The sequence below is a fragment of the Haemophilus sp. SZY H56 genome (assembly GCF_054332415.1).
Window position 1 is genome coordinate 1 of the sequence record NZ_JBTGNX010000015.1, and the last position, 48,044, is coordinate 48,044.

Below are 48,044 nucleotides of genomic sequence, written 5' to 3' on the forward strand. Positions count from 1 at the left end.
CAGAAGTGAAACGCCGATGCGCCGATGGTAGTGTGGGGCTTCCCCATGTGAGAGTAGGACACCGCCAGGTACTGAATGTAGAACCCCGAGCTGAAGAGCTTGGGGTTTTTGTTTATGGATTTTTATTAAAAATTATATAGAATGATCTCAATTTTTATTTCTCAATATAAACAATGAAAAACTTTAGATATTTTGCTCAACGTTATGTTGATTGGGTTATTCGATTAGGTCGAGTTCGCTTCTCTTTACTTGGCATTGCTATTCTTGCGATTTTGGCTCTTTGTATACAAATCTTATTAAGTACCCTTTTTAGTGATGGTATTCACTGGAGTGATATTGTTCGCTCGATCACTTTTGGTTTGTTTACTGCTCCTTTTGTTATTTATTTCTTTACGCTACTTGTTGAGCGATTAGAGCGTTCCCGTTTAGAGTTATCTAAAATGCTTGCACGATTAGAAAAAAATAGTCGTGATAAAAGTACTTTACTTGCAACAATTAGCCATGAGTTACGTACCCCATTAAATGGAATCATTGGTTTAAGTCGAATTTTATTAGATGATAAATTAACGGAACAACAACAGAATTGTCTGAATACGATTAATTTAAGTGCGGTCAGTTTAGGTCATATTTTTAGCGACATTATTGATTTAGATAAGATCGACTCTAAACGTATTGAATTAAATATTCAACCTTGCGATTTCCATTCACTACTTAATGATTTTTATAATTTTGGTATCTTAATGGCAGAGCAAAAGGGACTAAAGTTTTCTTTAAATTGTGATGAAAATTTAGCTAATTGGCTTTATCTCGATCGTGCACGTATCAGCCAAATTCTTTGGAATTTAATTGGTAATGCTGTGAAGTTTACTGATAAGGGTGAAGTTATTCTAACAGTACAGAAAATACAGGATAATCAGTATCAATTTAGTGTTACTGATACGGGAGCAGGTATTGCACCTTATGAATTAGATAAGATTTTTACCATGTATTATCAGGTTAAAGATAATATTCATCGTTCAGCAGGAAGTGGCATCGGTCTTGCAATTTCTAAAAATCTTGCGCAGTTAATGCAAGGTGATTTAACCGTTGAAAGTGAATTGGATAAAGGTTCTACTTTTTATTTAACGATTATTGCTGAACAAGCGCAAGCTCATGATGGAAATGCTGAAAAAGCCATGCAGCATCTTTCTATTTTATTAGTTGAAGATGTTGAATTGAATGTGGTTGTGGCTAAAAGCATTCTTGAAAAGCAGGGGCATTATGTTGATGTTGCCATGAATGGTGAACAGGCGATCCGATTATTTGAGAAAAATACCTATGATATTGTTTTTCTTGATATTAAGTTGCCTGATATGTCAGGTTTTGATATCGCACAATATTTGCGAAAAAACTACGAAGAAGGGATTTACGATTTTCTACCGCCTTTAATTGCCTTTACAGCGAACGTGATGCATAGCGAAGAAGAATATCAAGAGCAGGGAATGGATGGCGTGTTACGCAAGCCACTTTCTTTGGTTGAATTACGTCAATGCTTTAAAACTTTTTTAGGCGATGATATTGAATGTATCTCTGATGAAGAAGAAACACCTCACGTTCAAGAAGGCATTAATATTTCACTTATTGAGTTAATTGGAAAATCTCAAGCTAAAGCTAATGTTGATTTATTTAAACAATGGATGCCAATTTATTTAGATGAATTAGAGACAGCTTATGAGGATTATCTTGCAAACTCAGATATGCAACAAACGGTGTCAGATGTCGCACATAAAATTAAAGGTGCAGCTGCATCAGTAGGACTTGTGAATGTTCAAAATATCGCAAAACAGGCTCAAGATATCTCATTACCAAATTGGACATCCGATATTGCTTCATGGATAAAGCAACTCAGTAATGAATGGTCTCAAAATTTAGCTGAATTAGAAGTGTATTTAGAAAAGTAATTTATGACACGTCATTTTCAAATTTTGGTCAGTGAGAATATGCCGTCTAATTTGCCGGCAAATACCTTGATCATTAATGAGTTTTCTAAAATTCAAAATCTTCTTGGGCAAGAGTTTGAAACGATCTTGTTTGATGCACGGAAAGGCATCCATTTAGAGGCACTCGCTATTGCGGCCGGTACATTGAAAATGAATGGTGTCTTAATTATCTTGCTATCAAATTGGGAGGAGCTTCATTCTCAAATAGATGAAGATAGTCTCCGTTGGTCCGGTTCGATTGAGGCAATTGCTACGCCAAGATTTATGACATATTTTAAGCATTGTATTCATAAATATGGCTTCCCCGTCCTTTATCATCAAAATGATTTAAAATTTGACCGCACTTTTCAGCAGTCATTTGTCAATCACAACGCGACCTTAGATCAGCAGAAAATCATTGAGCAAATCTTACAAAAAGAATCTGAACTTTACTTTCTTACTGCCAAACGAGGAAGAGGGAAATCAGCTCTAGCAGGCTTATTAGCGAATCAACTGGATACTAAAATTTACCTCACAGCACCGAATAAAAGTGCGGTTAAAATTTTGGCTAAATTTTCACAAAAAGAGATTATCTTTATTTCACCAGATGAGCTTTTCCTTGCTTTGCAAAATGCTCCTTCTTTTTCTGAAAATGCTTGGCTTTTTGTTGATGAGGCGGCAATGCTGCCGATTGCTCAACTGAGCGCTTTTTTTCATCATTTTAAGCATATTTTATTTACGACTACCATCCATAGTTATGAGGGAACGGGGCGAGGTTTTGAGCTTAAATTTAAGCAAAAAATTAACCGCACTTTTTCTGACTTTGAGCTTATTGAACCGCTACGTTGGTCTAAAGATGATGTTTTAGAGGCGTTTATTGATGAGCTTTTATTATTAAATGTAGAGGATGACTTTAAACAAACGCCATACGATAAAAGCAAAGTATGCCAAATTACTGAACGATCACAAGAGGAAATACTTTCTTCATTGCCCCAATTCTATGGGTTGATGATATTAGCTCATTATCGTACATCACCAGTAGATCTCCGGCGATTGTTTGATGCCAATTCACAGTGTTTTTTTGCTGCTGAAAGCGAGCAAAATTTACTAGGGGCAGTTTGGGCATTAGAGGAAGGTGGGATTGACGATTCAGCCCTCATTGAAGCGATTCAACAAGGGACTAGACGCCCTAAAGGTAATCTTGTCCCGCAAGCACTTTGTTTTCATGTTCAACAACAAAAGGCTTGTGAATTGCATTCTTTACGTATTTCGAGAATTGCGGTTCAGCCTATGTGGCAGCAGCATGGTATAGGTACACAACTTATTGAATACATCACACAAAATGCCGATGTGGATTATTTATCAGTGAGTTTTGGTTATACCAAAGAACTGGCTAAATTTTGGCAGAAATGTGGTTTTTCTCTTGTTCATTTAGGCGAGCATTTAGAGGCAAGTAGTGGTTGTTATTCTGTTATTGCTCTAAAAGGGCTTTCTGCACAAGGGATTGAATTAGAAAAAGAAGCAACACAATCTTTTCAACGGAATATGCCTTTGTCTTTCCATCCCCTCGCTCAGCAATTTAATACCGCATTAGTAGATTGGGAATTGATTGGCGAAGATTGGTTCAGCTTAAAAAATTTTGCTTATTTTCACCGCACTTTAGCTTCCGCTTTGCCGGCAATTCGTCGATTTTTAATGAATTTAGATGAAAAAGATTGCCCTTTGATGAGAGATTATTTCATCACAAAAAAGGTACCCTATAATAAGAAAAATGGGTTAAAATTATTACGTTCGGAGATTGCACAAAAATTAAAAAAGGAGGCAAGATGAGCGAACAAGAAAAAAAAGGTTGGTTCCGTAAAGCGGTAGATGAATACAATAAATTTTGCAGTGAACTTGGTTTAGATAAAGGTAGTTGTCGAGGTTGTATGCCACGCATTGAATTTGATGATGATGGTAAGGTAAAAAAAGAGAAACCACTAGAACCACTCAAAAAATAAAAGAAAACAGGGTTAACTAAACCCTGTTTTTTTATACAGATAAATATTGAAAAGTAGAGTGAATTTGCTAAACTAATCAGCTATTCACGCAAAAATGAGATAAAAATTGACCGCACTTATGAAAACAACCTATTTTAATGTTGATATTCCGACTCAGCCCAATGATCATAAAATTCTTGGCAATGTATTAGCGAGTGCAGATGCACTTGCTGTTAGTGAAATTGCAGAGCAATACGATGGATTGATTGTGGTTGTGACACCAGATACCAAAAGTGCGGTTCGTTTATCACAAGTTTTACCGGATTTAACTTCTCAGCCCGTTCAGTTTTTTCCTGATTGGGAAACGTTGCCTTATGATTCTTTTTCTCCTCATCAAGAAATTATTTCTTCGCGTTTAAGTGCGCTATTTTATTTGCAAAATACTAAAAAAGGTATCTTTGTTTTACCGATTAGCACATTAATGCAACGCGTGTGCCCGCCGAAATATCTACAGCATAATGTCCTTTTGATTAAAAAAGGCGACCGTCTTGTCATTGAAAAATTGCGATTACAATTAGAGTCAGCAGGATATCGTTCCGTCGAGCAAGTACTAGAACATGGTGAATATGCGGTACGTGGATCACTTTTAGATCTTTTCCCAATGGGAAGTGCAGTTCCATTTCGCTTAGATTTTTTTGATGATGAAATTGATTCGATTCGTACTTTTGATGTCGATACGCAGCGAACGTTAGATGAAATTCAATCCATTAATTTATTACCTGCACACGAATTTCCAACAGATGAGAACGGCATTGAATTTTTCCGTACACAATTTAGAGAAACTTTTGGAGAAATTCGTCGCGATCCAGAACATATTTATCAGCAAATCAGTAAAGGCACACTAATCTCAGGGATTGAATATTGGCAGCCGCTATTCTTTGATGAAATGGCAACGTTGTTTGATTACTTACCCGAAAAAACGTTGTTTGTGGATATGGAGACAAATCAAGCACAAGGTGAACATTTTTATCTTGATGCCAAACAGCGTTATGAGCATCGAAAAGTCGATCCAATGCGCCCTCTTTTGCCGCCAGAACGTTTGTGGTTAAGTATTGATGCGGTAAATCATGCATTAAAAAATTATCCTAAAATTAATTTTAAAGCAGAAAAAGTGCGGTCATCTGTTCGTCAGAAAAATTTAGCGGTGTCCGCATTACCAGCCGTGACCATTCAATCACAGCAAAAAGAACCGTTATCGCAACTTCGTCAGTTTATTGAACATTTTAAAGGAAATGTTTTATTTTCAGTTGAAACCGAAGGACGACGTGAAACCTTACTGGATTTACTTTCACCATTAAAAATTAAACCTAAACAGATTAAAACCTTATCTGAAGCCAATCAAGACAAGTTTAATCTGTGGGTAAGTCGTCTTGAGCAAGGTTTTATTCTTGATGAGGCTAAACTCGCCGTTATTACTGAACATGAGATTTTAGGTGAGCGAGTACAGCAACGTCAGCGTGATAAACGTAAGGCGGTCAATCCAGATACCCTAGTGCGTAATCTGGCCGAATTAAAAATAGGGCAGCCTGTGGTGCATTTAGATCATGGCGTTGGGCGTTATGGTGGTTTAGTGACACTCGATACTGGAGGCTTAAAAGCAGAATATTTGCTGATCAATTATGCGAATGAATCCAAACTTTATGTGCCTGTTGGTTCTCTTCATTTAATTAGTCGCTATGTTGGTGGCTCAGATGAAACCGCACCATTACATAAATTAGGTAATGAATCGTGGGCTAAAACGCGTCAAAAAGCCGCAGAAAAAATTCGTGATGTGGCCGCTGAATTACTTGATGTTTATGCCCAACGAGAAGTGAAAAAAGGTTTTGAATTTAAATATGATCGTGAGGAATTCCAGCAATTCGCTGCAACCTTCCCTTTTGAAGAAACGCACGATCAAGCCATGGCGATTAATGCCGTCATTTCGGATATGTGTCAGCCCAAGGCGATGGATCGTTTGGTTTGTGGTGATGTGGGCTTTGGGAAGACGGAAGTGGCGATGCGCGCCGCATTTTTGGCAGTCATGAACCATAAACAAGTGGCTGTATTAGTTCCAACAACCTTGTTAGCTCAACAGCATTACGAGAATTTTAAAGATCGTTTTGCTAATCTTCCAGTTAATGTGGAAGTGCTTTCTCGCTTTAAAACAGCCAAAGAGCAAAAACAAATCTTAGAAAATTTAGCCGAAGGAAAAGTTGATATTCTGATTGGAACCCATAAATTGATTCAATCCGATGTGAAGTTTTCTGATCTTGGCTTGCTCATCATTGATGAAGAACATCGCTTTGGTGTGGGACAAAAAGAGAAAATTAAACAACTTCGAGCGAATATTGATATTTTAACGCTTACCGCAACACCAATTCCTCGAACTTTGAATATGGCAATGAATGGTATTCGCGACCTTTCTATTATTGCGACGCCACCGGCTCGCCGAGTGAGTATCAAAACGTTTGTTCGCCAGAAAGATGATTTAATTATTCGTGAAGCGATTCTGCGTGAGATTTTGCGTGGTGGACAAGTCTATTATTTGCATAATGATGTGGCAAGTATTGAAAATACGGCAGAAAAACTGACCGCACTTGTCCCTGAGGCTCGAGTCGTCATTGGTCATGGTCAAATGCGAGAACGTGAACTTGAACGCGTGATGAGTGATTTTTATCATCAACGTTATAATGTTTTAGTCTGTTCCACCATTATTGAAACAGGGATTGACGTACCAACGGCAAATACGATTATTATTGAACGTGCAGATAATTTTGGTTTAGCTCAGCTTCACCAACTGCGTGGGCGAGTAGGACGTTCTCATCACCAAGCTTATGCTTATTTGCTTACACCGCCGCCGAAATTAATGACGAAAGATGCAAAACGTCGTTTAGAGGCATTAGAAAGTTTAGATAACTTAGGTGCAGGTTTCATTCTTGCGACGCACGATTTAGAAATTCGCGGTGCAGGTGAATTATTAGGGAATGAGCAAAGTGGACAAATTGAGAGCATCGGTTTTTCACTTTATATGGAATTACTTGATGCGGCAGTTAAAGCCTTAAAAGAGGGCAGAGAACCTTCGTTAGAAGAGATTACGCATCAACAAGCTGAAATTGAGTTACGTGTTCCCGCCTTATTGCCAGATGACTATCTTGGTGATGTGAATATGCGTTTGTCGTTCTATAAACGCATTGCAGCAGCGGAAAGTAAACAAGAGTTAGATGAATTAAAAGTTGAATTAATCGATCGCTTTGGCCTATTACCTGAAGCAACTAAAAATCTTTTACAAATTGCTGAAATGCGTTTAATGGTGAAACCATTAAAAGTACTGAAAATCGATGCAGGGGCTCAAGGTGGCTTTATTGAATTTTCACCTTCGGCAAAAGTTGATCCAGAAAAATTCATCAAATTAATTCAACAAAATCCAATTGTTTATCGCTTTGATGGACCATTAAAATTTAAGTTTGTGAAAGCACTTCCAGAAAACAAAGAGCGGCTAGAATTTGTGATGGATTTGGTGAAGACGCTTACTGAGTAGAAAGTAAATAAAAAGGCTGACAAAATGTCAGCCTTTTTTTTACGTTTGATTAGTGAAGCGCTTCAACAACGCTTAAGAACATTTTTAAGATACCGGCGTTTAATAAGTCGATAAAGAATGCCCCTACCATTGGTACGATTAAGAACGCTTTGTGAGATGGTCCGAAACGACTGGTAATTGCTTGCATGTTAGCAACGGCTGTTGGTGTTGCACCGAGACCGAAACCACAGTGACCCGCACTTAATACAATCGCATCATAATCTTTACCCATCATACGGTATGTGACGTAGATAGCGAAGAAAGCCATGAAGACAACTTGAACTGCTAAGATAACCAATACATCTGTTGCAAGACCTGCTAATTCCCAGAGTTTGAGAGACATTAAAGCAATCGCTAAGAAGATCGATAAACCCACGCTACCTAATACGTCAATCGCTGAATCTGCCACTTGGAATTTGAATAAGTGGGTTAAGCTATTACGAATGATGACACCCGTAAACAAACACCATACGAATGTAGGTAATTGAATGTGTGTACCTTTTGTTAAGCCATCCAAGTATTGACCGATAAGTAAACACAAAGAAAGCATTGCGATAGTTTCAATGATTGAGCGAGAATTTATTTTACGTTTGTAAGTTGGATGCTCAAATGCTTCTTGTACGTCATCAACTTCATCATTCTCTGGGTTTTCACCTTGTTTTTGATGATTTAATAAATAACGAGATACTGGGCCACCTAAAATACCACCAAAGACTAAACCGAATGTAGCACACGCCATCGCAATTTCTGTTGCTGCCGGTAGATTAAATTCTTTAGTGAATGTTTCTGCCCATGCAGCACCTGTACCATGACCACCTGTTAGGGTAACTGAACCTGCAAGTAAACCGTAAGCCGGATCAATACCTAATAATTGCGAGCCTAAAATACCGATGATATTTTGGCAAACAATGAGTATTGCGGCTGCAAATAGGAAGATAACTAATGGTTTTCCGCCTTTAATTAAGCGGGCAAAATTTGCACTTAAACCGATAGACGAGAAGAAGACTAACATCATCGATGTTTGTAAGCTTTTCTCAAAAGTGAATGAAGTGCCATTTACTTTGTATAAAATGGTTAAGGCAATAGCCACAATAAAGCCACCAACAACAGGTTCAGGGATATTGAATGTTTGTAAAACTCGAATACGTTTTACTAGAAAAAAACCAAGTAATAATACAAAACTTGCTAAAGCAAGCGTTTGATAGGTATCAAAAACAATATTCACGAAATATCCTCCTATTTAGTTTGGTTTCGAGAATTCTTATGAGTTGTGTTCGGGTTCAACTACCACAATATCAACATTGCTATGCAATCCACGTGGTAATTGAGAGCCTTTTCTGCCGCGTTCCGCACGGAATTTTTGCAGATCTTCCGGTTTTAATGTGATTTTTCGTTTACCGGAATGGAACTCAAGGCTAGCTTGCTCTGAAATTAAGAACAATTTCACCAATAATTCTGACCGCGCTTTTGCATTCGCTGCTGGAATACTGATGATTTTGTTGCCTTTCCCTTTTGATAATGCCGGTAAATCTCGTACCGGAAAAATCAGCATTCGCCCCGCTGAAGTGAGGGACACAAGAAGTGAGGCCGACTCGGAAAGTGTCTCAGGTTTCAAGACTTTCGCATTTTCTGGCAAAGAAATCAAGGCTTTTCCAGCTTTATTACGTGCAATTAAATCGTCAAATTTGCAAATAAAACCATATCCTGCATCTGATGCCATCAATAATTCTTGTTTTTCAGGTTCCATAATAACCTGTTCAATGGTTGCACCTGCCGGTAATGTAAGTTTACCGGTGAGCGGTTCACCTTGGGAACGCGCAGATGGCAAGCTTAATGGATCTAAAGCGTAGCTACGACCAGTACTATCAATAAAGATTACCGGTTGATTGCTTTTACCACAAGCGTGCGCCAGATATTTATCGCCTGCTTTGTAGCTTAATCCTTCCGGATCAATATCATGACCTTTCGCACAACGAACCCAACCCATTTCAGATAAGATGACGGTAACGGGTTCAGCCGGAGTCATTTCACTTTCAGAAATGGCTTTTGCTTCTTCACGTTCAACTAATTGAGACATTCTAGGGCTGGCGTATTTTTTTGCATCTTCTTGAATTTCTTTTTTGATCAAAGTATTTAAGCGACGCTCAGATCCTAAAATTAACTCTAAATTTGACCGCTCTTCTTCGAGTTTATCTTTTTCAGCCTGTAATTGATGTTCTTCTAATTTGGCTAAATGGCGTAAACGTAAGTTTAAAATGGCTTCTGCCTGTTCATCACTTAAGTTAAAGCGAGTCATTAAAACTTGTTTAGGTTCGTCTTCAGTACGAATAATCTCAATCACTGCATCAATGTTAAGGAAGGCAATCATCAAGCCATCTAAAATGTGCAAACGAGCGAGTACTTTATCTAAACGATGTTGTAAACGACGTGTCACAGTAGTACGACGGAATGTCAACCATTCGGTAAGAACTTGAAGTAAGCCTTTCACAGCTGGTTTATGATCAAGTCCGATCATATTCATATTCACACGATAGCTTTTTTCAAGATCCGTCGTCGCAAATAAATGCGCCATTAAGGCATCCGTGTCAACGCGATTTGAACGTGGCACAAGCACGATACGCACAGGATTTTCATAATCTGCTTCATCACGAATATCTTCCACCATGGGCAATTTTTTTGCGGTCATTTGTTCAGCAATTTGCGCAATGATTTTTGATGGAGAAGATTGATGAGGAAGTGCGCTAATGATGATTTCACCGTCTTCTTTATGCCATGTCGCACGCATCTTGATGGAACCACGACCGGTTTCATACATTTTGCGAATATCATCTTTTGGCGAAATAATTTCCGCTTCCGTTGGGAAATCAGGGCCTTGAATGATATTGAGTACATCATCTAATCCGGCTTTTGGATTATCTAATAGTAGGACAGCCGCATCCGCCACTTCATTAATATTGTGTGGTGGAATATCGGTTGCCATCCCAACAGCAATCCCGGTGGTGCCGTTCAAGAGAATATGAGGCAAACGTGCTGGCAAATATTGTGGCTCTTCTAAGGTGCCATCAAAGTTTGGTTGGAAATCAACAGTGCCTTGACCCAATTCAGTTAATAGAATTTCAGAAATTTTGGACAAGCGAGATTCGGTATAACGCATCGCTGCGAATGATTTAGGATCATCTGGCGCCCCCCAGTTTCCTTGGCCATCCACTAAAGGATAACGGTAAGAAAAGGGCTGAGCCATTAATACCATGGCTTCATAACAGGCTAAGTCGCCGTGTGGATGGAATTTACCCAATACATCACCGACGGTACGTGCGGATTTTTTAAATTTCGCAGCGGCATTTAAACCCAGTTCAGACATCGCATAGACAATACGACGTTGAACAGGCTTTAAGCCATCGCCAATAAAAGGCAATGCACGATCCATAATGACGTACATTGAATAATTAAGGTAAGCCTTTTCTGTAAAAGTGCGAAGTGGCATCTGCTCGATGCCTTCGTAATTAATATTGCTCATCTTCTTCTAATCTATTTTCTGGTTGCACCGGAATTCCCATCAGACTGTTCGTGATGAGAATGTCCCATATCCATTCCTTTATGACTGTCAATTTCGTAAGGAACAGGTTGTGGTTTTTGTGGATTGGCTTCTTTAAAGGCTTCGCCTTTTAATTTACCAGAATAAATATTCGGATTTTTTTCGCCTTCTACCACTATTTGTCCCATTGTACCTTTATTTACAGCACGGAAAATGGAGTGATCCATAAAGACGTAAGTACCCGGTACATCAATTCGTGTTTCCACCATGGTGGCACTGCCGGATGGAATCAGGGTAGTTTGAACATTGTGATTAACAAGCGTACCGCCTTCCACATATACATTGTGAAATACCGCACCAATCAAGTGGAAAGAAGAACATAAATTTGGCCCAGCATTTCCTACGAATAGACGAATGGTTTCACCTGTCTTCACTTTTAAGGCATTTCCATCCATGGTTGCGCCGACTTTACCGTTGAATAGTACGTATTCAGGACGTTCATCGATGGCTTTTTGCATACTGAATGGTTGCAAGCCAGGATCACCAAATTCACCTTTGGTATAGAATTCACTTTGCATAATGTAAAATTCGCGATCCACTTTTGGTAAACCTTCTTTGGGCTCAACTAAAACTAAACCATACATCCCTTTGGCAAGGTGAATATCCACAGGTTGGCTGCCGCAGTGGTATAAATAAATCCCCGAACGTAACGCTCTAAATTGGAAGGTGGATGTGCGTGTTGGTGGCGTTTCACTCGCAATAGCACCACCCATTGGCACAGCGGCAGCATGGAAATCGATACTGTGCGGCATCATTGAACTCGCTGAGTTGGAAAGTTGAACTTCCACCATATCGCCTTCGCGTACACGAATGAATGGCGCAGGCACGCTACCATTTAATGTCCAAAATTTAAATTGCACGCCATCCATTAAATCCATAATTTGTTCAAGTGCGGTCAGTTTTACCACGACTTTTGCAGGATAGTTACGTTCAATTGGTTTTGGCACATTGGGCGCAAGCGTCAGTTCAGCTTCAATTTCAGGTAATTTTTCAACCGCAGTGGCTGCCGTATTAGAGGGCTTTTCCTCTGCTTGAGCGGAGGGAATAAGGCTTAAACCTGCACCTAATGTAATCGTTGCAAGGCCTAGTGCACTATTCTTAAAAAAATCTCGACGTTGTTCGTTCATGATTGACCTCAAATAATTAAACGGCTAAATCCACTTGGTCGCCATTGGTTTGTAACCAATTTTTGCGATCTTCTGCTCGTTTTTTGGCGAGTAACATATCCATTAATTCTAATGTTTCAGCCCCTTGATCTTTGCCTAGCTCATAGGTTAATTGAACTAAACGACGTGTATTCGGATCCATGGTAGTTTCACGTAATTGTGACGGATCCATTTCACCCAAACCTTTGAAGCGTTGTACGTTTAAGGTACCTTTTTTACCTTTTAAGCGTTCTAAAATCGCTTCTTTTTCGTTTTCATCTAAGGCATAAAAGACTTCTTTGCCTAAGTCGATACGATAGAGTGGTGGCATTGCCACATAAACGTGCCCATCTTGTACTAATTTCGGGAAATGACGTAAAAAGAGTGCACAAAGTAGGGTGGCAATATGCAAACCATCAGAGTCCGCATCGGCTAAAATACAGACTTTACCGTAACGAAGCTGAGATAAGTCTTCATTATCAGGATCGATACCAAGCGCCACGGCAATATCATGAATTTCCGTTGAACCAAGCACTTGATCACTGGCGACTTCCCAAGTATTTAAGATTTTTCCGCGCAATGGTAGGATTGCTTGATATTCACGATCACGCGCCTGTTTGGCTGAGCCGCCCGCAGAGTCACCCTCTACTAAGAATAATTCGGTTTTTTCTAAATTTTGTGATGCACAATCGGCTAATTTGCCCGGTAGAGCAGGGCCACTCACTAATTTTTTACGCACGACTTTTTTGGCTGCATTTAAACGACGTTGTGCAGAGCTAATGGCCATTTCAGCTAAGCGATCGGCATCTTGTACGTTTTGATTCAACCATAAACTGAAGGCATCTTTTAAAACACCTGCAACAAAGACCGCACTTTGACGGGAAGATAAGCGTTCTTTGGTTTGGCCGGCAAATTGGGCATCCTGCATTTTCAGTGAAAGAATGTAAGCACATCGATCCCAAATGTCGTCTGCTGTTAATTTCACGCCGCGTGGTAATTTATTGCGGAATTCGCAATATTCGGTCATGGCATTAAGCAAGCCTTGGCGAAGACCATTTACGTGTGTTCCGCCTTGTACCGTTGGAATTAAGTTTACATAGCTTTCTGCAATAAGCTCTCCACCTTCAGGTAACCATAATAATGCCCAGCTTACTGCTTCTGTGGAGCCTTTAAATTCACCGACAAAAGGTTTTTCAGGTAAGGTTTCAAAACCATTTACTGCTTCGGTTAAGTAATCGGATAAACCGTCTTGATAGCACCACACATCTTCGGTGTTATTCACTTTATCGACAAATTTAATTTCTAAGCCTGAACAAAGTACGGCTTTGGCACGTAATAAGTGGCGTAAACGACTAACAGAAAAATTCTTGCTATCAAAATATTTTGGGTTTGGTTTGAAGTGAACGGTGGTGCCGGTTGTTCGTCTGCCACAAGTCCCAATGACTTCTAATTCTTCTACTTTTGTGCCATTTTCAAAGGCAATTTTATACACTTCAGCGTTACGTTTAACTTGAATATCAACGCGTTCAGAAAGGGCATTGACGACAGAAATCCCCACCCCGTGTAAACCACCGGCAAATTCATAGTTTTTATTCGAGAACTTACCGCCAGCATGAAGTTTGGTTAAGATAACTTCGACACCAGAAACGCCTTCCGTTGGATGGATATCCACTGGCATCCCGCGTCCATTATCAATGACTTCAAGTGATTGATCAGCGTGTAAAATCACTTCAACTTTGGTGGCAAAACCTGCAAGGGCTTCGTCCACACTGTTATCGATAACTTCTTGAGCAAGGTGATTTGGACGGGTAGTGTCCGTGTACATACCAGGGCGAATTTGCACCGGTTCAAGATCTTTCAGAACCGTAATTTCTTGAGCAGAATAATTTGTAGTCATTTTTTAAATTAGTTACTTATTTATAAAAAAATTGGCGTGATTTTATCAAAAAATGACGCGTTTATAAAATCAAAGATATGCAGGAAAGGAGGGAGATCTTGAAAAGTGCGGTTAAAGTTTGGTATGCATGATAACCGCACCTAGAACAGAGAAATGATAGCTATTGCATTCCAATTAATTTATGTGTTTGTAAACTTAATAGCCATCTGGGTCTATTCGTTCTTTGATTTAATTTTCCTAATTGTGTGATCGTTTCTAATAGATTCATCTTGCCATGAACTTCACAAGGAGAAAGATAGTAATATTTTGCTTGAATTTTATTTTCAATCATTTCACAAAAAGGAATAATATTGTCATCAGCAACAATACGAACTTCGTGTGCAAATGAAATACAACGCTTTTCGTATTTATGCGCATATAGACGTTTTGGACTAGTGGCAATAAAATCAATTTGACTAGGAACATTGCGAAGACCATTAGTTTCAATTGCTAAAAAATAACCTAAATTTTTTAATTGATTAAGTACAATCTCTAATTTAGGTACAATGGTTGGTTCACCACCTGTGATAATAATATTCTTTGCAGAAAATGACCGCACTTTATTGAGAATTTGTGACAATGACCAACGTTTAAATTGATGATAATTAGTATCACACCAAGGACAGGCAAGATTGCATTTACCAAAACGGATAAAAATAGCGGGCATACCTGTATTAAAACCTTCTCCTTGAAGACTTTCAAAAATCTCAACAATATTATAATACGGTTCTGAAATAGCTTGTTTTTCCACCGTACTTATTCCTGATATTCACAAAATGATGTTGGCGTTTCCCATAATCGGATAGCAGAAATCGGTAATTTTTCATCATATTTTAGACGATGAAAAATAAAACGAGCCATTTCTTCAGCAGTACTACGAAAATTCACGCCAAAGGTTTTTGATTGTAATTCTTCTAGAAGTATTGCAATTTTACTTTCACGTTTACTGGTTTGATCGTAGATAAAAGCATGATCCATGGGATCTAAAATAGATTTTTTCACAATAGATTTTAAATCTGAAAAGTCCATCACCATTGATTTTTTTGCGCCATGAGTAATTAAATGACCGGTTATTTCGACTTGGAGTTTATAGGTATGACCATGTAGATTTTGGCATTTACCATCATGACCATCTAATAAGTGGGCCATATCAAAACTAAATTCTTTGGATACTTTAAACATCTTTATTTTCTGCTTTTATTGATAAGTACTCTTGTAAACCTTTATGACGTAATTGACAGCTTAGACATTTACCACAGCCTCCTTCAACACCTTCATAGCACGTGTGGGTATGCTGACGAACATAATCTAAAGCATTTAATTCATCGGCAAGAGCCCAAGTTTGGGCTTTGGTGAGATACATGAGTGGTGTTTTTAAATTGAATGGATAATCCATGGCTAAATTGAGGGTGACATTCATTGATTTAATAAACACATCACGGCAATCGGGATAGCCACTGAAATCTGTTTCACATACGCCCGTGATAATGTCATTAATACCTTGTCCTTTTGCGTAAATCGCCGCATATAATAAGAAGAGCGCATTTCGGCCATCCACAAAGGTATTGGGTAATTCACCGTCTTTTTGCTCAATATTTACATTTGCATCCATTAAAGCATTATGAGTGATAGCTTTAATAACGGATGTATCAATTAGTGTTTGCTTTACGCCAAGATCGTTAGCGATCCAACGGGCTTTTTCTAATTCAATAGCATGGCGTTGGCCATATTGAAAGGTGAGGGTTTCGACATTTTCTACGCCATATTCGGCAATCGCCTGAATTAAACAGGTTGTGGAATCTTGTCCACCAGAGAAGATCACAAGAGCTTTACGATTGTGATTAGGATTTGAAATATTCATAGGATACCTAGTTTTTTTATGTAGGAGGTTTGCGAACTACAAGTTAAAAATGAGGCGCTATTGTAGAAGCTAGGTATGAATTTTGCAAGAAATCAGCTAATTTAAGCAGGAAAAGTTAATAAAAGTTATGATACAATTTTGGCAAGTCAGTTTAAAAAGGTAAACACAATGAAAAAATTACTTCTTATTGTTATTGGTGCATTAGCGATTTCAGCTTGTGCAAATAAAGACGTTTATTTTAATGGTTCTGAAGGATCCCATTCAGGAATGAAATTTGACAAAGATGCTCATCATTGGGGAGTAAATCAATAGGTTATACTTATAATCTAAAAGCCATACTATCGTATGGCTTTTTTACTAAATGACTTCTTCTTGACAATGTGGGCACGTCATTAAGTGTTCTTCATTATTGTGCACAATATAATGACCCATTTTTTTTGCCTTGGTATCAAGATATTTTGTATTATAGCGGTTTTCACCCACATTAAGAGGCACTCGCTCCACAATATTAATACCCGCTTTTTTCATGGTTTCTACTTTTTGCGGGTTATTTGTCATTAAGCGGACTTGCTTCACACCTAATAATTCAAACATATCGGCACACACATTAAAGTTACGCTCATCAGCTTTAAAGCCTAGTGCAAGGTTGGCTTCAATGGTGTCCATGCCTTGATCTTGTAATGAATAAGCACGAATTTTGTTAATTAACCCAATGCCACGACCTTCTTCACGATGATAGATCAAAACACCACGACCCGCTTCGCTAATTTGACGTAATGCGGCTGCAAGCTGGAAACCGCAATCGCATTTTAAACTGTGTAACGCATCACCCGTTAAGCATTCCGAATGAATGCGGGCGAGCACAGGCTCATCTTGGTTTGAAATATCACCCATCACTAAAGCGACATGTTCTTTTTTTGTATCGGGAAATTCAAATCCGACCATTTTAAATATGCCATATTCGGTAGGCAAATTGGCTTGAGCAACCAGTTGGATTTTTGACATAACGTATCCTTTTTCAACTTTATTCTGCTAAAATGTGTACTTTAATTTTTATTATCAAGAGGCAACAATGTTTAAAAGGCTGTCATTATATACGTTATTTCTTTGTCTTGTACCATTTTTTGTTTGGGGTTTTGCTTATCATTGGCATGGAAACAACCAATTAATGGAATGGGATTATTGGCTTTATCTTTTAACCGAAACGGGTAGCGTACCTTATGCTTTAATTACCTGTGGTGTGTTTGCTTTACTTTTCCGTTTTCTTTTTGAAAACCGTAAACAGTGGATTATGGGTGTGATTGTAATGGGTCTGTCGGTATTATCCACACAAGTAATTAAAACAGGGTTAAAAACAGTTTTTGCCGAGCCACGTCCTTTTACCGTCTATTTAGCGGAAAAAACAGAAAGTACGACAGATGCTTTTTATCATCGAGATCGTTCAGAGCGTGCAAAATTAGTGGATAAATTTTATTCTACACAAGCGGATACACCAGCCTGGTTAAAAGCGCATTATGAAGATGAAACGGGTTATTCTTTCCCATCTGGACATTCTATTTTTGCAGCCACTTGGTTAATGTTAGCCGTCGGGTTTAGCCAATTATTAGGGAAACGTTCTTTTAAAGCGGAATTACTAATTGGAGCCATGACAATTTGGGGCGTATTAATGTTGATTAGCCGAGTCCGCCTTGGAATGCATTATCCAATCGATTTATTTGTGGCGATAATTTCGGCATGGATTGTTCATTTGATTATTTTTGGTTTCTTACAGAAGAAAGGCTTGTTTAACAATAAATAGCATCAAAGACCGGTTTTAGTGATAAAGCCAGTCTTTTTTATTGCTTGTAGAAAATATGATTTTTGTCATGGATTTTCATTTTGATTTCAAGGAAAATACAACCTATAAATTTCAATAATTTTGACCGCTCTTTTAAGGAGACAATATGTATTACGGTATTGATATTGGTGGCACCAAGATTGAATTGGCTGCCTTTAATGAAAAATTAGAAAAGCTTTATACCGAGCGTGTGCCAACGCCACAAACGGATTATCAAGATTGGTTGCAAGCGATCAAAACTTTAGTCGAACGTGCAGATGCTCACTTTGGTGAAAAAGGCACGGTAGGCCTTGGGTTGCCAGGTTTTGTTAATTTGACAACAGGGCTTGCTGAAGTGACGAATATTCGTGTTGCAGATAATAAGCCTATTTTAACTGATCTTGAGAAAATACTCGGGCGTGAAGTGCGAGCTGAAAATGATGCAAATTGCTTTGCGCTTTCTGAAGCTTGGGACGAAGAGAATACCCAATATCCTTCCGTATTAGGGCTGATTTTAGGCACTGGTTTTGGTGGTGGCTTTGTGATTAATGGCAAAATTCACTCAGGACAAGTGGGGATGGCAGGAGAGTTAGGTCATCTTCAATTAAATTATCATGCCTTAAAATTATTGGGTTGGGATAAAGCACCTATTTATCAATGTGGTTGTGGTAATCATGCCTGTTTAGATACTTATATTTCAGGTCGCGGTTTTGAAATGTTGTACCGTGATTTAAAAGGGGAAGAATTATCAGCCAAAGACATTATCGATCGTTTTTATGCAAAAGAAGAAAGTGCGGTTGATTTTGTTCGCATTTTTGTGGAGTTAGCGGCTATTTCTATCGGTAACATTATCACTGCGTTTGATCCACATATGATTGTGCTGGGTGGTGGTTTATCGAATTTTGATTATCTCTATGAAGCATTACCAAAAGCTTTGCCTCCACACTTAATGCGTAGTGCTAAAGTGCCACCAATTAAAAAAGCAAAACATGGTGATTCAGGTGGTGTTAGAGGTGCGGCTGCGTTATTTTTAAAACGTGAATAGATTTAAGCTAAAAATATAGTAAAAATTTGAATAAACTTCGTTTTATGGGATAACAATCCAGTTTTTTTCTAAGAAAACTGGATTTTTTCTTTTATCACTCTACAATCAGGAGATTGATTTTTTTATGAGGTTTTTATGCTGACAGAATTTGGTAACTGGATTGAACAAGGTTTAACATGGATTGTTCAACATTTAGATGAGCCATTGTGGAACATCACTATTATCATTTTATTAGGTGTGGGCTTATTTTTTACGATTACGACTGGTTTAGTGCAACTACGTCTTTTACCTGCAAGTGTGCGAGAAATGTGGTTTGGGCGTGCTACTGAGGGAAATTCTTTAACGCCATTTCAAGCCTTTGCAACAGGTCTTGCAAGTCGTGTTGGTGTGGGCAATATAAGTGGGGTAGCGACCGCTATTGCTCTAGGTGGAGAAGGAGCCGTGTTCTGGATGTGGGTAACCGCATTTATTGGGATGTCGAGCGCTTTTGCAGAATCTACTTTAGCACAAGTATTTAAAATTCAAGATAAAGATGGTTCTTTTCGCGGAGGTCCCGCTTATTATATCGCTCAAGGTCTAAAATCGCGTTGTATGTCGGTCGCTTTTGCGATATCACTTATTTTTACTTTTGGGTTTGCATTCAATTCAGTGCAAGCAAACTCTATTGTTGAAGCAACCAATAACGCTTGGCATTGGCAAGGTGAATATGTTGGTCTTATTTTAGTTATTCTAACTGCGTCCATTATTTTTGGTGGAGTTAAACGTATTGCGACCATTTCCAGCCGTGTTGTACCAACGATGGCGTTATTTTATTTAATTATGGCCTTTATTATCTTAGGAATGCATATTGATATGATTCCTACTGTGATAGCCAATATTTACACGAGCGCTTTTACTTTCCAATCAGCTGCAGGCGGGATGTTTGGTGCTTTAGTCTCTAAAGCGATGATGATGGGAATTAAACGAGGATTATTCTCTAATGAAGCAGGGATGGGCTCAGCACCAAATGCGGCCGCTGCAGCTCACGTAAAACACCCCGTTAGCCAAGGTTTAGTGCAAATGCTTGGTGTATTTGTGGATACCATGATCGTCTGTACTTGTACGGCGGTGATTATCCTGCTTTCTGATAATTATGGTAGCGAAACGTTAAAAAGCATTTCTTTAACTCAAAATGCATTACGTTATCATGTCGGCGAATTTGGTGTACATTTTCTGGCTTTTATTTTATTACTTTTTGCTTATTCTTCTATTATTGGTAACTATGCTTATGCGGAAAGTAATATTCGTTTTATTAAAAATAAACCATGGTTTGTGTGGTTGTTCCGTTTATCGGTGTTGTTCTTTGTTTATTTCGGTTCAGTAAAATCAGGCAATGTCGTGTGGAATTTTGCAGATACTGTGATGGCTGTGATGGCAATTATTAACCTAGTCGCGATTGTTTTACTTTCCCCGATTGTGTGGAAGTTAATGAAAGACTATCAACGTCAATTAAAAGAGGGGAAAGAACCTGAATTTAAAATTGACTTTTATCCTGAAATTAAAAAGCGAGTATTAGAGCATCGAATTTGGAAATAAGTGTTCAATAAAATATGAAAGGCGGGGAATTCCCGCCTTTATTTTTAGATTTAAAATCTGCTTATAAAATTGACCGCACTTATAACAATCCACCTTGACCTAATGCTGGGTCAGTTTCACGTGCTTTTAATGCCTCTTCAACGGTTAAGCCCAATGCTTTTGCAACGCCTTCACCATATGCAGGATCACACCAGTGACAGTTACGGATATGACGGTATTTAATGAAGTCAGGTGCATCGCCCATTGCAGCTGCAGTGTTGTTGAATAACGCTTGTTTTTGCTCTGTACTCATTAAGTTAAATAATGCACGTGGTTGGCTGAAGTAGTCGTTATCATCGTTGCGATAATCCCAATGTGCTGCATCTCCATTGATACGAAGTGGTGGTTCAGCAAAATCTGGTTGTTGTTGCCATTGGTTGAAGCTGTTTGGCTCGTAGTGTGGCAAGCTACCGTAGTTACCATCTACACGACCTTGACCATCACGTTGGTTGCTATGCACTGGGCAACGCGGACGGTTTACTGGAATTTGACGGTAGTTCACACCTAAACGGTAACGTTGTGCATCTGCATAGTTAAATAAACGAGCTTGTAACATTCTGTCAGGACTTGCACCGATACCTGGTACCAAGTTACTTGGTGCAAACGCAGATTGTTCTACATCCGCGAAGAAGTTTTCTGGGTTACGGTTTAATTCAAACTCACCAACTTCAATTAATGGGTAGTCTTTTTTCGGCCATACTTTAGTTAAGTCGAACGGATGATAAGGCACTTTTTCCGCATCTGCTTCTGGCATAATTTGTACAAATAATGTCCATTTAGGGAAATCACCACGTTCAATCGCTTCATATAAATCACGTTGATGGCTTTCACGGTCATTTGCAATAATTTCTGCTGCTTCAGCATCTGTTAAATTTTTAATGCCTTGTTGAGTACGGAAGTGGAATTTTACCCAAAAACGTTCGCCTGCTTCGTTCCAGAAACTATAAGTGTGAGAACCGAAACCGTGCATATGACGATAGCTTGCAGGAATACCACGATCACTCATTACAACAGTTACTTGGTGTAATGCTTCTGGTAATAATGTCCAGAAATCCCAGTTATTAGTTGCTGAACGCATATTAGTGCGTGGGTCGCGTTTTACCGCTTTGTTTAAGTCTGGGAATTTACGTGGATCACGTAAGAAGAATACCGGGGTGTTGTTACCCACTAAGTCCCAGTTACCTTCTTCGGTATAGAATTTTAATGCGAAACCACGAATATCACGTTCCGCATCTGCAGCACCACGTTCACCTGCCACGGTAGTAAAACGTGCGAACATTTCCGTTTTTTTACCCACCTCACTGAAAATTTTTGCACGAGTATATTGAGTAATATCGTGTGTGACAGTAAAGGTACCAAATGCACCAGAACCTTTCGCGTGCATACGACGCTCTGGAATAACTTCGCGTACGAAATCAGCTAATTTTTCGTTAAGCCATAAATCTTGTGAAAGTAATGGACCACGCGGACCTGCAGTTAAACTGTTTTGATTGTCAGCAACAGGGGCGCCATTTCCCATAGTTAGGTTAGTAGACGATAAATGCGAAAAAGGGCATTTTGAACTCATAGTTAACTCCTTGTATGAATAGATAGGGGGATGAAATAAATTTCTTAAGTATAATACAAAAAGGTTTCAGTGATTAAAATCTATTAAATTAATCAAAATAATCTATTGATTTGAAGGAGGATTGAATTTTGTATCAAATTTCATGAAATGCTGTTGTATTCGCTTTAAATGACACAAAAATACTAGTCTAATTGAAACAATTACGTCCATTCATATCTAATAATTGCTTATTAGATATGAATAAAATTTTTATTATTTAGTTGAATTGCAATGCCGATAAGTCAGGAGATAGTAAGAGAGGGCTGAAATAACTACGCAAGCTGCCATTGTATAGAGCATTGGTGCTGCTGTTTCCATTTTAAAGCTCGCTACTAGGGAACCCATTACTGCGCCGACACCAAAACGGACACTTCCCATTAATGAGTTTGCAGTACCTGCCATCGTTGGGAATTTTTCTAGAATAGAGGCAGTCGCATTGGAGGAAATTAATGGGTTTTGTCCTACAAAAAAGGCTACACCAATTGCCATTGACCAAAAACCAAAATCAAAAAGTGCGGTTAAAAATAACCAAATTCCTGAAATGAATTGTATGGCAATACCAATTCGTAACATGGTTTCTGCACCTAGCTTCAATACAAATTTACCATTTAGATAAGATGCAACGGTCATAATGGCAATATTGATCATAAAGAAATAGCCGAATTGATCGACAGGAATACCATAAATACCGATATAGACAATCGATCCCGCAGTGACGAAGGCAAATAAACCACCAAATCCAAAAGAGGCTGCGGCCATATAACCTAACACTTCTTTTTGTTTAGAAAGCATCATGAAGTTACGGGCAATAATATTAAGACGCAAGGGAATACGATTTTCTTGTTTATGGGTCTCGGGAATAATGAAAAAGACAAGCAATGCTGCAAGAAATCCCATGATGCCAATCACATAAAAAATCATATGCCAGTGGAAATATTTCACGATATATCCGCCAATTATAGGCGCAACAAGTGGTGCGATCATAAAGACAAGCGTGATAGTGGACATGATTCTAGAGAGCTGATCTTTGCTAAATAAATCTCGTAATAAAGCGCCTGAAAGTACAACAGGCGCCGCTCCAAAGAAACCTTGAACGAAACGCAGAACAGTGAAACTGCCAATAGAATGAATACTCGTTAAAATAATGGATGTGATAGCACCAATAATGACCCCTAACAAAATAATCGGTTTACGACCAAAGCTATCACCAAAAGGCCCCCAGAATAATTGCCCTGCCGCCATACCATAAGCGAAGAATGTCAGCGTGTGCTGTACTTGCTCAGCGTTGATATTTAAGTCTTCAGCAATATTTAAAAAGGACGGAATATACATATCCACGCCCAAAGGCGGTAGCATCGAGAGAATGCCGAGCGTGGCGATAAAAATAAAGGTAGGTTTAATATTTTGGCTCATATTATTTCACTAAATTGTCGATTTCGTCCTGAGTAAGTGGACGAAATTCGCCTTCTTCTAAGCTTTCATCTAATTCAACGTTACCGATTCTCCAACGATGGAGTGCCACGACTTTATTACCCAGCGCGGCAAACATTCGTTTCACTTGGTGATAGCGCCCTTCAGAGATAGTCAGGTTCACGTTGTAATCATCTAACACTTCAAGTTTTGCTGGCTTAGTTGGTTCTTTTTCACCACGTAACAAAATGCCTTCTTCACAAGCTGAAGCATAATGGTTCTCAACTGGGTCAGCTAAAGTGACTAAATAGGTTTTCTCACATTGATGCTTTGGTGAGGTAATACGATGTGACCATTGCCCATCATCCGTTAATAGCACGAGGCCAGTGGTATCCACATCTAATCGTCCAGCGCTGTGTAATTTGCCTGAAAGAGGCGGTTCAAAGAATTGATAAATAGTTGGATAGTCACCGTCATCATGAGAGCAAACGTAGCCCTGAGGCTTATGCAACATAAAATATTGACCTTCTTCCACCCAAGTCAATAATTCATCTTCAAAATAAATTTCATCTTCTTGGCTTACTTTGGTCGCCCCATTTTTCACAATTTCACCGTTAATTTTGACCGCACTTTGGCGAATGGCCTTGGTAGCTTGTGAACGGGTTAAACCAGTATTCTCGGCAATAAATTTATCTAATCGCATCGTAAACTCTTATTTTTGATTGAACCAGCTGACGTAATCAAATTGGTCGTAATATTTTTCGCCATTCCAACCGGAAAAGGTAAATAAATCACCCACTTCGTTTTCATTTTCAAAGCCTTTAATATAGAAAGCGGATTTAAACTCGGGATAAGGCTTATGGGTAAAGACCACTTTGTTCGGATAAGGTAAGTTATCAAAGGCTTGTAAGTGCTCGTAATCCACACCTTTTCCTCTGTACTTATCCGTCATTATAATAAATAAATTATCAAAGTTTAAACGTTGTGAGCGAGCCTCCCATTTTTCTTTGGCTTCTTGCTCTGAACGATAGTGCATAAAGTGGATTTTGAGGTCACCTAAGATTCCAATAGGATAGTTTTTTTCTGTTTGTATAAATTGGAGCGGCAGTGATTGATAAAAACGGATATCTTGCAAATAACGAATAAAATCAAAAGGTTCTAAATAAAGATTAACAAATGGAGAATTAAAAGGTTGATTTAGATCGTGTAAAATAAACGCACCGACACAGTTTGCAGAAATCACCGACATGCCTTGATTGGTTAAACGTTTTTGATAGGTTTGATTAATCGCTTTCCGTTGTAATTTATTGATGGCGCTTCTAAATTTAGAAAACAAACTCATTATTTATATCCTGTATATTTTTTGCGATATAGTAACGTTTTTGCTTATGAATGTGAAGAAAAGACAAAGGTGTGGTCGATTTCACTCATATTTTTGTAATAAATTTGTAAAATTTTTGCGGTATGTCACAAAATTCTATTTAAAAGGGAGTATAATGGTGTAAATTTTATTTGTTATAAATGAAAATGGAGTATTTTTATATGAGCGAACAATTGCGCCAAGCCGCATTAGATTTTCATGAATTCCCTATCCCAGGAAAAATTGCAGTCACCCCAACCAAATCATTAGCTACTCAACATGATTTAGCCCTTGCGTATTCTCCAGGTGTTGCTGAGCCTTGCTTAGAGATTGAAAAAGATCCCTCAGCGGCAAGCCGTTATACAGCACGTGCTAATTTAGTGGCCGTTATTTCAAATGGTACAGCCGTGTTAGGCTTAGGAAATATTGGCGCACTTGCATCAAAACCTGTTATGGAAGGGAAAGGTGTATTGTTCAAAAAATTTGCAGGTATCAATGTATTTGATATTGAAATCAATGAACATAATCCAGATAAATTAATTGATATTATCGCTTCATTAGAACCAACATTTGGTGGCATTAACCTTGAAGATATCAAAGCACCGGAGTGTTTCTATATTGAAAAAGTGTTGCGTGAACGCATGGGTATTCCAGTTTTTCATGATGACCAACACGGTACAGCCATTATCGTGGGTGCGGCTGCATTAAATGGTTTAGAAATTATTGGTAAAAATATCTCTGATGTTCGCTTAGTGGTAAATGGCGCAGGTGCTTCAGCTATTGCGTGTACTAACTTGCTTCGAGCATTAGGCTTCAAAAAAGAAAACATCACCATGTGTGACTCTAAAGGCGTGATTTTCAAAGGTCGTGGCGATAACATGGATGAAACCAAACAATTCTACGCAATTGAGGATAACGGCTGGCGTACATTAGCCGATGCAGTAAACGGTGCAGATGTATTCTTAGGATGCTCTAAAGCGGGTGCGTTAAAACCTGAAATGGTTAAAACTATGGCTGAAAATCCGTTGATCTTAGCACTGGCTAACCCAGTTCCTGAAATTACACCAGATGAAGCCAAAGCTGTTCGTCCAGATGCGATTGTTTGTACCGGTCGTTCAGACTTCCCAAACCAAGTAAATAACGTACTTTGTTTCCCATTCTTATTCCGTGGTGCTTTAGACGTAGGTGCGACAGCGATTAATGAGGAAATGAAATTAGCCGCTTCTCATGCAATTGCGGGTTTGGCAAAAGAACAAGTTCCATTAGAAATTATTGCTAGTTACGGCGCATTATCATTTGGTCCTGATTATGTGATCCCAACACCATTTGATCCTCGTTTATTATTTACCGTGTCTTCTGCGGTAGCGAAAAAAGCAATGGAAACAGGCGTGGCAACACGTCCAATTACAGACTGGGTAGCTTATGAAAAACAATTAAAAGCGTTGGTTGCAGCTTAGTCTTTCTCTTTCAAAAAGTGATCTGCCCCCAAAAGTTGGACAGGTTAGTTAACTTAAATATTGAGCTCGGTATTGCACCGGGCTCAATCCTTTTAAACCAAGTTTAATTCGGTTTTGGTTGTAATACACTAAATATTCTTCAATTTCAGCCTGTAATTTAACAATTGAATGATAAGTCCGAGAGTAAAAACACGCTGATTTTAATATTGTAAAAAAGCTTTCAATCACCGCATTATCGTAGCAATTTTCTCGGCGACTCATACTTTGCACCTCAAATTAGGTGTCCAGGTTTTGGGGTGCAGATCACTTTGGAAATATCAAACCAAAGTGCAGTCAGTTTTTTAGGTGTTTTTTAATGCCAAGCGAAATGCCTCAATTCCGCTTTTTAGCACAAGAACACTCAATATCATACTGGCTAAGGGATCAACCCATTGCCATCCGAGAAAATAAGCGCCTAATCCTGAAAGAATCGCGATAACGGAGCCAAATAAATCTGTTAATACATGTAGATAAGCCGCTTTGATATTGAGATTGTCATGATTACTTTTCAACATTATCCAAGCAACGAAAAGATTGACGAGTAATCCTAGCGATGCCACACCAAGCATCGGTAATGCCATCATCTCGATGGGATTTTGCCAACGTTGAATTGCTTCAAACAAAATCATCAATGCGACGACGATCAATGAGCCGCTATTAAGTAGGGCAATGTATCGTTGTTTTTGAGCGGATAGAAACAACGCTAACAAGGCTAAAAATAACGATAAGCTATCATTTGCCATGTGACCCGCATCAGCCATGAGTGCCAAGCTGTTAAACCAATAGCCACCAATAAATTCGACAATCATAAAGCCAGTAATGATGGCAAAACTGAGCGCTAAGATTTTTTTATCCTGTGGAATATGCTCATGAGATGAATGATCATGATGTTCATGGGAATGATGTTCGGACATACGGCTCCTTATTGTCTATTTGATTAACTTGGGATAAAGTATAAAGTCCGTAGCAACTACAAGGTCAAGACTTGGTTTTAGAAAAATGAAAATTAACGAACTCAGCAAACAAAGCGGTATTCATTTAGAAACCATTCGGTATTATGAAAAAATGGGCTTGATGCCGGAACCTAAACGTCTTGCAAATGGTTATCGAGATTATGATGAAGCCAGTTTGAAACAATTAAAGTTTATTAAAACATGCCGAGCGTTAGATTTTAGCTTGGCCGAAATTAAATTTTTTAATGAGATGAAAACGCAGCAATCTCAACATTGTGAAGTGGATAGTATGTTGGCAAAACATTTGGTTTCAGTCGAAGAAAAAATTGCCGAACTGACTGAAATTAAACATTTCCTACAAAGTTTAATTACCGAAGATGATCATCAAGCTGCAGATTGTAAAGCAATGGCCCAATTAAAAGCCTATTAAGTGCGGTCTAAAAAATATCAAAAATCCGCACATTGATGTGCGGATTGGTCATTACTCCGGATCATCCGTAAAGGCATTGTTTCGGAATATCGGCACAAAGGTTGCGAGATACAGCACAAACACGATGGCAATTAAAATAGCCGGAATCGTGATAAAAAACAGCTCGTCCACAAACATTAAACAAGCTCGGGAAAGTGCCGCCGTGAAAAGACAAAGCACGGCAAGGCGACAGAGTTTTGGGTAATCCAGTTTCGTAAAGCCACTATGCCATAATCCCGCGGTGAGCCAAATCATCATCATACTGCCGAGAATGCCGCCAAGTGTCACCATGTGTAATGGATCGGCAGTAGGCTCATCAATTAATTTATTTATGCCAATCCACAAATAGCCAATCGCGGCGAACAATTGAAGGAAATAATAAGTGCGTATGTAATGTTTACGTAGCAGTTCGTGATGATGTAATTCGCGTAACTTGGCAAGCAAAATAAAGCCAACGGCAAAGGCTGTAAAAGCGGCTGTTTGTGCAGGCAACCAAAGCTCTGCTGCGGTATGAAGTAATAAAAATGTAATTGCGATATTTTTATACACGACATTCGGGATAAATACGGGATCTTTCAATGTACTTTCTTTCAGAGCCTCTGCGCCTAATAGAATGCTTACCCGAATCGATACAAACATTACCGCCGCCATGTTCAAATGCACCTGTGCCCGCAATAATTTCAGACTATCAGTCATGGCGTAAGCTGTCTGACAAACCATAAATGCTGCAAGTAACATCAGTAAAGTAAAATTGTCGGTATTGCGATCCAACCAAAACAGCCAAGCACAAAAGAGTAACAACGCGAGCCAATAAGCAGCCACTAAAAACGAGGCGGTTTGCGGGGAAAATGGCAATAACATCAATCCTGCAAGCAAGAGCACTGCTAATATTGTCGCAATAGGTTTTAAATTACCTTTGTAATTTGTCCATTCGAGCATGGAAGCCGTCAGAAAGCCGCCGTATGCGGCTGGTAGCATAAATTCTAAGAAAATTTTGCGGTGTAGGATGAGATCATCGGGGCTGATGAAAAAGCTCAATGCACCAACAATCGCAAGAATGGCTGCACCAACAAAAAAGGGTCGCATCGGATGGGTAAAGAAATTATTCATAGTAATGGATTCCTTGAAATTCGCGTGCGACTACGGTTTCTTCAAAGGCTGAATTGCGTTCGGATAATGGCGTTGGCAAGGTAATCACATTTTGCACATCCATCCCTTTTGGAGAAAGCTGCATAATCTCTCGGCTTAATCGAGCTGCTTCAAAACGATCGTGCGTCACTAAAATGCAAGCCATGCCTTGTTGCTCAATTTTTTCCACTAACATAGCGGCTAAAATATCCCGTAAATCGCGATCCAAACCGACAAAAGGTTCGTCCAATAAGGCTAAATCACAGCCACATAGCAATAGACGCAAAAATGCCACGCGTTTTGCCATACCGCCCGATAATTCGGTCGGGTATTTATTCAAATCACCCGAAGAAAGCCCGATCTTTTCTGCCAGTGCAATGATTTCATTTTCATTAGAATTATCCATAAAAATGGCGATATTCTGCATAGCAGTGAGATTTTCTAATAGACGGTTTTCTTGAAACAGAAAGCCCGTTTTACGAAATGTATTATTGATTTCGCCCGATTTTGGCGTTTCCAAACCTGATATTAAACGCAGCACGGTAGTTTTACCACAACCGCTTGGGCCGAATAAGGTTTTTACTTCGCCTGGTTGTAAATCCATACTGAAATCGCGCACGATGGGATCGCGGAGAATTTCAAAACGCACATTCTTTAAACTCAGCATTATCTTCTCCACGGCATAAACAGAATTTCCAATGGCTTGGTAATCAAATATTCAAAGAGGGAAACAAATACAATCACCAACAGCACATAAGCCATGACTGTTGACGTATCTAACATGGCTCTGGCATCGGCAATCTGTGCCCCCACACCCTCATTGGCACCCAAAAGCTCTGCCATAATTACGACTTTCACGCCCATCGCAACTGCGACGCCAATACTGGAAATTACATAGCCCGTGAGATGGGGAATATATAAATAGCGGATTTTTTTCCGCAATCCGAGTTTGTACGCATCAAACAATTCTTCATGTTGTTTATTTACACTTGCCATGCCCATGGCTGCACTGGCAAAGGTTAGCGGGGCAACTAATACGATAATGGTAAATAGCACACTTGGATTACCAAAGCCAAACCAAAATAAGGCCATTACAACCCAAATAATTGGCGGCATGGCTAACAAAATCGTAATGACGGGTTTAAGCAATGCCATAGCGGTTTTAAAGCTGCCCGCAATCAGCCCTGCGGCTAAGCCTGCGACTAATGCAATGGTAATACCCACCACAGAACGCCATAATGAAATACCGATTTCGTTTTGTTGGAAATGATCGAGCAGCTCAAGGGCTTTTTGAAAAACATCCGCAGGAGCAGGCAGCATAAATTCACCAAATATCGCACAGCCCCAAGCCCACAAGGCAACAATCATCATCGCCACACTCAAGCCGGTAAAGCCGCTCCAAAGGTAGTCGATGATGTAAAACAGGACAGGTTGTGGTTTACGGATTTTGTCAGTTTTAATCATGTTATGTGATTCAGTTTCAAATTAAGCTAAGAAGAATTTGTCATCTGGTAATTTACCGCCTAAGAGTTTTGGATTGAACTCCATCAAAGTTTCATAGAATTGCATGATTTCATTTTTCAGTTCACTGGCTTTGGTCACCGTTAAGCGCGCACCGTCTAAGCCCATTTCAATAGCGGCTTCTGGAGCAGGAAGATAATTAGCGCCAATTTCAGCCGCACTTTTGCGGTTGGCCATAATCCAGTTTAACGCATCACTTAAATCTTGGTGAAATAGATCAAACTCCGCCTTGTGTGCATGAAAGAATTCTTCATTGGCAATAATGCCCGCCATTGGAATAAGCGGTTTAGTGTTAAACGCTTGTCCCCATTCTTTCACTAAATCAAAACCACGTACAATTTCCGTACCAACAATTTTAGCTTTCTGCACAACGGCACTTGCCATTGGTTCTGGCAAGATAGCCACATGGAAATCTTTGAGCAAGAACAAACCAATTGCTTCAGTTGGTGTGGCTGCATAGGTAATATCTACTTTATTCATATCAATATTCAATTTTTTTAGTAAAGCTTGCAACACGATGTCTGGCATATCGTTTTTAAATGGCACAAGGATTTTTTTACCCACTAATTCTTGCGGTGAAGTAATAGCACCGCCTTTACACATCAACTGCGTAATCCCATTGGTGAGAATATTCACCATGCCGACTTGTTGCCCTTGATTACGTAAATTTACGCCCACATTGCTAGGGCTCATCATGACTTTAAATTGCCCACTTGCCACTCCTGCACGCAACTGATCAGGCGAACGCCAAATTTCTAATGCTACATCCGCTTGTTTGGCTAATTTACCTTGTGCTGCCGCCACCGCAATGGTCACACTTGGCATCGCGGGTGCGCCATAAATGGTAAATTGCTCTTTTGTTGTCGCAAAGAGAGAAGGCGACATGCCTGCTGCCGTAAGTGCTGCGCTCATTCTTAAAAAATCACGTCTATTCATTGTCATGGTTATCTCCTTATAATGAAACAAGTCTAACGCTTGTATTTTGATAATGGTTTTCATTTATTATCTTACTAGCTGTGACTAAAGTAAAGAAAGACAAAAGTGATCTGCCCCCCAAAAGTTGGACAGGTTAGTTAACTTAAATATTGAGCTCGGTATTGCACTGGACTCAATCCTTTAAAAGCAAGTTTAATGCGTTTTTGGTTGTAATACACTAAATATTCTTCAATTTCAGCCTGTAATTCAGCAATTGAATGATAAGTCCGAGAGTAAAAACACGCTGATTTTAGTATCGCAAAAAAACTTTCAATCACCGCATTATCGTAGCAATTTCCTCGGCGACTCATACTTTGCACCTCAAATTAGGTGTCCAGGTTTTGGGGTGCAGATCAAAGTGCGATCAAAAATGATGATGTTTTTAACCGCACTTTGTGTTTTTTTATCTGTCTATGAAAGGAATGGCACATTAGCGTGCTTTAAATTAATCAAAGGGTAGCGATTCCCTTAGGACTTATGAGTGTCAAAATGAAACAAACACGTTCTTCTTTATATCCAATTTTTCTCTTCGTCATCATTAATCTGATTATTTTCACCTTGTCTCGTCTTGGACTTGCAATTTGGCAGGCAGACCGCGTTTCTGCTGTAGCGGGATGGGGGCAATTATTCTTACAAGGCTTGCGCATGGATATCGTGGCCTTGTGCTACTTATTTGGTGTGCCAGCATTATTTACGGTGCTATTTCATAATAGCCGAATTTGGAAAATGATTTTACGCATTTGGCTTACTCTCGGTAGTGTGTTCATTCTATTTATGGAACTGGCTACGCCTGCATTTATCGAAACCTATGATTTCCGTCCAAACCGACTCTTTATTGAATATTTAATTTATCCGAAAGAAGTCTTTTCAATGTTGATGGAAGGTCATTTAACTGCGGTCATTTTTAGCCTTATTTTTACCGTTACGGCTTTCTTCTGTTATTGGAAGCTCTCTGGTTATGCGGTGAAAAACTTACGTTCAATGAACTGGAAATTACGTCCTGTTCTAGCATTGCTTGTGATTGCCGTTGCTTTTTTAGGTGCGCGTTCGAGTTTCCAACACCGTGGTGTGAACCCTGCAATGGTGGCTTTCTCTTCCGATGGTTTAGTCAATTCGCTTGTGCTGAATTCTGGCTATTCTGTCCTTTATGCAGCACAACAATTTAAAGATGAAGGAGCATCTTCGGAAGCCTATGGCAAAATGGATACAGATGAAATGTTGCGTATTGTCAAAGCAAGCCGTGGGCGCCCTGAAAGTGATTATATTTCAGAGAAGATTCCAACCTTAACGAAAAACCAAGCGACTTACCAAGGTAAACCGAAAAATATCGTCATTATTTTGGAAGAAAGTTTTGGGGCGCAATTTATCGGTACATTAGGCGGAAAACCACTTTCACCTGAATTTGATAAGTTAGCCAAAGAAGGCTGGTTATTTGAAAATCTTTATGCTACGGGGACGCGTTCTGTACGCGGTATTGAAGCTACAACTGCAGGTTTTACACCCACTCCAGCACGTGCAGTGGTGAAATTGAATAACAGTCAAAGTGGTTTCTTTACTATTGCAGATTTACTTGCCAAACAAGGTTATAACACTTCCTTTATTTATGGTGGTGAAAAACACTTTGATAACATGGCAAGCTTCTTCTATGGTAATGGTTTCCAAAATATTATCGATCAAAAGGATTATCAAAATCCGAAATTTACTGCGACTTGGGGCGTGAGTGATGAGGATTTATTTGATAAAGCGAACGAAACTTTTACCCAATTACAGAATGAAGGAAAACCATTCTTTAGCTTAGTGTTTAGTTCGAGCAATCACGATCCTTTTGAATTTCCGGATGGTAAAATTGAGCTTTACGAACAACCAAAAGCAACCCGTAATAACAGTGCGAAATACGCGGATTATGCGATTGGTCATTTCTTCAAGTTAGCGAAACAATCTAATTATTGGAAAGATACCGTGTTCTTGGTGATTGCAGACCACGACTCCCGTGCAGCAGGGGCAAGCTTAGTGCCAATTAAGCATTTCCATATTCCTGCGTTAATTTTAGGTGATCATGTTGCACCACGCCGAGACAGTCGTTTAGTGAGTCAAATTGATATGCCGACAACCTTACTTTCTATTGCGGGCGTAAGCGGTAATTATCCCATGATTGGTTTTGATTTAACGCAAGACGCTAATCCAGATCGTGCCTTTATGCAGTTTGATCAGACCCAAGCTTTAATGAAAGGCAATCATGATGTCGTTATCCAAACACCAAATAGCAAAGCAAAAGGCTATGTTTACGATAAGGAAAAAGACACATTAACCGAAAAAGACGTGCCGGAAGAAATGAAAAAAGAAGCCCTGGCACATGCTTTACTTGGTAGCTATTTGTATAAAAACCGTTTATATAAAGGCAGTGAAGAGAAGTAAAGTGCGGTCAGTTTTAGACTAATTTTAAAGGGCGAATAATTTCGCTCTTTTTCTTTATATGATTTGTTCTTAGTGATTTTCAGCAATAACGCGAGGGAATAAAACATTATTTTCACGATGAATATGCATCATTAAATCGTCTGCAAATTCTTGAATGCCGCTATAAAGTGCGTGCCATGTGTTACAAGCATCAGCAGGAGGTGTCATATTGTTTGTTAATGATTTCAATACATCTAAATGTTCGCCGTGTTCTGCGTGTTCCATTTCCATCATACGAATCGGCATTTGTGCCATCATATAATTGCCTGCTTTAATCATAGGGAAAAGCACGTGCTCTTCTTTCATCATATGGTTGCTTAAATCATCATAGACATTGCGTAATTCTGCCGCTACGCCGATAGGGCAATCATCGCGATCACCATGAACGCTTTCTACGCGATCCGCTAACACGATTAATTCTTGAAGTTGTTCACGATGGCGTTGATGGTAGCGAACTAAAATATGATCGATAATTTCAGGATAAGTTGCATTAACCCAATATTCTTCAGGGTTTTCTGCTTTACTGTTTTGAAGCTCGGTTAAACGGGTTTCAATTTCTGCTAAATTTAACCCTTTTTCTGCGGCAGCGTTTGCAAGTGTATCGGAACCACCACAGCAGAAATCTAAATCATATTCACGAAGTAGTGAAGTTGAACCGGGTACACTGATTGCGATTTCACTTAATTTTTTATCTCCAAAAGACATAATGAATCTCCTTATTGATGAGGTAGAGTTAGAAGTTGAGTAAAATACTAAGATAATAAAAGGAAAATGCAACGGTTTTTTTAGCAAAGTATGATTTAAATCAAAGCTAAAAGTTAAAGTTACCGTGTTGTAGGTAGGTATTGATGCTGTATTAAAGTGAAAGTTGCATTGCTTTGATGAGGTGTTATTATTCGAGCATAGAGAGGGGATAATAATGAAGCGAATCTATCGATTTTTGACTATTGGCTTAGTGTTAGTTGTTTTAGGTGGCGGCTATTTTTTTGCGAATTTAACAATTTTTGAACGTACATTTATCCAATTAAATACGTCACAAAAAGTGAGTTATATTTCTTTTGAAAACAAGTTAAATATGCAATGTGACAAGGTTAATGGGTTAATGCCTAAATTAACGTCTTCACATTTTCGTTTAGTCAATTGGAATGTGCATAAAGGGCAAGATAAGGGTTGGCAAGAAGATTTAGCGAGATTGTCTAAACAAGCTGATTTTGTGTTATTGCAAGAGGCAACGCAGCATCAAAATTTAAACACATTTTCGACCGCACTTTTTGTGTCCTCTTTTTCTTTTAAAGATCTCTTATCAGGTGTAAAAACATTCACCAAAACGCAACCAGAATGGTATTGCGGTGGTGGCGTAGCAGAACCATTAATACAAATACCTAAAGTGGCAAGTGTGATGAGTTTTTCATTAGAAAAAGACGCTAGCTTGCTACTTATTAATGTGCATTTGATTAATTTTGAATGGGGGATTTCCGCTTATCAAACTCAGTTAGAGCAGCTCTTTTCTTTTGTAGAAAATCATCAAGGCCCCATCATTATCTCTGGCGATTTTAATGCATGGAATGAGCGTCGTCTGAATTTAGCTAATAATTTGATGCAAAAATATGGATTAGATGTAGTGACGCTCTCTCAAGATGAGCGGGTTAGATTTTTAGGTTATCCACTTGATTATATTTTTACGCGAGGCGTAAAAGTGGTGAGTGCAACATCAGAAGTGGTTACTTCGTCAGATCATAATCCGTTACTAGTTGAATTTGAATTGGAATAAAGTGCGGTCAGATTTTGAGAAAATTTTAGGGCTAACGTTATGTTAGCCCTATGTGTTATTACTTGGTTTGATTAATTAAAAATTGCGTTAATAAAGAAACCGGACGGCCTGTGGCGCCTTTATTTGCACCTTGAAGCCAAGCTGTCCCGGCGATATCTAAATGTGCCCAAGTGTACTTTTTCGTAAAGTTGGAGAGGAATGCGCCTGCAGTAATTGCACCGCCCCAACGACCGCCAATATTAGCTAAATCAGCAAATGGGGATTTTAATTGCTCTTGATATTCTTCACTTAATGGTAAACGCCAAGCTTTGTCAGTAGTTTGCTGTGCGGCTAGTAATAACTGTTCGGCTAAGGCATCGTTAGTTGAAACTAAGCCGCTGTTATGTTGACCTAAAGCTACCACGCAAGCGCCTGTTAGGGTCGCAATATCAATCACATATTGCGGTTCAAAACGCTCTACATAAGTTAATGTATCACAAAGTACTAAACGGCCTTCAGCATCAGTATTTAACACTTCTACGGTTAAACCATTCATCGTGGTGAGAATATCACCCGGGCGATAGGCATTGCCGTCAGGTAAGTTTTCACAACCCGCTAATACACCGATAACATTGAGTGGTAGATTTAATTCTGCAATGGCTTTCATTGTGCCGAATACCGAAGCAGCACCACACATATCGTATTTCATCTCATCCATTTCTGCGGCTGGTTTTAACGAAATACCGCCTGCATCAAAGGTTAAGCCTTTACCCACTAATACGATAGGTTTCGCATTTTTATCTGGGGCGTTGTTGAAATGCAAAATAGATAGGTAAGCAGGGTGTTGAGAACCACCTGATACCGCTAAATATGCATTCATCCCAAGTTTCGCCATTTCTTCTTCATCAATCACATCTAAGGAAAGTGCGGTTGATGTTTTGGCTAAATTTTTAGCTTGTTCAGCTAAATAAGCCGGTGTACAAATATTAGATGGCATATTCGCGATATTACGCGCAGCTTTTACACCATTTGCAATGGCCTGTGCTTCTGCGATGGCTTGCTGAGCTTGTGAATCATCGGTATTAAAAATGATTTCTTGAAGTGAGATAGCATCCGCTTTTTTACTTTTAAATTCATCGAATTGATAGAGACTATGTTCGATGGTTTCAACAGTAAAACGTACATTCCAAAATAGATCGCGATCTTTAATTTCCACATCCGTTAAATTATTCACCGCTTGTTGAATATTTAATTCTTTTAATGTTTGGGTAACTCGTTGGATGATTTGTTTAAATTGGCGTTCAGTCGTTTCACCTTTTTTACCACAACCTGCTACTAACACGCGTTTAGTCGCAAGATTCGGTAACGAATGAAGCAGAGTCGCTTGCCCAATTTTGCCTGAAAGATCTTGGCTTTGAGCTAACTGGCTGAGGTAGCCTTGTGTGATTTGATCGATTTCATTGAAACTTTTTGTTAATTCATTGTTCTCATAAATGCCGATAATAAGGCAATCGGTTGATTGAGAAAGTGCGGTTGAGTTCGCTTGATATTTCATGTTATTTCCTTATGTTGCTAATTTGCTATTTAAATCAGTCAAAATAAGGTATCATACGCCATCTAAATTAGCCAGTTTCCCGTGTTTTTTAGTTAGAAAAAAAGAATGATATTAACCCGATATTTAACAAAGGAAGTTTTTAAAAGCCAGATTGCAATTTTGTTTATTTTGCTTTTAATTTTCTTCAGCCAACAACTTGTGCGCGTACTTGGTTCAGCGGCAAATGGTAAAGTACCTGCCGATCTGGTGTTCTCTTTACTCGGTTTAGGGATGCCGACAATGGCGCAATTAATGTTGCCATTATGTTTGTTTATCGCCATTTTACTGACTTTCGGTCGTCTCTATGCAGAAAGTGAAATCACCGTTATGCGTGCATGTGGTGTAGGCCAACGTATTCTTGTTCGCGTGGCGTTAATTCTTTCTTTGTTCACAGCTGGCTTGGCTGCTTATAACGCATTGTGGCTTTCTCCATGGGCGATTCAAAAACAAGTGGCAATTGTTGAAGATGCTAAAGCTAACCCAACAATGGGGGCATTGGCTTCTGGTCAATTCATGTCCACAAGTAACAATAATTTCGTTTTATTCATTGATAAAATTAATGGTAATCAAATCAGTGATGTTTATCTTTTCCAAATGAAAGCCAAAGGTCAAACGAAACCATCAGTGGTTACAGCTGAAAAAGGTGAGTTAAAAGCGTTACAAAATGGCGATCAAGTGCTGAATTTACAAAATACCTTGCGTGTAGAAGGTACATCTGTGCTTCCTGATTTCCGTATTACACATTTTGATGACTATCAAGCCTATTTAGGCCATCAAGAGACAAACACAGAAGGTGATGAAGCTGCTGAATTATCTTTTGAGCAATTATTAAAAGATAAAAGTGCGGCCGCAAAAGCAGAATTGCATTGGCGCATTACCTTAATTTTAGCCGTGCCTTTAATGGCGCTCATCGCCGTACCAATGAGTAAAGTGAATCCTCGCCAAGGCCGTTTTGCGAAGATCTTACCGGCACTATTGCTTTATTTAATTTACTTCTTATTACAAAGCTCATTTAAATCTTCGGGTGGCGCAGGTAAGCTTGATGCCGGTTTGTTAATGCCGTTGGTAAATATCGCCTTTTTAATTTTAGGGATTGTGCTGAATAGCTGGGATAGCACCGCTATGCATAAGTTCCGTCGCGTATTCAGAAAAGGGTAATAACAATGTTGATGAATACTCTTGATCGTTATATCGGTAAAAGCATTTTAGGGGCAATTTTTGCCACGCTATTTACATTGGTTGGCCTTTCGGCAATTATCAAATTTGTAGAGCAATTCCGTAGCGTAGGGAAAGGTTCTTATGATATTTGGCAAGCGGTGGCTTATACAGGATTAACTATTCCTAAAGATGTGGAAACCTTTTTCCCAATGGCGGCCTTGTTAGGTGCCTTAATTGCTTTAGGTAATTTAGCCAGCCGCAGTGAATTAGTAGTAATGCAATCTGCGGGTTTTTCTCGCTTTAAAATTGGATTAGCCGTCATGAAAACGGCACTTCCACTGGTACTTTTTACCATGATTATTGGGGAATGGGGAATTCCACAAACTGAACAATTTGCTCGTGATATGCGCACTCGAGCACTTTCTGGTGGTTCAATGCTTTCGGTGAAAAATGGAGTATGGGCAAAAGACGGTAATAATTTCGTGTATGTTCGTCGTATTACCGATGATGCACAATTAGAAGATATTTATATTTATACCTTTGATGAACAGCGTAATCTCACGCATTTGAAGCATGCAAATCAAGCACAATATTCTGCTGAAAATAATCAATGGCAGTTACGTCAAGTGAATAATTCAGCGGTATCAAAAGAGCAAATTACCACAACAAACCGCTTAACCGAAGATTGGGCGACGAGTTTAACGCCAGATAAATTAGGCGCAGTTTCATTACGTCCAACGTCATTATCCATTTCAGGTTTATACGAATATATCGCTTTCTTAAAACAAACGGGGCAGGATTCTCGCCGTTTTGAATTAACCTATTGGCGTAAGATTTTACAACCCCTTTCTGTAGGTGTGATGATGATGCTTGCGTTATCTTTTATCTTCGGTTCATTACGCAGTGTCACTGCAGGAGCAAGAATCGTAACGGGGATTTGCTTTGGATTCTTGTTCTATGTCGTCAATGAAATTTTTGGACAAATGAGTGTGGTATTTAATGCGCCAGCTTTTTTAAGTGCACTGATGCCAAGCCTCTTGTTTATGGCGATTATTTGGTGGTTACTCGCAAGAAAACGGGATTAATTAAAAAGCATTAATGAAAAAGGCGAACTGATAAAGTTCGCCTTTTTATTCTCTAAGAAAGTGCGATTAAAATTGACCGCACTTTAGGAATTTAATCTTCTTTAAATTCTCTCATCATTTCTTCTGCTTTTTTCACCATTTCTGCAGAACCGATGAAAAGTGGTACACGTTGGTGAAGTTCAGTTGGCTGAATATCTAAAATTCGATTGTAACCATCAGATGCAATACCACCCGCTTGTTCTGCTAAGAATGCCATTGGATTGCCTTCATAAAGCAAACGAAGCTTACCATTTGGATAGTTGGTTGCACTTGGGTAAATGTAGATACCGCCTTTTAATAAGTTGCGATGGAAGTCTGCCACTAATGAGCCGATATAGCGTGAAGCATAAGGGCGGTTAGTTGCTTTATCTTCTTCTTGGCAGTATTTAATGTATTTTTTTACCCCTTGTGGGAATTTGAGATATTGTCCTTCATTGATGGAATAGATTTTTCCCTCTTTTGGCATTTGCATATTTTCATGAGAAAGGCAGAATGTACCGATAGATGGATCATAAGTGAAACCATTTACACCATGACCAGTGGTATAAACCAACATGGTAGACGAACCATATACGATATAACCCGCAGCCACTTGTTTATTACCCGGTTGCATAAAGTCTTCTAAGGTAACAGGTGAGCCAATAGGGGATACACGACGGTAAATAGAGAAGATTGTCCCAACCGAAACGTTCACATCAATATTGGATGAACCATCAAGTGGGTCAGTCAAAATAATATATTTTGCATTGCGAGCACGTTCAGTATCAAAAGCGATAAAGCTTTCTTCTTCCTCTGAAGCAAAACCTGCTACTTCTTCACGTGACATGAGTGCTGCATTCATGGTGTTATGGGCGAATAAGTCCAATTTCATTTGGCTTTCACCTTGCACGTTTTCGACACCAGATTGACCAAGGATATTCGTTAAACCTGCTTTATTGATATCACGATGAATGATTTTTGCTAGTAAACGAATAGAGGACAAAATACCACTAAGTTCCCCTTTTGCATTTGGGTACTCTGCTTGGCGTTCAACAATAAATTCACTTAATGTTTTCATTTTTATTCCTTTTTTATCATTATTAAGTAACAGATGCGCTGATTATACGCTATTTCATAATTTTGATTGAGATCAAAATATGAATAATGAGATCTGCATCACACTTTATTTTCAAGGCGAAGCCTTGACAATGTGTATTTATTAGAAAAGGATAGAGTTTAAAAATTATCGGAAAGACAGATGAGAAATGATGTGCTTAATATCGGTACATTGTTATATTTGCCAGAATCGGATGTTGATAAATTGCATGAAGCGGCTAAGATTTTATTGGAACAATCAAAAGAATACCATAAGGCAGTGAAAGCATTGTGATCGTTTATAGATTTAAAATGTGGTTAAAAATGACCGCATTTTTTCTTTTTACATTTTATATCAATTCCCTTCATATAAAATTACAATAAAATTCACACCCATCTAGACGTCTAAATGTTTAATGAGGACGTTAATTTTGTTACACTCAGTCTATCTTAAAATTAATTAAATATAGGAAAGCAAAATGAGTAAACTTTTTCCAAGTGCCACTATTCGTACTTTTGCACCATATCGTTTTGATATTGTAGGCAGTTTTTTACGTCCAGAGACTTTAAAACAGGCTCGTCATCAATGTAGTTGTGGCGATATTTCTTGTGCTGATTTAACGCAAGTTGAAGATGCTGAAATTGCTAAATTGGTTGAGCATCAAAAAACTGTCGGATTGCATGCGGTGACTGATGGTGAATTTCGTCGTACTTTTTGGCATTTAGATTTCTTAGCCGCATTAGATGGCGTGAAAGAAGTGGATGCTGAAAAATTCTCCGTGCAATTTAAACACGATAATGTACGTCCAAAAACACTAAAAATTATAGATAAGATCGGTTTTTCAGAGAGCCATCCTTTCGTTGAACATTACCGCTCATTACAAAAAATAGCAGGTGAGACTGAAGTTAAATTAACGATTCCTTCTCCGTCAATGCTTCATTTAATTTGTACAGTACGTGCTACAGATTATCAGCCAATTGAACGTTATAAAGATAATAATCAGTTGTTATTAGATGATATTGCTGATGCTTATATTGATGCAATGAATATCTTCTATAAATTAGGCTGTCGTAACTTACAGTTGGATGATACAAGTTGGGGAGAATTCTGTGCGGAAGATAAACGTAAAACCTATACTGAACGTGGTTTAGATTTAGATCAAATTGCCAAAGATTATGTGTATATGTTAAATAAAATCGTGGCAGCGAAACCGGCTGATTTAGCGATTACAATGCATATTTGTCGTGGTAATTTCCGTTCAACTTGGTTCTCAGCAGGTGGTTATGAGCCTATCGCAGAAACCTTATTTGGACACTGTAATGTGGACGGTTTCTTCTTGGAGTACGACAGTGATCGTGCGGGAGATTTTAAACCTTTACGCTTTATTAAAAATCAACAAGTAGTGTTAGGATTAATCACCTCTAAATCGGGCGAGTTAGAAAAGCGTGATGAAATTATTGCTCGTATTAAAGAAGCAGTACAATATGTGGATATCAATCAACTTTGCTTAAGTCCACAATGTGGTTTCGCTTCAACAGAAGAAGGTAACATTCTGACCGAAGAGCAACAATGGAAAAAACTCGAATTTATCCGCGATATCGTAGAAGAAGTTTGGGGTAAGTAATCTAGTTTAGAGTGTAAAAGAGATAATCGTTAAGGCGGTTATCTCTTTTTTTCATGAAAGTGCGGTTAAAAATGACCGCACTTTTAAATAATAAAAAAGGAAGTCAATAGACTTCCTTTTATGTTACTTCAATTTAATTATTTTTGACGCATTGCAGGGAATAGGATTACATCACGGATAGATGGCGCGTTAGCATAAAGCATTGCTAAGCGGTCAATACCTAAACCTTCACCCGCTGTAGGTGGTAAGCCGTGTTCAAGTGCAACTACGAAGTCATCATCCTTAAACATTGCTTCATCGTCACCCGCTTCTTTCGCTGCGACTTGCGCATCAAAACGTTCATTTTGGTCTTCGGCATCGTTTAATTCTGAGAAGCCGTTACCAATTTCACGACCACCGATGAACAATTCAAAACGGTCTGTTACTTCTGGATTTTCATCGTTACGACGTGCAAGTGGTGAAATTTCTGCTGGATGCGCCATTAAGAAGGTTGGTTGAATTAAGTGATGTTCAGCCACTTCTTCAAAGATCGCATTTACGATAGAGCCTAAGCCCCAAGATTTTTGTACTTCAATACCTAAGCGTTCAGCGGTTGCTTTTGCACGATCGAAATCATAAAGATCTTCTTTTACGATACCTTTATCTGCACCATATTTAATGGTTGCATCATGTAATGTTATACGCTCAAATGGTTTGCCGAAGTCAAATTCTAAATCACCGTATTTCACAATGGTTGTACCAAGAATATCAATGGCGAGTTTGCGTAATAATTCTTCGGTGTTATCCATTAAATCATGATAATCTGCATAAGCTTGGTAGTATTCAAGCATGGTGAATTCTGGATTGTGACGGACAGAAACTCCTTCATTACGGAAGTTTCGGTTTAATTCGAAGACACGCTCAAAACCACCAACCACTAAACGTTTTAAGTAAAGTTCTGGCGCAATACGAAGATACATATCAACATCTAATGCGTTGTGGTGTGTGATAAATGGACGAGCAGATGCGCCACCTGGAATCACTTGTAGCATAGGCGTTTCAACTTCCATGAAACCTTTAGAAATAAAGAATTCACGAATACCGGCAACCACTTTTGAACGAATAATAAATGTACGGCGAGATTCTTCATTAGAAATTAAATCTAAGTAACGCTGACGATAACGCGCTTCCATGTCGGTTAAACCATGGAATTTGTTTGGTAACGGACGAAGTGCTTTGGTTAAAAGTTGTACTTCAGTTGTTTTAACGGTTAATTCATTGGTTTTGGTTTTGAAAAGTGTTCCTTTCACGCCAATAATATCACCTAAATCCCAGCTACCTACATCTTCTGCATAAACGCCTTCAGGAAGATTATCACGAGCAACATATAATTGAATTTTGCCACTCATATCTTGTAAGGTAATAAAGGTGGCTTTACCCATTGCGCGACGAGTCATAATACGACCGGCAACAGCTACTTCAATGGCTTTTTCTTTTAATACTTCGCCCTCTTCGGCTTCGTACTTATCATGTAAATCTTGGGCAAGGGCGTTACGACGGAATTGGTTTGGAAACGCATTACCTTTTGCGCGTAATGCGGCTAATTTTTCACGGCGAACGAGCATTTCGCCATGGAGATCTAATTCTTTTACTTCTTGCTCTGACATATCCTTTACCTCGTTAGTTTTTACTTAGAATGTGATTTATTTAATAATAAATAGAATTTTTCTATTCTACCTAGAGCATTGTTTTTTGTTAAGCCTTTTTTAATTAAGTTATCCTTTTTATCTAGAAAGTTGTCGAAATTGAATTGGTAGAGATGGAATTACGCCATTTTTCCACATAAGATAATTTTATCCTTGGTTCTTGAATAAGGTTCACCGTGTACGCAAACAAAAGAGCGGTCAATTTTTCAGAGGTTTTAAACGCTGAAAATACTGATCGCTCTTTGCGTAGAATGATTAATTAAAGATCGAAATCGCCGAAATCATTGGTATCGACTTTAGAATCAATTTGACCAACAAGGTAAGAACTCACTTCCACTTCTTGTGGTGCAACTTGTACGTTGTCAGAAACAAGCCATGCGTTAATCCATGGAATTGGGTTAGAACGCGCACCAAATGGTAATGGAAGCCCAACCGCTTGCATACGGATATTAGTGATGTATTCCACGTATTGCACCAAAATGTCTTTGTTCAAACCAATCATTGAACCGTCTTTGAACAAGTAATCCGCCCATTCTTTTTCTTGCTCTGCTGCGGCTAAGAATAAATCATAGGCTTCTTGTTTACATTCTTCCGCAATTTCAGCCATTTCAGGATCGTCTTGACCTGCAGCCATAATGTTTAAAATGTGCTGTGTGCCGGTTAAGTGTAACGCTTCATCACGAGCGATGAATTTAATGATTTTCGCATTACCTTCCATTAATTGACGTTCTGCAAAGGCAAAGGAGCACGCGAAAGATACATAGAAACGAATGGCTTCAAGTGCGTTCACACTCATCAAGCAAAGATAAAGTTGTTTTTTCAAGTTACGTAACGTTACAACACATTCTTTACCATCTACCGTGTAAGTACCTTCACCGTACAGGCTGTAAAGTTGGCTATCACGGATTAAATCATCGTAATAAGAAGAAATGTCACGCGCACGTTTGATGATTTCTTCGTTCGTCACGATGTCATCAAACACGATAGATGGATCGTTCACAATGTTACGAATGATGTGTGTGTAAGAACGAGAGTGGATGGTTTCTGAGAATGTCCAAGTCTCGATCCAGGTTTCTAATTCCGGAATGGATACCAATGGCAACAACGCAACGTTCGGACTACGACCTTGAATGGAATCCAACAAGGTTTGATATTTTAAATTGCTGATGAAAATGTGTTTTTCATGTTCAGGTAACGCGGCATAGTCGATACGGTCTTGCGACACATCCACTTCCTCCGGACGCCAGAAGAAAGAAAGTTGTTTTTCAATGAGCTTTTCAAACGTCTCATATTTTTGTTGATCGTAACGCGCAACGTTAACGTTTTGACCAAAGAACATCGGTTCTTTTAATTGGTCGTTTTTATTTTGTGAGAAAGTGGTGTATGCCATTTTTGTCTCCATATCGTAGGGTGGGCTTTAGCCCACCATTTTAATAAGAAAGTTTTGGTGGGCTAAAGCCCACCCTACAAGAATAGAAAGAAATGTCTAATTTAAATCTTACACGCTCCACCAGCACAGCCATCGTCTAAATCTTCTTGGCTGTCTTCAGCACCATCACGGGTGTTTTGATAGTAGAGGGTTTTTAAGCCGTATTTGTAAGCGGTTAAAAGATCTTTTAACAACACTTTCATTGGCACTTTACCGTCTTCAAAACGTTTTGGATCGTAGTTGGTGTTGGCAGAGATCGCTTGGTCCACGAATTTTTGCATAATGCCCACTAAGTGTAAGTAACCGTCATTGCTTGGAATATCCCAAAGCAACTCATAGTTATCACTTAAGTTTTCATAATCCGGTACAACTTGTCTTAAGATACCATCTTTTGATGCTTTAATACTCACATGACCACGTGGTGGTTCGATACCATTTGTTGCATTAGAAATCTGTGAAGAAGTTTCTGACGGCATTAATGCGGTCAAGGTTGAGTTACGTAAACCGAATTCTTTGATTTCTTGGCGCAATGTTTCCCAATCATAATGCAATGGTTCTTGCGTTAAGTTATCGATATCGTTCTTATAGGTATCGATTGGTAAAATACCTTTTGCGTAATTGGTTTCATTGAAGTACTCACATGCACCTAATTCTTTCGCTAAGTTCATGGAGGCTTTTAATAGATAGTATTGAATTGCTTCAAATGTACGGTGAGTTAAATCGTTCGCTGAACCATCAGAATAACGCACGCCATTTTTCGCTAAGTAATACGCATAGTTAATCACACCGATACCCAGTGAACGACGACCTAATGAAGAGCGTTTCGCTGCAGGAACAGGGTAGTCTTGGTAATCTAGTAATGCATCTAATGCACGTACTGCAAGATCGGCTAGGTTATCTAACTCGTCTAAATCGTCTAATTTACCTAAGTTAAATGCAGAAAGCGTACAAAGGGCAATTTCACCATTTTCATCATGGAAATGTTGTAATGGTTTAGTTGGTAATGCAATTTCTAAACATAAGTTAGATTGACGTACCGGTGCAACAAGCGGATCAAACGGTGAATGAGTATTACAGTGATCCACGTTTTGAATATAAATACGACCAGTTGATGCACGTTCTTGCATTAATAAAGAGAATAACTCAACGGCTTTTACAGAACGTTTGCGGATATTTGGATCCTGTTCGTATTTCACGTAAAGTTCTTCAAATTTATCTTGATCAGCAAAGAAGGCTTCATAAAGTCCAGGCACGTCTGAAGGGCTAAATAAAGTAATATCTGCGCCTTTAATTAAGCGTTGATACATTAATTTGTTTAACTGCACGCCGTAGTCCATATGACGCACACGGTTATCTTCCACACCACGGTTATTTTTCAATACTAATAAGCTTTCAACTTCTAAGTGCCAAATCGGGTAGTAAACTGTCGCCGCACCACCGCGTACGCCACCTTGTGAACAAGATTTTACAGCACTTTGGAAGTGTTTATAGAATGGAATACAGCCAGTGTGGAATGCTTCACCACCACGAATTGGGCTACCTAACGCACGAATTGCACCTGCATTTACCCCGATACCCGCACGTTGTGAAACGTATTTCACGATTGCTGCAGAGGTAGCGTTGATAGAGTCTAAGCTGTCACCACATTCAATCAATACGCAAGAGCTGAATTGACGCGTAGGCGTACGAACCCCCGCCATAATAGGCGTAGGTAAGGAAATCTTAAAGGTTGATGTCGCATCATAGAAACGACGAATGTAATCCAAACGGGTTTCTTGTGGATATTTTGAGAATAAGCTCGCTGCAACTAATAAATAAAGGAATTGTGCAGATTCATAAATCTCACCGGTTACACGGTTTTGAACTAAGTATTTTCCTTCTAATTGTTTTACTGCGGCATAAGAAAAGGTCATATCACGCCAGTGATCAATAAACCCATCCATTTCATCCCATTCTTCACGAGTATAGTCGGCTAAAAGTGCAGGATCGTATTTGCCCATGCGCACTAATTTTTTTACATGATCGTATAAACGAGGTGGATCAAAATGGCCATACGCTTTTTTACGTAAATGGAAAACGGCAAGACGCGCAGCAAGATATTGATAATCAGGGGTATCTTTGCTGATTAGATCTGCTGCTGCTTTAATAATGGTCTCATGAATATCGGAGGTACGAATACCTTCATAGAATTGAATATGAGAACGCAATTCAACTTGAGAAACAGACACGTTTTCCAAGCCTTCAGCCGCCCAAGTAATCACACGGTGAATTTTGTCTAAATTGATTTGTTCAAGCGTACCATCGCGCTTTGTAACCATTAATCCTTTGTTCATGGGAGATAAAACCTGCTAGAGAGATGACTTTAAAAAACACAAGATATAGTGTTATGGAAAATAACGATGCACAAGATAGAGTGTTTTAAAATTGAATTCAAGCAGTAAATTTTTTACTTAGATTATTGACAAAAGATAAGTCATTTAAAATAAATGACTTATCTTTCAAGTGATGTTTTTTTAGGCAGGATCTTTTTTGTAAATCTTTGTAAAGAAAAAAGTGCGGTCAAAAATCATCTCGTTTTTGATCTGACCCCAAAAAGTTAGACTGTTATTTAAAGGATTGTTTTCGATATTGTATCGGACTCAGTCCTTTTAATTTTAGTTGAATCCGT

39 protein-coding genes, 3 pseudogenes and 1 riboswitch are annotated in these 48,044 nt (G+C 38.9%); of the genes and pseudogenes, 16 read left to right on the forward strand and 26 right to left on the reverse strand.

The genetic code is table 11. From position 1 onward, the window contains the following. The first annotated feature begins 173 nt into the window (after positions 1-173). From ACXVWP_RS09975 to mfd, 4 genes are all read left to right on the forward strand, one after another. Positions 174-1,940, forward strand: coding sequence for an ATP-binding protein (locus ACXVWP_RS09975; RefSeq protein ID WP_369866804.1), 1,767 nt, complete (start codon positions 174-176; stop codon positions 1,938-1,940). Positions 1,941-1,943: 3 nt separating this feature from the next. Continuing rightward, positions 1,944-3,788 carry a tRNA(Met) cytidine acetyltransferase TmcA gene (locus tag ACXVWP_RS09980; RefSeq protein WP_369866803.1) on the forward strand — a complete coding sequence of 615 codons (1,845 nt, stop codon included), beginning with the start codon at positions 1,944-1,946 and terminating at the stop codon, positions 3,786-3,788. Continuing rightward, on the forward strand, positions 3,785-3,958 hold the full coding sequence (locus ACXVWP_RS09985; RefSeq protein ID WP_014065161.1) for a DUF5363 family protein: 174 nt from the start codon (positions 3,785-3,787) through the stop codon (positions 3,956-3,958). The genes ACXVWP_RS09980 and ACXVWP_RS09985 overlap by 4 nt, the downstream gene beginning before the upstream one ends. 118 nt (positions 3,959-4,076) lie before the next feature. Next, positions 4,077-7,514: a transcription-repair coupling factor gene (mfd, locus tag ACXVWP_RS09990; protein WP_458473387.1), complete on the forward strand. Its 3,438-nt coding sequence runs from the start codon at positions 4,077-4,079 to the stop codon at positions 7,512-7,514. A gap of 49 nt (positions 7,515-7,563) precedes the next feature. Here mfd and gltS read toward each other — a convergent pair whose 3' ends face one another. From gltS to queC, 7 genes are all read right to left on the reverse strand, one after another. Next, on the reverse strand, positions 7,564-8,778 hold the full coding sequence (gltS, locus tag ACXVWP_RS09995) for a sodium/glutamate symporter (RefSeq protein ID WP_128787490.1): 1,215 nt from the start codon (positions 8,776-8,778) through the stop codon (positions 7,564-7,566). A 36-nt stretch (positions 8,779-8,814) separates the two neighbouring features. Then, the gene (gene parC / locus ACXVWP_RS10000; RefSeq protein ID WP_369866800.1) at positions 8,815-11,070 is read right to left on the reverse strand and encodes a DNA topoisomerase IV subunit A; all 2,256 of its coding nucleotides are present in this window, start codon (positions 11,068-11,070) and stop codon (positions 8,815-8,817) included. Positions 11,071-11,081: 11 nt separating this feature from the next. Beyond that, complete coding sequence (gene nirK, locus ACXVWP_RS10005) at positions 11,082-12,275, reverse strand: copper-containing nitrite reductase (protein ID WP_297570015.1); 1,194 nt, start codon at positions 12,273-12,275, stop codon at positions 11,082-11,084. A gap of 16 nt (positions 12,276-12,291) precedes the next feature. Then, positions 12,292-14,190, reverse strand: a complete 1,899-nt coding sequence (gene parE / locus ACXVWP_RS10010; protein ID WP_128787487.1) for a DNA topoisomerase IV subunit B — start codon at positions 14,188-14,190, stop codon at positions 12,292-12,294. Positions 14,191-14,350: 160 nt separating this feature from the next. Continuing rightward, positions 14,351-14,980: a 7-carboxy-7-deazaguanine synthase QueE gene (locus ACXVWP_RS10015; RefSeq protein ID WP_128787486.1), complete on the reverse strand. Its 630-nt coding sequence runs from the start codon at positions 14,978-14,980 to the stop codon at positions 14,351-14,353. A 5-nt stretch (positions 14,981-14,985) separates the two neighbouring features. Continuing rightward, positions 14,986-15,411, reverse strand: a complete 426-nt coding sequence (queD, locus tag ACXVWP_RS10020) for a 6-carboxytetrahydropterin synthase QueD (protein WP_049357348.1) — start codon at positions 15,409-15,411, stop codon at positions 14,986-14,988. Then, on the reverse strand, positions 15,404-16,090 hold the full coding sequence (gene queC / locus ACXVWP_RS10025) for a 7-cyano-7-deazaguanine synthase QueC (RefSeq protein WP_128787485.1): 687 nt from the start codon (positions 16,088-16,090) through the stop codon (positions 15,404-15,406). The genes queD and queC overlap by 8 nt, the downstream gene beginning before the upstream one ends. Before the next feature lies 1 nt (position 16,091). After that, a riboswitch (PreQ1 riboswitch) is annotated at positions 16,092-16,136 on the reverse strand. A 122-nt stretch (positions 16,137-16,258) separates the two neighbouring features. Here queC and ACXVWP_RS10030 point away from each other — a divergent pair. After that, entirely contained in the window at positions 16,259-16,402 is a 144-nt protein-coding gene (locus ACXVWP_RS10030) for a hypothetical protein (protein WP_128787484.1), read from the forward strand. Positions 16,403-16,447: 45 nt separating this feature from the next. Here the strand turns inward: ACXVWP_RS10030 and ribA are convergent, their stop codons facing one another. Further along, entirely contained in the window at positions 16,448-17,095 is a 648-nt protein-coding gene (gene ribA / locus ACXVWP_RS10035; protein ID WP_005696347.1) for a GTP cyclohydrolase II, read from the reverse strand. Positions 17,096-17,162: 67 nt separating this feature from the next. Here ribA and ACXVWP_RS10040 point away from each other — a divergent pair, with 67 nt between their 5' ends. The 3 genes from ACXVWP_RS10040 to ACXVWP_RS10050 all read left to right on the forward strand — a co-directional run bounded on the left by ACXVWP_RS10040 (position 17,163) and on the right by ACXVWP_RS10050 (position 20,526). Further along, entirely contained in the window at positions 17,163-17,888 is a 726-nt protein-coding gene (locus tag ACXVWP_RS10040; RefSeq protein ID WP_172622012.1) for a phosphatase PAP2 family protein, read from the forward strand. Between the two features lie 145 nt (positions 17,889-18,033). Beyond that, on the forward strand, positions 18,034-18,951 hold the full coding sequence (gene nagK, locus ACXVWP_RS10045) for an N-acetylglucosamine kinase (RefSeq protein WP_285266851.1): 918 nt from the start codon (positions 18,034-18,036) through the stop codon (positions 18,949-18,951). A gap of 135 nt (positions 18,952-19,086) precedes the next feature. Next, positions 19,087-20,526: an alanine/glycine:cation symporter family protein gene (locus ACXVWP_RS10050; RefSeq protein WP_289901984.1), complete on the forward strand. Its 1,440-nt coding sequence runs from the start codon at positions 19,087-19,089 to the stop codon at positions 20,524-20,526. 79 nt (positions 20,527-20,605) lie between these two features. Here ACXVWP_RS10050 and ACXVWP_RS10055 read toward each other — a convergent pair whose 3' ends face one another. The 4 genes from ACXVWP_RS10055 to ACXVWP_RS10070 all read right to left on the reverse strand — a co-directional run bounded on the left by ACXVWP_RS10055 (position 20,606) and on the right by ACXVWP_RS10070 (position 24,923). Next, on the reverse strand, positions 20,606-22,132 hold the full coding sequence (locus ACXVWP_RS10055; protein ID WP_289901985.1) for a catalase: 1,527 nt from the start codon (positions 22,130-22,132) through the stop codon (positions 20,606-20,608). 252 nt (positions 22,133-22,384) lie between these two features. After that, entirely contained in the window at positions 22,385-23,584 is a 1,200-nt protein-coding gene (locus ACXVWP_RS10060; protein ID WP_369866797.1) for a Bcr/CflA family multidrug efflux MFS transporter, read from the reverse strand. A 1-nt stretch (position 23,585) separates the two neighbouring features. After that, entirely contained in the window at positions 23,586-24,284 is a 699-nt protein-coding gene (gene rsuA, locus ACXVWP_RS10065; RefSeq protein WP_289901987.1) for a 16S rRNA pseudouridine(516) synthase RsuA, read from the reverse strand. Positions 24,285-24,293: 9 nt separating this feature from the next. After that, positions 24,294-24,923: a DUF1919 domain-containing protein gene (locus ACXVWP_RS10070; protein ID WP_289901988.1), complete on the reverse strand. Its 630-nt coding sequence runs from the start codon at positions 24,921-24,923 to the stop codon at positions 24,294-24,296. Positions 24,924-25,123: 200 nt separating this feature from the next. On the opposite strand from ACXVWP_RS10070, the gene ACXVWP_RS10075 reads away from it, so the two are divergent. After that, positions 25,124-26,398, forward strand: coding sequence for a malic enzyme-like NAD(P)-binding protein (locus tag ACXVWP_RS10075; protein ID WP_297569202.1), 1,275 nt, complete (start codon positions 25,124-25,126; stop codon positions 26,396-26,398). A 48-nt stretch (positions 26,399-26,446) separates the two neighbouring features. Here ACXVWP_RS10075 and ACXVWP_RS10080 read toward each other — a convergent pair. Further along, positions 26,447-26,662 (reverse strand): annotated as a pseudogene (locus ACXVWP_RS10080) (IS3 family transposase); the annotation flags it as partial. A gap of 77 nt (positions 26,663-26,739) precedes the next feature. Beyond that, positions 26,740-27,351, reverse strand: a complete 612-nt coding sequence (locus ACXVWP_RS10085; RefSeq protein ID WP_369866796.1) for a cation diffusion facilitator family transporter — start codon at positions 27,349-27,351, stop codon at positions 26,740-26,742. Positions 27,352-27,436: 85 nt separating this feature from the next. On the opposite strand from ACXVWP_RS10085, the gene ACXVWP_RS10090 reads away from it, so the two are divergent. Beyond that, positions 27,437-27,820, forward strand: coding sequence for a MerR family transcriptional regulator (locus tag ACXVWP_RS10090; RefSeq protein ID WP_111326316.1), 384 nt, complete (start codon positions 27,437-27,439; stop codon positions 27,818-27,820). Positions 27,821-27,871: 51 nt separating this feature from the next. Here ACXVWP_RS10090 and ACXVWP_RS10095 read toward each other — a convergent pair whose 3' ends face one another. From ACXVWP_RS10095 to ACXVWP_RS10115, 5 genes and pseudogenes are all read right to left on the reverse strand, one after another. Continuing rightward, positions 27,872-28,969, reverse strand: coding sequence for an NnrS family protein (locus tag ACXVWP_RS10095; protein WP_297569209.1), 1,098 nt, complete (start codon positions 28,967-28,969; stop codon positions 27,872-27,874). Further along, positions 28,962-29,654 carry an ATP-binding cassette domain-containing protein gene (locus tag ACXVWP_RS10100; protein WP_297569211.1) on the reverse strand — a complete coding sequence of 231 codons (693 nt, stop codon included), beginning with the start codon at positions 29,652-29,654 and terminating at the stop codon, positions 28,962-28,964. Before ACXVWP_RS10100 ends, ACXVWP_RS10095 begins: the two co-directional genes overlap by 8 nt. Then, positions 29,654-30,451: an ABC transporter permease gene (locus tag ACXVWP_RS10105; protein WP_297569214.1), complete on the reverse strand. Its 798-nt coding sequence runs from the start codon at positions 30,449-30,451 to the stop codon at positions 29,654-29,656. Before ACXVWP_RS10105 ends, ACXVWP_RS10100 begins: the two co-directional genes overlap by 1 nt. A 21-nt stretch (positions 30,452-30,472) precedes the next feature. Further along, positions 30,473-31,450 (reverse strand): ABC transporter substrate-binding protein, encoded by a 978-nt coding sequence (locus ACXVWP_RS10110; protein WP_297569216.1) that lies wholly within the window; start codon positions 31,448-31,450, stop codon positions 30,473-30,475. A 131-nt stretch (positions 31,451-31,581) separates the two neighbouring features. Further along, positions 31,582-31,800, reverse strand: a pseudogene (locus tag ACXVWP_RS10115) (transposase); the annotation flags it as partial. A gap of 160 nt (positions 31,801-31,960) precedes the next feature. Between ACXVWP_RS10115 and ACXVWP_RS10120 the strand changes: the two are divergent. Then, entirely contained in the window at positions 31,961-33,898 is a 1,938-nt protein-coding gene (locus tag ACXVWP_RS10120) for an LTA synthase family protein (protein WP_369866794.1), read from the forward strand. Positions 33,899-33,967: 69 nt separating this feature from the next. Here ACXVWP_RS10120 and ytfE read toward each other — a convergent pair whose 3' ends face one another. Next, positions 33,968-34,642 (reverse strand): iron-sulfur cluster repair protein YtfE, encoded by a 675-nt coding sequence (gene ytfE / locus ACXVWP_RS10125; protein ID WP_297569221.1) that lies wholly within the window; start codon positions 34,640-34,642, stop codon positions 33,968-33,970. A gap of 214 nt (positions 34,643-34,856) precedes the next feature. On the opposite strand from ytfE, the gene ACXVWP_RS10130 reads away from it, so the two are divergent. Then, positions 34,857-35,708, forward strand: coding sequence for an endonuclease/exonuclease/phosphatase family protein (locus ACXVWP_RS10130; RefSeq protein WP_297569224.1), 852 nt, complete (start codon positions 34,857-34,859; stop codon positions 35,706-35,708). Positions 35,709-35,766: 58 nt separating this feature from the next. Here ACXVWP_RS10130 and ACXVWP_RS10135 read toward each other — a convergent pair whose 3' ends face one another. Further along, a complete protein-coding gene (locus ACXVWP_RS10135; RefSeq protein ID WP_289901993.1) occupies positions 35,767-37,242 on the reverse strand; it encodes a leucyl aminopeptidase in 1,476 nt (491 codons plus the stop codon). A 105-nt stretch (positions 37,243-37,347) separates the two neighbouring features. Here ACXVWP_RS10135 and lptF point away from each other — a divergent pair, with 105 nt between their 5' ends. Both lptF and lptG read left to right on the forward strand, forming a co-directional pair. Then, positions 37,348-38,439: an LPS export ABC transporter permease LptF gene (lptF, locus tag ACXVWP_RS10140; RefSeq protein WP_289901994.1), complete on the forward strand. Its 1,092-nt coding sequence runs from the start codon at positions 37,348-37,350 to the stop codon at positions 38,437-38,439. Between the two features lie 11 nt (positions 38,440-38,450). Beyond that, entirely contained in the window at positions 38,451-39,524 is a 1,074-nt protein-coding gene (gene lptG, locus ACXVWP_RS10145; RefSeq protein ID WP_369866806.1) for an LPS export ABC transporter permease LptG, read from the forward strand. Between the two features lie 91 nt (positions 39,525-39,615). Here lptG and fbp read toward each other — a convergent pair whose 3' ends face one another. Beyond that, positions 39,616-40,620 (reverse strand): class 1 fructose-bisphosphatase, encoded by a 1,005-nt coding sequence (gene fbp / locus ACXVWP_RS10150; protein ID WP_049357539.1) that lies wholly within the window; start codon positions 40,618-40,620, stop codon positions 39,616-39,618. 177 nt (positions 40,621-40,797) lie between these two features. Here fbp and ACXVWP_RS10155 point away from each other — a divergent pair. Beyond that, positions 40,798-40,932 (forward strand): annotated as a pseudogene (locus ACXVWP_RS10155) (patatin); the annotation flags it as partial. 184 nt (positions 40,933-41,116) lie between these two features. Then, positions 41,117-42,262, forward strand: a complete 1,146-nt coding sequence (locus ACXVWP_RS10160; RefSeq protein ID WP_369866792.1) for a 5-methyltetrahydropteroyltriglutamate--homocysteine S-methyltransferase — start codon at positions 41,117-41,119, stop codon at positions 42,260-42,262. Between the two features lie 137 nt (positions 42,263-42,399). On the opposite strand, the gene lysS is transcribed toward ACXVWP_RS10160, so the two are convergent. The 4 genes from lysS to ACXVWP_RS10180 form a co-directional block, all read right to left on the reverse strand. After that, positions 42,400-43,908, reverse strand: a complete 1,509-nt coding sequence (gene lysS / locus ACXVWP_RS10165; RefSeq protein ID WP_126471084.1) for a lysine--tRNA ligase — start codon at positions 43,906-43,908, stop codon at positions 42,400-42,402. Between the two features lie 298 nt (positions 43,909-44,206). Then, positions 44,207-45,337: a class Ia ribonucleoside-diphosphate reductase subunit beta gene (gene nrdB / locus ACXVWP_RS10170; RefSeq protein WP_005637108.1), complete on the reverse strand. Its 1,131-nt coding sequence runs from the start codon at positions 45,335-45,337 to the stop codon at positions 44,207-44,209. A 101-nt stretch (positions 45,338-45,438) separates the two neighbouring features. Next, complete coding sequence (gene nrdA / locus ACXVWP_RS10175; RefSeq protein WP_369866791.1) at positions 45,439-47,709, reverse strand: class 1a ribonucleoside-diphosphate reductase subunit alpha; 2,271 nt, start codon at positions 47,707-47,709, stop codon at positions 45,439-45,441. A 271-nt stretch (positions 47,710-47,980) separates the two neighbouring features. Next, the coding region (locus ACXVWP_RS10180) for an IS3 family transposase (protein WP_369866805.1) at positions 47,981-48,044 on the reverse strand (64 nt) is incomplete at its 5' end.

What these genes read in the sequence shown, in the direction of transcription:
- ACXVWP_RS10105 (WP_297569214.1), bottom strand. Translation starts at nt 30,451, where the DNA reads ATGATTAAAACTGACAAAATCCGTAAACCACAACCTGTCCTGTTTTAC.
- ytfE (WP_297569221.1), bottom strand. Translation starts at nt 34,642, where the DNA reads ATGTCTTTTGGAGATAAAAAATTAAGTGAAATCGCAATCAGTGTACCC.
- ACXVWP_RS10055 (WP_289901985.1), bottom strand. Translation starts at nt 22,132, where the DNA reads ATGAGTTCAAAATGCCCTTTTTCGCATTTATCGTCTACTAACCTAACT.
- ACXVWP_RS10085 (WP_369866796.1), bottom strand. Translation starts at nt 27,351, where the DNA reads ATGTCCGAACATCATTCCCATGAACATCATGATCATTCATCTCATGAG.
- queC (WP_128787485.1), bottom strand. Translation starts at nt 16,090, where the DNA reads ATGAATATTTCAAATCCTAATCACAATCGTAAAGCTCTTGTGATCTTC.
- rsuA (WP_289901987.1), bottom strand. Translation starts at nt 24,284, where the DNA reads ATGCGATTAGATAAATTTATTGCCGAGAATACTGGTTTAACCCGTTCA.
- nrdB (WP_005637108.1), bottom strand. Translation starts at nt 45,337, where the DNA reads ATGGCATACACCACTTTCTCACAAAATAAAAACGACCAATTAAAAGAA.
- parE (WP_128787487.1), bottom strand. Translation starts at nt 14,190, where the DNA reads ATGACTACAAATTATTCTGCTCAAGAAATTACGGTTCTGAAAGATCTT.
- lysS (WP_126471084.1), bottom strand. Translation starts at nt 43,908, where the DNA reads ATGTCAGAGCAAGAAGTAAAAGAATTAGATCTCCATGGCGAAATGCTC.
- ACXVWP_RS10095 (WP_297569209.1), bottom strand. Translation starts at nt 28,969, where the DNA reads ATGAATAATTTCTTTACCCATCCGATGCGACCCTTTTTTGTTGGTGCA.
- ACXVWP_RS10160 (WP_369866792.1), top strand. Translation starts at nt 41,117, where the DNA reads ATGAGTAAACTTTTTCCAAGTGCCACTATTCGTACTTTTGCACCATAT.
- queD (WP_049357348.1), bottom strand. Translation starts at nt 15,411, where the DNA reads ATGTTTAAAGTATCCAAAGAATTTAGTTTTGATATGGCCCACTTATTA.
- ACXVWP_RS10030 (WP_128787484.1), top strand. Translation starts at nt 16,259, where the DNA reads ATGAAAAAATTACTTCTTATTGTTATTGGTGCATTAGCGATTTCAGCT.
- ACXVWP_RS10075 (WP_297569202.1), top strand. Translation starts at nt 25,124, where the DNA reads ATGAGCGAACAATTGCGCCAAGCCGCATTAGATTTTCATGAATTCCCT.
- ACXVWP_RS10060 (WP_369866797.1), bottom strand. Translation starts at nt 23,584, where the DNA reads ATGAGCCAAAATATTAAACCTACCTTTATTTTTATCGCCACGCTCGGC.
- ACXVWP_RS10110 (WP_297569216.1), bottom strand. Translation starts at nt 31,450, where the DNA reads ATGACAATGAATAGACGTGATTTTTTAAGAATGAGCGCAGCACTTACG.
- ACXVWP_RS09975 (WP_369866804.1), top strand. Translation starts at nt 174, where the DNA reads ATGAAAAACTTTAGATATTTTGCTCAACGTTATGTTGATTGGGTTATT.
- nrdA (WP_369866791.1), bottom strand. Translation starts at nt 47,709, where the DNA reads ATGAACAAAGGATTAATGGTTACAAAGCGCGATGGTACGCTTGAACAA.
- ACXVWP_RS10130 (WP_297569224.1), top strand. Translation starts at nt 34,857, where the DNA reads ATGAAGCGAATCTATCGATTTTTGACTATTGGCTTAGTGTTAGTTGTT.
- ACXVWP_RS10050 (WP_289901984.1), top strand. Translation starts at nt 19,087, where the DNA reads ATGCTGACAGAATTTGGTAACTGGATTGAACAAGGTTTAACATGGATT.
- parC (WP_369866800.1), bottom strand. Translation starts at nt 11,070, where the DNA reads ATGAGCAATATTAATTACGAAGGCATCGAGCAGATGCCACTTCGCACT.
- ACXVWP_RS10135 (WP_289901993.1), bottom strand. Translation starts at nt 37,242, where the DNA reads ATGAAATATCAAGCGAACTCAACCGCACTTTCTCAATCAACCGATTGC.
- ribA (WP_005696347.1), bottom strand. Translation starts at nt 17,095, where the DNA reads ATGTCAAAAATCCAACTGGTTGCTCAAGCCAATTTGCCTACCGAATAT.
- ACXVWP_RS10070 (WP_289901988.1), bottom strand. Translation starts at nt 24,923, where the DNA reads ATGAGTTTGTTTTCTAAATTTAGAAGCGCCATCAATAAATTACAACGG.
- fbp (WP_049357539.1), bottom strand. Translation starts at nt 40,620, where the DNA reads ATGAAAACATTAAGTGAATTTATTGTTGAACGCCAAGCAGAGTACCCA.
- ACXVWP_RS10100 (WP_297569211.1), bottom strand. Translation starts at nt 29,654, where the DNA reads ATGCTGAGTTTAAAGAATGTGCGTTTTGAAATTCTCCGCGATCCCATC.
- nagK (WP_285266851.1), top strand. Translation starts at nt 18,034, where the DNA reads ATGTATTACGGTATTGATATTGGTGGCACCAAGATTGAATTGGCTGCC.
- ACXVWP_RS10120 (WP_369866794.1), top strand. Translation starts at nt 31,961, where the DNA reads ATGAGTGTCAAAATGAAACAAACACGTTCTTCTTTATATCCAATTTTT.
- nirK (WP_297570015.1), bottom strand. Translation starts at nt 12,275, where the DNA reads ATGAACGAACAACGTCGAGATTTTTTTAAGAATAGTGCACTAGGCCTT.
- lptG (WP_369866806.1), top strand. Translation starts at nt 38,451, where the DNA reads ATGAATACTCTTGATCGTTATATCGGTAAAAGCATTTTAGGGGCAATT.
- ACXVWP_RS09985 (WP_014065161.1), top strand. Translation starts at nt 3,785, where the DNA reads ATGAGCGAACAAGAAAAAAAAGGTTGGTTCCGTAAAGCGGTAGATGAA.
- ACXVWP_RS10040 (WP_172622012.1), top strand. Translation starts at nt 17,163, where the DNA reads ATGTTTAAAAGGCTGTCATTATATACGTTATTTCTTTGTCTTGTACCA.
- lptF (WP_289901994.1), top strand. Translation starts at nt 37,348, where the DNA reads ATGATATTAACCCGATATTTAACAAAGGAAGTTTTTAAAAGCCAGATT.
- ACXVWP_RS10090 (WP_111326316.1), top strand. Translation starts at nt 27,437, where the DNA reads ATGAAAATTAACGAACTCAGCAAACAAAGCGGTATTCATTTAGAAACC.
- mfd (WP_458473387.1), top strand. Translation starts at nt 4,077, where the DNA reads ATGAAAACAACCTATTTTAATGTTGATATTCCGACTCAGCCCAATGAT.
- ACXVWP_RS09980 (WP_369866803.1), top strand. Translation starts at nt 1,944, where the DNA reads ATGACACGTCATTTTCAAATTTTGGTCAGTGAGAATATGCCGTCTAAT.